General features: G+C 67.9%; 61 protein-coding genes and 1 riboswitch (2 of these 62 cut by a window edge). Of the genes, 35 read left to right on the top strand and 26 right to left on the bottom strand.

Annotated elements, in window-relative coordinates; translation table 11 throughout:
- The 6 genes from AB0H42_RS20860 to AB0H42_RS20835 form a co-directional block, all read left to right on the top strand.
- A protein-coding gene (locus AB0H42_RS20860) for a rhodanese-like domain-containing protein (protein ID WP_357058125.1) crosses the window boundary here: on the top strand, nt 1–37 show its 3' end. Its footprint begins 386 nt before the window's first position; the window shows 37 of its 423 coding nt (coding positions 387–423); its start codon lies beyond the left edge, outside the window; it ends in the stop codon at nt 35–37.
- A 296-nt stretch (nt 38–333) separates the two neighbouring features.
- Entirely contained in the window at nt 334–1,800 is a 1,467-nt protein-coding gene (gene lysS, locus AB0H42_RS20855; protein ID WP_357058123.1) for a lysine--tRNA ligase, read from the top strand.
- Nucleotides 1,801–1,917: 117 nt separating this feature from the next.
- Complete coding sequence (locus AB0H42_RS20850; RefSeq protein ID WP_357058121.1) at nt 1,918–2,277, top strand: Lsr2 family protein; 360 nt, start codon at nt 1,918–1,920, stop codon at nt 2,275–2,277.
- A gap of 319 nt (nt 2,278–2,596) precedes the next feature.
- Nucleotides 2,597–3,157: an FHA domain-containing protein gene (locus tag AB0H42_RS20845; RefSeq protein WP_357058069.1), complete on the top strand. Its 561-nt coding sequence runs from the start codon at nt 2,597–2,599 to the stop codon at nt 3,155–3,157.
- Between the two features lie 304 nt (nt 3,158–3,461).
- The gene (locus tag AB0H42_RS20840; RefSeq protein WP_357058067.1) at nt 3,462–6,017 is read left to right on the top strand and encodes an ATP-dependent Clp protease ATP-binding subunit; all 2,556 of its coding nucleotides are present in this window, start codon (nt 3,462–3,464) and stop codon (nt 6,015–6,017) included.
- 157 nt (nt 6,018–6,174) lie between these two features.
- Complete coding sequence (locus AB0H42_RS20835; protein WP_357058065.1) at nt 6,175–6,825, top strand: vWA domain-containing protein; 651 nt, start codon at nt 6,175–6,177, stop codon at nt 6,823–6,825.
- A 9-nt stretch (nt 6,826–6,834) separates the two neighbouring features.
- Here the strand turns inward: AB0H42_RS20835 and AB0H42_RS20830 are convergent, their stop codons facing one another.
- Nucleotides 6,835–7,950, bottom strand: a complete 1,116-nt coding sequence (locus tag AB0H42_RS20830; protein WP_357058063.1) for a histidine kinase — start codon at nt 7,948–7,950, stop codon at nt 6,835–6,837.
- A gap of 184 nt (nt 7,951–8,134) precedes the next feature.
- Between AB0H42_RS20830 and AB0H42_RS20825 the strand changes: the two genes are divergently transcribed.
- Entirely contained in the window at nt 8,135–8,587 is a 453-nt protein-coding gene (locus AB0H42_RS20825; RefSeq protein ID WP_357058061.1) for an SRPBCC domain-containing protein, read from the top strand.
- A 55-nt stretch (nt 8,588–8,642) separates the two neighbouring features.
- Nucleotides 8,643–9,086 carry an OsmC family peroxiredoxin gene (locus AB0H42_RS20820; protein WP_357058059.1) on the top strand — a complete coding sequence of 148 codons (444 nt, stop codon included), beginning with the start codon at nt 8,643–8,645 and terminating at the stop codon, nt 9,084–9,086.
- A gap of 45 nt (nt 9,087–9,131) precedes the next feature.
- Here AB0H42_RS20820 and AB0H42_RS20815 read toward each other — a convergent pair whose 3' ends face one another.
- From AB0H42_RS20815 to mhuD, 4 genes are all read right to left on the bottom strand, one after another.
- Nucleotides 9,132–9,620: a hypothetical protein gene (locus AB0H42_RS20815; RefSeq protein WP_357058057.1), complete on the bottom strand. Its 489-nt coding sequence runs from the start codon at nt 9,618–9,620 to the stop codon at nt 9,132–9,134.
- A gap of 35 nt (nt 9,621–9,655) precedes the next feature.
- The gene (locus AB0H42_RS20810) at nt 9,656–10,453 is read right to left on the bottom strand and encodes a CbtA family protein (protein ID WP_357058055.1); all 798 of its coding nucleotides are present in this window, start codon (nt 10,451–10,453) and stop codon (nt 9,656–9,658) included.
- The gene (locus AB0H42_RS20805; protein WP_357058053.1) at nt 10,444–10,638 is read right to left on the bottom strand and encodes a CbtB domain-containing protein; all 195 of its coding nucleotides are present in this window, start codon (nt 10,636–10,638) and stop codon (nt 10,444–10,446) included. Before AB0H42_RS20805 ends, AB0H42_RS20810 begins: the two co-directional genes overlap by 10 nt.
- A 33-nt stretch (nt 10,639–10,671) precedes the next feature.
- A riboswitch (cobalamin riboswitch) is annotated at nt 10,672–10,823 on the bottom strand.
- A 60-nt stretch (nt 10,824–10,883) separates the two neighbouring features.
- Nucleotides 10,884–11,198 (bottom strand): mycobilin-forming heme oxygenase MhuD, encoded by a 315-nt coding sequence (gene mhuD / locus AB0H42_RS20800; RefSeq protein WP_039821787.1) that lies wholly within the window; start codon nt 11,196–11,198, stop codon nt 10,884–10,886.
- Between the two features lie 118 nt (nt 11,199–11,316).
- On the opposite strand from mhuD, the gene AB0H42_RS20795 reads away from it, so the two are divergent.
- Nucleotides 11,317–12,087, top strand: coding sequence for an alpha/beta hydrolase (locus tag AB0H42_RS20795; protein WP_357058051.1), 771 nt, complete (start codon nt 11,317–11,319; stop codon nt 12,085–12,087).
- A gap of 23 nt (nt 12,088–12,110) precedes the next feature.
- On the opposite strand, the gene AB0H42_RS20790 is transcribed toward AB0H42_RS20795, so the two are convergent.
- Nucleotides 12,111–12,992, bottom strand: coding sequence for an A/G-specific adenine glycosylase (locus AB0H42_RS20790; protein WP_357058119.1), 882 nt, complete (start codon nt 12,990–12,992; stop codon nt 12,111–12,113).
- Between the two features lie 161 nt (nt 12,993–13,153).
- Here AB0H42_RS20790 and AB0H42_RS20785 point away from each other — a divergent pair, with 161 nt between their 5' ends.
- Nucleotides 13,154–13,777, top strand: a complete 624-nt coding sequence (locus AB0H42_RS20785) for a carbonic anhydrase (protein WP_357058050.1) — start codon at nt 13,154–13,156, stop codon at nt 13,775–13,777.
- Between the two features lie 77 nt (nt 13,778–13,854).
- Nucleotides 13,855–14,526 (top strand): hypothetical protein, encoded by a 672-nt coding sequence (locus AB0H42_RS20780; RefSeq protein ID WP_357058048.1) that lies wholly within the window; start codon nt 13,855–13,857, stop codon nt 14,524–14,526.
- A 6-nt stretch (nt 14,527–14,532) separates the two neighbouring features.
- Here AB0H42_RS20780 and radA read toward each other — a convergent pair whose 3' ends face one another.
- Nucleotides 14,533–15,903, bottom strand: coding sequence for a DNA repair protein RadA (gene radA / locus AB0H42_RS20775; protein WP_357058117.1), 1,371 nt, complete (start codon nt 15,901–15,903; stop codon nt 14,533–14,535).
- Between the two features lie 212 nt (nt 15,904–16,115).
- Complete coding sequence (locus AB0H42_RS20770) at nt 16,116–16,751, bottom strand: hypothetical protein (RefSeq protein ID WP_357058046.1); 636 nt, start codon at nt 16,749–16,751, stop codon at nt 16,116–16,118.
- A gap of 481 nt (nt 16,752–17,232) precedes the next feature.
- On the opposite strand from AB0H42_RS20770, the gene carD reads away from it, so the two are divergent.
- The 6 genes from carD to AB0H42_RS20740 all read left to right on the top strand — a co-directional run bounded on the left by carD (nt 17,233) and on the right by AB0H42_RS20740 (nt 22,010).
- Nucleotides 17,233–17,721 carry an RNA polymerase-binding transcription factor CarD gene (carD, locus tag AB0H42_RS20765; RefSeq protein ID WP_011206964.1) on the top strand — a complete coding sequence of 163 codons (489 nt, stop codon included), beginning with the start codon at nt 17,233–17,235 and terminating at the stop codon, nt 17,719–17,721.
- Nucleotides 17,722–17,723: 2 nt separating this feature from the next.
- Entirely contained in the window at nt 17,724–18,437 is a 714-nt protein-coding gene (gene ispD, locus AB0H42_RS20760; RefSeq protein ID WP_357058044.1) for a 2-C-methyl-D-erythritol 4-phosphate cytidylyltransferase, read from the top strand.
- A 2-nt stretch (nt 18,438–18,439) separates the two neighbouring features.
- Nucleotides 18,440–18,952, top strand: coding sequence for a 2-C-methyl-D-erythritol 2,4-cyclodiphosphate synthase (ispF, locus tag AB0H42_RS20755; protein WP_357058115.1), 513 nt, complete (start codon nt 18,440–18,442; stop codon nt 18,950–18,952).
- Nucleotides 18,953–19,201: 249 nt separating this feature from the next.
- Nucleotides 19,202–20,608: a cysteine--tRNA ligase gene (gene cysS, locus AB0H42_RS20750; protein WP_357058042.1), complete on the top strand. Its 1,407-nt coding sequence runs from the start codon at nt 19,202–19,204 to the stop codon at nt 20,606–20,608.
- A complete protein-coding gene (gene rlmB / locus AB0H42_RS20745) occupies nt 20,608–21,576 on the top strand; it encodes a 23S rRNA (guanosine(2251)-2'-O)-methyltransferase RlmB (RefSeq protein WP_357058040.1) in 969 nt (322 codons plus the stop codon). The genes cysS and rlmB overlap by 1 nt, the downstream gene beginning before the upstream one ends.
- A 158-nt stretch (nt 21,577–21,734) precedes the next feature.
- Nucleotides 21,735–22,010, top strand: a complete 276-nt coding sequence (locus AB0H42_RS20740; protein WP_030524119.1) for a DUF4190 domain-containing protein — start codon at nt 21,735–21,737, stop codon at nt 22,008–22,010.
- A gap of 6 nt (nt 22,011–22,016) precedes the next feature.
- Here AB0H42_RS20740 and AB0H42_RS20735 read toward each other — a convergent pair whose 3' ends face one another.
- The 7 genes from AB0H42_RS20735 to kstR all read right to left on the bottom strand — a co-directional run bounded on the left by AB0H42_RS20735 (nt 22,017) and on the right by kstR (nt 30,659).
- Nucleotides 22,017–22,826 (bottom strand): enoyl-CoA hydratase/isomerase family protein, encoded by an 810-nt coding sequence (locus AB0H42_RS20735; protein ID WP_357058038.1) that lies wholly within the window; start codon nt 22,824–22,826, stop codon nt 22,017–22,019.
- Nucleotides 22,827–22,967: 141 nt separating this feature from the next.
- A complete protein-coding gene (locus AB0H42_RS20730; protein ID WP_357058036.1) occupies nt 22,968–24,137 on the bottom strand; it encodes an acyl-CoA dehydrogenase in 1,170 nt (389 codons plus the stop codon).
- 81 nt (nt 24,138–24,218) lie between these two features.
- On the bottom strand, nt 24,219–25,085 hold the full coding sequence (locus tag AB0H42_RS20725) for a metal ABC transporter permease (RefSeq protein WP_357058034.1): 867 nt from the start codon (nt 25,083–25,085) through the stop codon (nt 24,219–24,221).
- Nucleotides 25,086–25,967, bottom strand: coding sequence for an ATP-binding cassette domain-containing protein (locus AB0H42_RS20720; RefSeq protein WP_357058113.1), 882 nt, complete (start codon nt 25,965–25,967; stop codon nt 25,086–25,088).
- Between the two features lie 120 nt (nt 25,968–26,087).
- Nucleotides 26,088–26,978, bottom strand: a complete 891-nt coding sequence (locus AB0H42_RS20715; RefSeq protein ID WP_357058032.1) for a zinc ABC transporter substrate-binding protein — start codon at nt 26,976–26,978, stop codon at nt 26,088–26,090.
- A gap of 183 nt (nt 26,979–27,161) precedes the next feature.
- Complete coding sequence (gene otsB / locus AB0H42_RS20710; protein WP_357058031.1) at nt 27,162–29,714, bottom strand: trehalose-phosphatase; 2,553 nt, start codon at nt 29,712–29,714, stop codon at nt 27,162–27,164.
- A 300-nt stretch (nt 29,715–30,014) separates the two neighbouring features.
- Nucleotides 30,015–30,659, bottom strand: a complete 645-nt coding sequence (gene kstR, locus AB0H42_RS20705) for a cholesterol catabolism transcriptional regulator KstR (protein WP_030524112.1) — start codon at nt 30,657–30,659, stop codon at nt 30,015–30,017.
- 141 nt (nt 30,660–30,800) lie between these two features.
- Here kstR and AB0H42_RS20700 point away from each other — a divergent pair, with 141 nt between their 5' ends.
- The 13 genes from AB0H42_RS20700 to AB0H42_RS20640 all read left to right on the top strand — a co-directional run bounded on the left by AB0H42_RS20700 (nt 30,801) and on the right by AB0H42_RS20640 (nt 45,615).
- On the top strand, nt 30,801–32,981 hold the full coding sequence (locus tag AB0H42_RS20700) for an acyl-CoA dehydrogenase family protein (RefSeq protein ID WP_357058029.1): 2,181 nt from the start codon (nt 30,801–30,803) through the stop codon (nt 32,979–32,981).
- 26 nt (nt 32,982–33,007) lie between these two features.
- A complete protein-coding gene (locus AB0H42_RS20695) occupies nt 33,008–34,066 on the top strand; it encodes an acyl-CoA dehydrogenase family protein (RefSeq protein WP_357058027.1) in 1,059 nt (352 codons plus the stop codon).
- Nucleotides 34,057–35,226 (top strand): acyl-CoA dehydrogenase family protein, encoded by a 1,170-nt coding sequence (locus AB0H42_RS20690; protein WP_357058026.1) that lies wholly within the window; start codon nt 34,057–34,059, stop codon nt 35,224–35,226. The genes AB0H42_RS20695 and AB0H42_RS20690 overlap by 10 nt, the downstream gene beginning before the upstream one ends.
- Before the next feature lie 75 nt (nt 35,227–35,301).
- Entirely contained in the window at nt 35,302–36,240 is a 939-nt protein-coding gene (locus AB0H42_RS20685; protein ID WP_357058024.1) for an OB-fold domain-containing protein, read from the top strand.
- Nucleotides 36,237–36,662 carry a MaoC family dehydratase gene (locus AB0H42_RS20680; RefSeq protein WP_357058022.1) on the top strand — a complete coding sequence of 142 codons (426 nt, stop codon included), beginning with the start codon at nt 36,237–36,239 and terminating at the stop codon, nt 36,660–36,662. Before AB0H42_RS20685 ends, AB0H42_RS20680 begins: the two co-directional genes overlap by 4 nt.
- 52 nt (nt 36,663–36,714) lie before the next feature.
- On the top strand, nt 36,715–37,899 hold the full coding sequence (locus tag AB0H42_RS20675) for a lipid-transfer protein (RefSeq protein WP_357058112.1): 1,185 nt from the start codon (nt 36,715–36,717) through the stop codon (nt 37,897–37,899).
- Between the two features lie 112 nt (nt 37,900–38,011).
- Complete coding sequence (locus tag AB0H42_RS20670) at nt 38,012–39,190, top strand: hypothetical protein (RefSeq protein ID WP_357058020.1); 1,179 nt, start codon at nt 38,012–38,014, stop codon at nt 39,188–39,190.
- A 360-nt stretch (nt 39,191–39,550) separates the two neighbouring features.
- Nucleotides 39,551–40,621 (top strand): DUF4129 domain-containing protein, encoded by a 1,071-nt coding sequence (locus tag AB0H42_RS20665; protein ID WP_357058018.1) that lies wholly within the window; start codon nt 39,551–39,553, stop codon nt 40,619–40,621.
- Entirely contained in the window at nt 40,618–41,112 is a 495-nt protein-coding gene (locus tag AB0H42_RS20660) for a hypothetical protein (RefSeq protein WP_357058016.1), read from the top strand. The genes AB0H42_RS20665 and AB0H42_RS20660 overlap by 4 nt, the downstream gene beginning before the upstream one ends.
- Nucleotides 41,113–41,140: 28 nt before the next feature.
- A complete protein-coding gene (locus AB0H42_RS20655) occupies nt 41,141–42,103 on the top strand; it encodes a MoxR family ATPase (protein WP_357058014.1) in 963 nt (320 codons plus the stop codon).
- The gene (locus AB0H42_RS20650; RefSeq protein WP_357058012.1) at nt 42,100–43,374 is read left to right on the top strand and encodes a DUF58 domain-containing protein; all 1,275 of its coding nucleotides are present in this window, start codon (nt 42,100–42,102) and stop codon (nt 43,372–43,374) included. Before AB0H42_RS20655 ends, AB0H42_RS20650 begins: the two co-directional genes overlap by 4 nt.
- Complete coding sequence (locus tag AB0H42_RS20645) at nt 43,371–43,868, top strand: hypothetical protein (protein WP_357058010.1); 498 nt, start codon at nt 43,371–43,373, stop codon at nt 43,866–43,868. Before AB0H42_RS20650 ends, AB0H42_RS20645 begins: the two co-directional genes overlap by 4 nt.
- 133 nt (nt 43,869–44,001) lie before the next feature.
- Nucleotides 44,002–45,615, top strand: a complete 1,614-nt coding sequence (locus AB0H42_RS20640) for an FAD-dependent monooxygenase (protein WP_357058008.1) — start codon at nt 44,002–44,004, stop codon at nt 45,613–45,615.
- Nucleotides 45,616–45,726: 111 nt separating this feature from the next.
- Here AB0H42_RS20640 and AB0H42_RS20635 read toward each other — a convergent pair whose 3' ends face one another.
- From AB0H42_RS20635 to AB0H42_RS20625, 3 genes are all read right to left on the bottom strand, one after another.
- Complete coding sequence (locus AB0H42_RS20635) at nt 45,727–46,131, bottom strand: hypothetical protein (RefSeq protein WP_357058006.1); 405 nt, start codon at nt 46,129–46,131, stop codon at nt 45,727–45,729.
- Nucleotides 46,121–46,591: a hypothetical protein gene (locus AB0H42_RS20630; protein WP_357058004.1), complete on the bottom strand. Its 471-nt coding sequence runs from the start codon at nt 46,589–46,591 to the stop codon at nt 46,121–46,123. Before AB0H42_RS20630 ends, AB0H42_RS20635 begins: the two co-directional genes overlap by 11 nt.
- 268 nt (nt 46,592–46,859) lie before the next feature.
- On the bottom strand, nt 46,860–47,486 hold the full coding sequence (locus tag AB0H42_RS20625; RefSeq protein ID WP_357058110.1) for a class I SAM-dependent methyltransferase: 627 nt from the start codon (nt 47,484–47,486) through the stop codon (nt 46,860–46,862).
- A gap of 141 nt (nt 47,487–47,627) precedes the next feature.
- Between AB0H42_RS20625 and AB0H42_RS20620 the strand changes: the two genes are divergently transcribed.
- Complete coding sequence (locus AB0H42_RS20620) at nt 47,628–48,821, top strand: hypothetical protein (RefSeq protein ID WP_357058003.1); 1,194 nt, start codon at nt 47,628–47,630, stop codon at nt 48,819–48,821.
- Between the two features lie 15 nt (nt 48,822–48,836).
- Here AB0H42_RS20620 and AB0H42_RS20615 read toward each other — a convergent pair whose 3' ends face one another.
- From AB0H42_RS20615 to AB0H42_RS20600, 4 genes are all read right to left on the bottom strand, one after another.
- Complete coding sequence (locus AB0H42_RS20615) at nt 48,837–49,556, bottom strand: MBL fold metallo-hydrolase (protein ID WP_357058001.1); 720 nt, start codon at nt 49,554–49,556, stop codon at nt 48,837–48,839.
- A 99-nt stretch (nt 49,557–49,655) separates the two neighbouring features.
- Nucleotides 49,656–50,036: an inorganic diphosphatase gene (locus tag AB0H42_RS20610; protein WP_357057999.1), complete on the bottom strand. Its 381-nt coding sequence runs from the start codon at nt 50,034–50,036 to the stop codon at nt 49,656–49,658.
- Between the two features lie 9 nt (nt 50,037–50,045).
- Nucleotides 50,046–50,480, bottom strand: coding sequence for a hypothetical protein (locus AB0H42_RS20605; RefSeq protein WP_357057997.1), 435 nt, complete (start codon nt 50,478–50,480; stop codon nt 50,046–50,048).
- A 154-nt stretch (nt 50,481–50,634) separates the two neighbouring features.
- Nucleotides 50,635–50,880 (bottom strand): hypothetical protein, encoded by a 246-nt coding sequence (locus AB0H42_RS20600; protein WP_357057995.1) that lies wholly within the window; start codon nt 50,878–50,880, stop codon nt 50,635–50,637.
- 82 nt (nt 50,881–50,962) lie between these two features.
- Between AB0H42_RS20600 and AB0H42_RS20595 the strand changes: the two genes are divergently transcribed.
- From AB0H42_RS20595 to AB0H42_RS20580, 4 genes are all read left to right on the top strand, one after another.
- On the top strand, nt 50,963–51,904 hold the full coding sequence (locus AB0H42_RS20595) for a MerR family transcriptional regulator (RefSeq protein ID WP_357057993.1): 942 nt from the start codon (nt 50,963–50,965) through the stop codon (nt 51,902–51,904).
- 123 nt (nt 51,905–52,027) lie between these two features.
- The gene (locus tag AB0H42_RS20590; RefSeq protein ID WP_357057991.1) at nt 52,028–52,237 is read left to right on the top strand and encodes a type II toxin-antitoxin system VapB family antitoxin; all 210 of its coding nucleotides are present in this window, start codon (nt 52,028–52,030) and stop codon (nt 52,235–52,237) included.
- Complete coding sequence (locus AB0H42_RS20585) at nt 52,234–52,653, top strand: PIN domain nuclease (protein WP_357057989.1); 420 nt, start codon at nt 52,234–52,236, stop codon at nt 52,651–52,653. The genes AB0H42_RS20590 and AB0H42_RS20585 overlap by 4 nt, the downstream gene beginning before the upstream one ends.
- Before the next feature lie 206 nt (nt 52,654–52,859).
- Nucleotides 52,860–53,615 (top strand): alpha/beta hydrolase, encoded by a 756-nt coding sequence (locus AB0H42_RS20580; RefSeq protein ID WP_357057987.1) that lies wholly within the window; start codon nt 52,860–52,862, stop codon nt 53,613–53,615.
- A gap of 30 nt (nt 53,616–53,645) precedes the next feature.
- On the opposite strand, the gene AB0H42_RS20575 is transcribed toward AB0H42_RS20580, so the two are convergent.
- The 4 genes from AB0H42_RS20575 to AB0H42_RS20560 all read right to left on the bottom strand — a co-directional run.
- Nucleotides 53,646–54,215, bottom strand: a complete 570-nt coding sequence (locus AB0H42_RS20575; protein WP_357057985.1) for a TIGR03086 family metal-binding protein — start codon at nt 54,213–54,215, stop codon at nt 53,646–53,648.
- The gene (locus tag AB0H42_RS20570; protein WP_357057983.1) at nt 54,215–54,691 is read right to left on the bottom strand and encodes an SRPBCC family protein; all 477 of its coding nucleotides are present in this window, start codon (nt 54,689–54,691) and stop codon (nt 54,215–54,217) included. The genes AB0H42_RS20575 and AB0H42_RS20570 overlap by 1 nt, the downstream gene beginning before the upstream one ends.
- On the bottom strand, nt 54,688–55,047 hold the full coding sequence (locus tag AB0H42_RS20565; protein ID WP_357057981.1) for a metalloregulator ArsR/SmtB family transcription factor: 360 nt from the start codon (nt 55,045–55,047) through the stop codon (nt 54,688–54,690). The genes AB0H42_RS20570 and AB0H42_RS20565 overlap by 4 nt, the downstream gene beginning before the upstream one ends.
- A gap of 250 nt (nt 55,048–55,297) precedes the next feature.
- A protein-coding gene (locus tag AB0H42_RS20560; RefSeq protein WP_030522973.1) for a MaoC family dehydratase crosses the window boundary here: on the bottom strand, nt 55,298–55,534 show its 3' end. The gene runs 627 nt beyond the window's last position; 237 of the gene's 864 nt are visible here — the last part of the coding sequence; the start codon falls outside the window, past its right edge; it ends in the stop codon at nt 55,298–55,300.

Here is a 55,534-nt window from a genome sequence, read left to right as displayed (position 1 = left end):
CTTCACCAGGGAAGTTCGTTCGCTCGCCGTTCTCTGAATTGTTGTCCTCGGTCGAATGCGGCCGGACGACAATACATTTCCGCTGTGCGTCGGCGCCCCGGGAAAATTCTAAGCAACCAAATGGTCTATTTCTCCCGGGCCGCCCTGCTGCGCCTTCCGCAAGTGATTCCTTATCGCGCGGTTGGGGCGGGCGGATGACGAATCGATTTGCGGTGCACGCTAGGGTGGTTCGCTGTGAGCAACCCGAACATCTCGTCATCCGGCGGCTCCGCGGGCGTTGTTCCCGCGGGGCGATCCAGCCGCTCTGTGGAGGTCGACGACGTCCCCGAGCAGATGCGGATCCGCCGGGAGAAGCGGGAGCGGCTGCTCGAGTCGGGCAGGGAGGCATATCCCGTTTCGGTGCCGCGCACCCATGGCCTGGCCGAAATCCGCGCCGCCTATCCGGATCTCGCGGCCGATACCGCGACCGGTCGGCTCGTCGGTGTGGCCGGCCGGGTCATCTTCATGCGAAATACCGGCAAATTGTGCTTCGCTCAGCTACAGGAGGGCGACGGCACCACTTTGCAGGCCATGGTGAGCCTGAACGGTGTCGGTGCGGACGCGCTGGCGGCGTGGAAGGCCGATGTGGATCTCGGCGATATGGTTTTCGTGCACGGTGAGGTCATCTCGTCGCGGACGGGTGAATTGAGTGTCATGGCCGATTCCTGGTCCATGGCCGCGAAGGCGCTCCGTCCGCTCCCGGTAGCGCACAAGGAAATGGGCGAGGAAGCACGGGTCCGGCAGCGCTATGTCGATCTGATCGTGCGCCCGGAGGCCCGCCGGACGGCCCGTACCCGGGTGGCGGTGGTGCGCGCGCTGCGCAACGCGCTGGAACGCCGGGATTTCCTCGAGGTCGAGACGCCGATGCTGCAGACGCTGCACGGCGGCGCGGCCGCCCGGCCCTTCCGCACCCACTCCAATGCGCTTGATATGGATCTCTACCTGCGCATTGCTCCGGAATTGTTTCTGAAGCGCTGCGTGGTCGGTGGGATCGAGCGCGTCTTCGAGATCAATCGCAACTTCCGTAACGAAGGTGCCGATTCCACCCATTCGCCCGAGTTCGCGATGCTCGAAACTTATCAGGCGTACGGTACCTACGACGACTCCGCACGCATGATCCGGGAATTGATCCAGGAAGTCGCCCAGGAAGCGCTGGGAACGCAGGCCGTCACTCTTGCCGATGGTTCGGAATACGACTTGAGCGGTGAGTGGACAACGGTCGAGATGTATCCGTCGTTGTCCGAGTCGACGGGGGTGGAGGTCACTCCGGAAACAACTGTTCCGGAATTGCTCGAGCTCGCCGATCGGGTCGGTCTGGAAATTCCCGAAGGTAAGGGCTACGGCCACGGCAAACTGGTGGAGGAACTGTGGGAGCACTGCTACGGCGACAAGCTGTACATGCCGACTTTCGTCCGTGATTTCCCGGTCGAGACCTCCCCGCTGACCAGGCAGCACCGGTCGCGGGCCGGTGTTACCGAGAAGTGGGATCTGTATGTCCGCGGCTTCGAGTTGGCCACCGGGTATTCGGAGTTGGTGGATCCGGTGATCCAGCGCGAGCGGTTCGTCGATCAGGCGCGCCTGGCCGCGGCCGGTGACGACGAGGCAATGGTGCTCGACGAAGACTTCCTGGCCGCGATGGAACACGGGATGCCGCCGACGACCGGAACCGGTATGGGAATCGATAGGTTGTTGATGGCGCTCACCGGATTGGGAATCCGGGAAACGATACTGTTCCCAATAGTGCGGCCGGTCGGCCGTTGAGCGAACGGTTTGCATAGCAGGCCGCTCGTCTTGGAATTTTCCGAATTCGAGGTATTCTTGCCTCGGGTAATCGGCCTGATTTTGCGGGCCGCACGATTTCGAGAGGACGTTCATCTCATGGCAAAGAAGGTCACCGTTAGCCTGATCGACGATGTCGACGGTGAGTCCATCGCGGACGAGACCATCGAGTTCGCAATCGATGGGGTGTCGTACGAGATCGACCTGTCGTCGACGAATGCAGCGAAGCTTCGGGACGAGTTGGAGCAGTGGGTGACCAGTGCCCGCCGGGTGAGCGGCCGGCGTCGGGTGAAGGCCGCTGTCGCGGCCTCCGGGAACACCAAGGCACGCGCCACCATGGATCGCGAACAAAGCGCGGCCATTCGCGAGTGGGCGCGCCGGAATGGTCACAAGGTTTCCGCGCGTGGCCGTATCTCCGCCGATATCACCGACGCGTACAACAAGGCCTCGAAGGGATAGTTCTTCTTTCAACCGTCGCGCGTGCGGGTTATTCGCAGAACACGCCGACGGCTGGTCTTCTCGATAGCTATTTGGAATTACCGCTGGCCCCGGCGTCGACCGCCGGGGCCGCTGCGCCCGGCGGCGTTCCATCTTGCCCGAGCGGCCGACTGCCCGGCACCATAGATGTGATCGGCCGGGCCCGGTGCGCCGCAATGCAAGGGGTCCGCAGTGTTCGGCAGTTGCTGCCGATATGGAGAGGTGAGGTATCGGCGCAGTGTCCGGATCCGTCGGTTCGTTCCTTCGATTCACCGATGACGAAGGCCGTAGGCGCGAGGTGATGTTGAGCCCCGATCGGCAGCGGATCACCATCGGCCGCTCCGCGGGTGCCGATCTGTCGCTGCGCTGGGACGCCGAGGTGTCGCGGCTGCACGCCGCCGTCGAATACCTCGCGGCGCACTGGACCATCGTGGACGACGGCCTTTCCCGTAACGGCACGTTCGTCAACGGCGAACGCATCAACGGCCGCCGCCGGCTCATGCCCGGCGACCGTATCCGGGTGGGCACCTCGCTGGTGTCCTTCCACGACTTCAACGGCGTCGCCGACGACGCCACCCGTGCTTCCGGCGCGAGCATGCCCACCGTGCGCTCGCTGACCGAGGCGCAGCGGGGAGTGCTCGTCGCGCTGTGCCGCCCGTTCAAAGGGGATGCCGGTTTCGCCGCCCCCGCCACGAACCAGCGGATCGCCGATGAGCTGTTCCTGAGTGTGGACGCCGTCAAGACCCATCTGCGCGCCCTGTTCGCCAAGTTCGGCGTCGAGGATCTGCCGCAGAACCAGAAGCGGGTCCGGCTCGCCGCGCTGGCCATGCGCAGCGGTCTGATCACCGATCGCGATCTGTGACCGCCGTCCCCGGCCGCCCGTACCTTCACTACCCGACATCCCCAGCTCTGGGAGTCGCTCTGTTCGCTCTGGGCAAAACCGGAATGGGAAACCAATCGGTGGGTAAGGGCGTTATGAGTGAATAGGTCTGCCGTCGGGCCCACATCATTAGGGTGGAGCGGCGGCGGCGTAATCCCTTGCCAACTAGAGTGGGAGGCGGGGGCCGCAACCCCTGGCCTTCATGGCAGGCTGAAGCCGACGGTTGTCCACGACACACCACGGCGTCAGCCGGCCATAAAGTCCGGAGCAGGAGAGTGAGGGAGCGATGTTCGAGAGGTTCACCGACCGCGCGAGGCGTGTCGTCGTCCTGGCCCAAGAAGAGGCCCGGATGCTCAACCACAACTACATCGGCACCGAGCACATCCTGCTGGGTCTGATCCACGAGGGTGAAGGTGTCGCGGCCAAGTCCCTGGAGTCGCTCGGTATCTCGCTGGAGGGCGTGCGCAGCCAGGTCGAAGAGATCATCGGCCAGGGCCAGCAGGCCCCGTCCGGTCATATTCCGTTCACCCCCCGCGCCAAGAAGGTGCTGGAGCTGAGTCTGCGCGAAGCGCTGCAGCTCGGTCACAACTACATCGGCACCGAGCACATTCTGCTCGGCCTGATCCGCGAGGGCGAGGGCGTCGCGGCCCAGGTGCTGGTCAAGCTCGGCGCCGACCTCAACCGGGTCCGCCAGCAGGTCATCCAGCTGCTGTCCGGGTACCAGGGCAAGGAGCCCGTGGAATCCGGCGCCCGGGGCGAGACGGGTACCCCGTCCACCTCGCTGGTGCTCGACCAGTTCGGCCGCAATCTCACCCAGGCGGCCCTGGAGGGCAAACTCGACCCCGTCATCGGCCGCTCGAAGGAGATCGAGCGGGTCATGCAGGTGCTGAGCCGCCGTACCAAGAACAATCCGGTCCTGATCGGCGAGCCCGGTGTCGGTAAGACCGCCGTCGTCGAGGGTCTGGCCCAGGCCATCGTCAACGGCGAGGTCCCGGAGACGCTGAAGGACAAGCAGCTCTACACCCTCGACCTGGGTTCCCTGGTCGCGGGCAGCCGCTACCGCGGTGATTTCGAAGAGCGCCTGAAGAAGGTGCTCAAGGAGATCAACACCCGTGGCGACATCATCCTGTTCATCGACGAGCTGCACACGCTGGTCGGTGCGGGTGCCGCCGAGGGCGCGATCGACGCGGCCTCGATCCTGAAGCCGAAACTGGCCCGCGGTGAGCTGCAGACCATCGGTGCCACCACCCTCGACGAGTACCGCAAGTACATCGAGAAGGACGCCGCCCTGGAGCGCCGGTTCCAGCCGGTGCAGGTGGGTGAGCCGACGGTCGAGCACACCATCAACATCCTCAAGGGTCTGCGCGACCGCTACGAGGCGCACCACCGGGTCTCCATCACCGACGGTGCCCTGGTGGCCGCGGCCACCCTGGCCGACCGCTACATCAACGACCGGTTCCTCCCGGACAAGGCGATCGACCTGATCGACGAGGCCGGGGCCCGGATGCGCATCCGCCGGATGACGGCGCCGCCGGACCTGCGCGAATTCGACGACAAGATCGCCGACGCGCGCCGGGAGAAGGAATCGGCGATCGACGCGCAGGACTTCGAGAAGGCCGCGCGGCTGCGCGACAAGGAGAAGCAGCTCGTCGCCAAGCGGGCCGAGCGCGAGAAGCAATGGCGCTCCGGTGACCTGGATGTCGTGGCCGAGGTCGACGACGAGCAGATCGCCGAGGTGCTGGCCAACTGGACCGGTATCCCCGTCTTCAAGCTCACCGAGGAGGAGACCACCCGTCTGCTCCGCATGGAGGACGAGCTGCACAAGCGGATCATCGGCCAGGAGGACGCGGTCAGGGCGGTCTCGAAGGCCATCCGCCGTACCCGTGCCGGCCTGAAGGATCCGAAGCGTCCGTCCGGCTCGTTCATCTTCGCCGGTCCGTCCGGTGTCGGTAAGACCGAGCTGTCCAAGGCGCTGGCGAACTTCCTGTTCGGCGACGACGACGCGCTCATCCAGATCGATATGGGCGAGTTCCACGACCGCTTCACCGCTTCGCGGCTCTTCGGTGCCCCTCCCGGGTACGTCGGCTACGAAGAGGGCGGCCAGCTCACCGAGAAGGTGCGCCGCAAGCCGTTCTCGGTCGTGCTGTTCGACGAGATCGAGAAGGCCCACCAGGAGATCTACAACACCCTGCTGCAGGTCCTGGAGGACGGTCGCCTCACCGACGGCCAGGGCCGTACCGTGGACTTCAAGAACACGGTGCTGATCTTCACCTCGAACCTCGGGACCTCCGATATCTCGAAGGCCGTGGGTCTGGGCTTCACCCAGAGCAATGCCGAGGGCTCGAACTACGAGCGGATGAAGCTCAAGGTCAACGACGAGCTGAAGAAGCACTTCCGGCCGGAGTTCCTCAACCGTATCGACGATGTGATCGTCTTCCACCAGCTCACCACCGATCAGATCGTGCAGATGGTGGATCTGATGATCGCCCGCGTCGAGCGGCAGCTGAAGAACAAGGATATGGCGATCACGCTCACCGAGAACGCCAAGAATCTGCTGGCCAAGCGTGGCTTCGACCCCGTGCTCGGTGCCCGGCCGCTGCGCCGCACCATCCAGCGTGAGATCGAGGACCAGCTCTCGGAGAAGATCCTCTTCGGCGAGATCGGCCCCGGCCAGACCGTCCAGGTCGATGTCGAGGGCTGGGACGGCGAAGGCTCCGGCGAGGACGCCCGCTTCACCTTCACCCCGAAGGCCAAGCTCACCAAGGAAGACGGCGAGAAGAAGCCCGAGGTCGTGCTCACCGGCGCGGGCGAGGGCTCGACCGAAGCCGCTTCGGGCGAGTAGCCGACAGCGCAGCAAAGGGCCTGCCCACCGGTACCACACCGGTGGGCAGGCCCTTGTCGTGTGGGTGAGAGGCCGCCTACCCGTCGCGAGACATTCCGGTCGGTGCGCGCGCGTACGGTGGGGGGCAGTTCATTCGATACGAGTCGGGGGTATCACCATGACGAATCCGGATCTGACCACGATCGCGGTCCTGCTCGACCGCTCCGGCTCCATGCAGACCATCAAATCCGATACCGAGGGCGGGCTGGCCGCCTATTTCGAGGAACAGCGGCAGGTCGAGAAAGCTGTGCGGGTCACCCTCGCGCAATTCGATACCGAGTACGAATGCGTGTATTCCAACGTCCCGATCGATCAGGTGCCCCCGCCGGTGCTGCAGCCGCGCGGTGGCACCGCGCTCTACGACGCCATCGGCACACTGGTCACCGATCTCGGTACCGAACTGGCCGCCCGGCCGGAAGCCGAGCGGCCCGGCACCGTGATCGTGGTCGTCCTCACCGACGGGCACGAGAATTCGAGCCGCGAATGGACGCATGCCGCCGTGCGGTCACTGATCGAACAACAGCAGAACGTCTACAGCTGGGATTTCCTGTTCCTCGGCGCCAATATGGACGCGGTCGAGATCGGGAGCGGTCTCGGCTTCGCCCCGCAGCAGTCCATCACCTACGGGGCGGCTCCGGCCGGTGTCGCCGGGGTCTTCCGGGCGGCAGGGGCGTATTCACGGCGTCTACAGGCCCCGGCGGGCGCACCGGACTCGGCGCGCGCGGCCGGGTTCACCGAGCAGGAGCGCCGCGACGCGAACCCGGGGTGAACCGCGGGTTCACTCGGGTGCGGCGGTCCCCGGATCCGCCGGGGCCCCGGCGGATCCGCGCGGCTCGGCGGTCACCGCTACCGGCGCCGCCGGTTCCCGAGAACCGTTGTCGCCGAACTCGTTACGAGCCCGAGGCCGCGCATCCGGGTCGATCGCGATCCGCAGTGGGCGGCTCGGTAGCCGCGCCGCGACCCGGTAGCCGCCGCTGGGTTTCGGGCCGGCGGTCAACGCGCCACCGAGAGCGTGGGTGCGCTCCCGCATGATAATGATCCCCATCCCGCGAGTGGGGCCGGCGTATTCGGGTTTACCGGTGGGACGGGTGTTGTCGACGGTGAGGTCCACGGAATCGGCGGTGTAGCGCACCGTCACAGTGGCCTCGGAGCCCGGGGCGTGGCGTACGACATTGGCCAAGGATTCCTGGACGATCTGGGTGGCCGCGTCGTCGATGGCCGCGGGCAGGGAATCGGGAGTCCCGAGGACCCGGGTGTGCACCGTCAACCCCGCCAGCCGGGGTTTGCGCAGGAGTTCGTCCAGGTCGGACATGGTGGGATCGGGCTCGCGAGGGGGTGGGGACGGCACTTGCGGGGCTGCCGGCGGGCGGCCCGTGCCTGCTCCGTTCCCTTGCGTCCGGTCGCTGCCGGGCCGGTCGCGGCGGCCGAAACCAGATCGGCGGGAACGCTTCGCACGCTCGCGCGCGCCGTTGTCCTCGGCGCCGGCCGGGTCGTGGTCGCGCGACGGCGGTGCCGGTGTGCCGGACGCGGGCTCCACCGCCTGGATCGCGTGGCGCAGTGCCTGCACATCCTCGAGCGCGTTGCGGCTGATGGTTTTGATCTCGGCGACCGTCCCCGCCGCTTTCGCGGACTTGTTCTCCACCTGCTGGAGGGCCATCCCGGCCTGCACATTGATGAGCGAGAGATTGTGCCCCACCACATCGTGTAATTCCCGGGCGATCAGCAAGCGCTCCGTGCCGACCTCGAGTTCTCGCTGCTGACGCGCTGCCGTGCGTTCGGCGGTGTCCAGGGCCTGCCGGGTCTGTGCGAGCAGGCGCCGGTGCCGCAGCACTTCGAACAGCGCCGCGGCCAGCGCAACCCAGCCCAGTAGCCCGACCATCTGCCAGCTCGTCATCGCGAACTCTCCACTGCACCACCCTATTCGCCTGTTGTGCTCGGTCGTCGGCGCACACCCGGATTTCCGGTGCCGCAATGGTATTCCGATGACGAATGCGCCGGTTCCGGGTGGGTCGGTCGGCAGCGGCGCGTGATCACCGCATCTGCGGCAGTACCCGCCCCAGCGCGGGTATGGTCCAGTGATGGTCGACCAGCAAGTGCGTGTACCGGACCTGTCCACACGGCCGTACGAACTCACCGTGGAGCGGGTGATGACCGCTTCACCCGAACTCCTCTACTTGGCGTGGACCCAGGGCTTCGATATCTGGCTCGCGGAACCGTCCGCGGTGCAGATGCGGCCCGAGGTGAACGAGCCGTTCTATTTCGAGACCCGGGAGGAGGGGAACTCCCGGCCGCATTACGGCCGCTTTCTCCGTCTGGAACCGGGCCGGCTCGTCGAATTGACCTGGGTGACCGGCGCCGGCGGTACCGAGGGCGCGGAAACGGTGGTGCGCGTCGAGTTCGTCAAACAACCCCGTGGCATTCGATTGAGGTTGCGGCACAGCGGTTTTGCCGACGAAGCGACCCGCGACCGGCATCGGGCGGCCTGGCCCGCCGTGCTGGCCCGCCTCGACGAACGAACTGCGACGAAGTAAGGGTACGAGTAGGTTCGAGTCCTGCTCGCAACGAATTGTCTTCGAAAGGATCGTGATGCCCACACGTACCGCGCGCACCGCATGGACCGGTGGTCTGCAGGACGGCTCCGGCCAGGTCGAGCTGGTCAGCTCGGGGGTCGGCAAGTACGAAGTGTCGTTCCCGAAGCGGTCGGCCGATGACGCCGACGGCACGACCAGCCCGGAGGAGCTGATCGCCGGGGCCCATTCGTCCTGCTACGCGATGGCGCTGTCGAACGAGATCGCCCAGGCCGGCGGTACCCCGCAGAGTCTCGACGTCTCGGCCGCGGTGACCCTGGGGCCCGACCCGGCAGGCGGTTTCCGGATCAGCCGGATCGCCCTGACGGTGCGCGGCCGGGTATCCGGGCTCGACGAGGCGGGATTCGCGGCGGCGGCCGCCGCGGCCAAGGCCGGATGCCCGGTCAGCAAGGCTCTGGGCGGAGTGGACGACATCACCCTGGACGCCGCCCTGGAATCCTGACGTCTGTCCCGGGCCCCGAGCCGGGGCCCGGGATCGCGAAGAGCCCTATCCGGCCCCACCGGCGCCGTGCCCGGGCCGGAACCACGCCCGGGCACTCGGTGTGTACATGGCGGGGATCGCGACGAATACCGCGCAGATATGTCCGGCGCGAGTGATCGCCAGAAAGACGGTCGCGGCGCTCATATCGGTGAACACGCCGGTGCCCGCGGCCGCGAGCATCCGAACGGGCTCCACCACCAGTGACGCGGTGCCGAGCACGCCGATGCCCACGGTGAGCAGATTCCTGGCCCAGCGTTCGCCCCGCAGCATTCGCCACGCGATACCGAGAACCACCAGATAGATCCCGGTGCGCAGCAGCCAACCGGCGGTGAGCGCGCCGATATCCGCAACGTCGCCCGGTATGCGCGCGCCGCGGACCGCGGTTTCCGCGATGCCGCAGCCCACGGCCGCCACGAGCGCGACGAAGGCGGTCGTGACGGCCGCGGGCCGCCGAGCGAGTGGGTTGTCCGGGTGGGCGAGCGCGGTGTCGTTCATACACCGAACCTGCCCGGTGCCGGCCGTTCCCCGGATCAGCCCGCGGTAGCAGCGGCCTCCGGTACCCGGGTACTGCCGCGGGTGCTCCATTCGATGAGCGCGGCGAAGGCCAGGCCGATACCCACCCACAGCGTGGTCGATACCGCCAGCGACGCGGCGCGGAACTCCCACAGCAGGGAGGCGGGGAAGTCGGTTCCCACTTCGTCGACCTCGGGCAGCACCGCGTAGCCGAGAGTGACGACGAGTACGAAACCTGCCACCGCCGCGACGAGCCGGAGGGATTCGGGCCGCGCCCGCAGTGCTTTCCAGATGGACACACCGGCCGCGACGGCCACCAGGCCCAGCAGCACCGCGGCCACCCAGAGCAACGTGCGCTCGTTGATCGTTTCCGGGTCACCGACCGCCGGTGGGTTGGCCGGATATTCGAAGAACGGTACGGCCACCACCGCGACCCAGCCGGCCAGGCCGAGCCCGAGAACCAGCCGATGGCCCGGCAGCGCGGTGAACCGCCGGGCGTAATGCGCCGCGGTCGCGACGATCGCCCCGAACGCCATCCCGGCCAGCGCAGCGGCCAGGAACTGCCCGAACTTCTGCCAAGGCCTGCTCACCACGGCTTCGTCCCCGTGCGCGTGCGCTGTCTCCCCGTGCGTATGCCCGGTGCCGGAAGCATGGGCATGCTCCGGCGCGGGCGCCGCGGCCTCCTCGATGGCGATGGCAGCCTCGACCCGGGGTTCGCCGACGAAATTACCGACGACACCCGCGAGGAGACCGGCGATCAGACCGGCGAGCAGACCACGGAGCAGCAGGGCACCGAAAGATCCACTCAATGGCACGGGACACCCAGCAGGTGGCGCCCGTCGTGCATCAACTCGTGCAGGAACATTCCGCCGCGTGAGATGGCGCCCTGGTCGAATCCGACCAGATAGAGCGTCAACAGGGCCAGCGCAACGACGCCTACGGTGACGAGCACTGTCGCCGCCGTATCGGCAGCCCTGCTCGGGACATGGGTTATGGCCATGGTGGTCCTCCTCATCCGGATGCTCGCGTCCGGTTCGCGAGTTGCGCGCAGGTGCGGGTGTCTGACTCTGCCCACCCGTTCCGGCGTGGACATCACAGTGGCGCGACCGCTCCGGGTTTTCACCGGATTACCGCATCACCTCCGCTTTTCACCTCGAACTTTGACACCGGCTGTCGCCGGTCGTCAATATGCCCGCGAGAAAGCACTGGCCACGCCGCCGGCGTGGCCAGTGTGCGCGGACCGGATCAGGAGGCGGGCTTACCCGCTACGTCGAGTACGACCTCGAACTCCAGCAGCGAGGCACCGGTGGCGACCGGCTTGTTCTGCTGTCCGGCGTGTGCCTCCTTGGCGGGGCCGTCGCGCCACGCCGCGAAGGACTCCTCGGAATCCCACTGGGTGACCACGAAGTACCGATTCTCGCCGGCCGTGGGCCGCAACAATTGAAAGCCGAGGAATCCAGGGGAGTTCTCGACCGCGTGCGCGCGGTGGGCGAACCGCTTCTCCAACTCGGGGCCCGCGCCCTCGGGGACCTCGATCGCATTGATCTTCACAACAGCCATACCCTGAGCTTAGGTATCGCGGCTCCGGGTGGGACAGTGCCGCACGCCACAGCAGGGCCACTGCGCGCCGCGGGAGCGCCGCCACGCCCTGTGGAGGGATGTGAATAAACTCGGGCCGGTGTTGCACGACGAAGGTGGGACCGGGGTTCCGATACTGCTGCTGCACGGATTGATGGGCAGCGCCCGCACCTGGCAGGGCCAGGTCCGGTGGTTGCGCGACCACGGGCGGGTGTACACCTTCGACGCCGCCGGGCACGGCCGCCCCGCCCCGCCCGAACCCACCACCGACGCCCTCGTCGCCGATCTGGCCGACGCCACCGCGCGAATCGACGAGCCGATGATCGTGATCGGGCATTCGATGGGGGGCCTGCACGGCTGGGTGTTCGCGGCCACCCATCCGAACCGGGTGCGTGGGCTGGTGGTGGAGGATATGGCAGCCGATTTCACCGGCCGTACCGCCACCTACTGGGCCGCGATGGTCGAGGCCTGGCCGCAGCCTTTCGCCGATGAGGCCGCCTTGGTGGCGTATTTCGGCCCGGTCGCCGGTCGCTACTTCCGCGATTCGTTCCAGCGGGGCCCGGACGGTTACCGGTTGCACGGCGAGGTGGCCACTTTCCGGGACATCTCGGAGGAATGGGGGGTCCGGTCGTTCTGGGGGGAGTGGGGCAGGCTCACCGTGCCCACGCTGCTTATCGAGGGTGAACACACCATCACCCCGCCGGGTCAGATGCGCCGGATGGCCGAACTGCATCCCGCCGCCGAGCATGTCCAGGTTCCCGACGCCGGTCACCTGGTGCACGACGATCAGCCCGAGCGCTACCGGGCCGAGGTCGAGCGTTTTCTCGCCCGCGTCCGGCGCGGAGTTCCGGAAACCGCCGCCGAGATCTGAGCAAGCCCGGTCGCGGGCGCGCTTCAGCCCTCGCCGGCCAGGGCGAACCGTCCGTCGTCGGTCTGTTCGATCAACCCGTCCACCAGCAGCGAATCCAGTGCGCGGGCGCGCTGGCCGGGGTCACGGGTCCAGGCGAGGTCCAGCCGGACGCGTTCCACCGGTGCGTGCGCGGCCCGCAACACGTCGAGCAGTCGCCCTCGCGCCTGCCGGTCGGTGCCCTCGTACTTCTGTGTCCGGCGCGTCGATTCGGCCACCGGCCGGCCCGCTGTGACCCACGCGCACCGCGGCAGCGGGCAGCGGGTGCAATCCGGGGTGCGCGCGGTACACACTGTCGCGCCGAGTTCCATCAGGGCCGCCGAGAACACGGCGGCCCGGTCGATCCGGCCGGGCAGCAGTGCCTCGGTCTCCCGTAGATCGCGCGCGGCCGGATTACCGGCCTCCCGTCCGTGCACGGCCCGTGCCACCACCCGGCGGACATTCGTGTCCACCACCGGAACTCGCTGCCCGTAGGCGAAACAGGCGACCGCCCGCGCCGTGTAGGCGCCGATCCCGGGCAGTCCGAGCAGCACCTCGACATCGTCGGGCACCTGGTCACCGTGCTCGGCGGCCAAGACCTGCGCGCATTCGTGCAGGCGCAGGGCACGGCGCGGGTAGCCGAGTTTGCCCCATGCCCGCAGCACCTCGCCCGCGCTCGCCGCCGCCATGGCCGAGGGCACCGGCCAGCGCCGCACCCATTCCCGCCAGATCGGCTCCACCCGCGACACCGGCGTCTGCTGCAGCATGATCTCGCTCATCAGGATCTGCCAGGCACTCACCCCGGGCCGCCGCCACGGCAGGTCCCGGGCCGTGCGGGCGTACCAGTCGATCAGGGTGTCGGAGTCGATCGCGCCGGGGTCGATCGACACGACACCGCGCCCGCCCGGACCCGGTTTCCCGATACCTGCGCTGCTCACCCGACCCGCTCCGTTCGCCTCACCGTGCAGTTTCCCCGGTTCGGCGTGGTTGGACGCCGCGCTGTAACGGGACGGAAGCAAGCGAGCACATCAAATCGTGCAGAATGGACACCATGCCTCAGTCCAACCCGGTAAGTGCCTGGAAGTCGCTGCGCGAAGGAAACGAGCGCTTCGTGAACGGCACGCTGCTGCATCCTAGCCAGGGAGCCGCCGATCGAGCCAAGCTCGTCGCCGGCCAGCATCCGACCGCCGTGCTGTTCGGCTGCGGAGATTCCCGAGTCGCCGCGGAACTGATCTTCGATCAGGGGCTCGGCGATATGTTCGTCGTGCGCACCGCGGGCCACGTCATCGACGCGGCGGTGCTCGGGTCGATCGAATACGGAGTCGGTGTGCTCGATGTACCGCTGATCGTGGTGCTCGGGCACGACAGCTGCGGTGCGGTCAAGGCGACCCTGGAGGCGCTGGACGGCGGCGAGGTGCCCGGCGGATTCATCCGCAGCATCGTCGAGAAGGTCACGCCGTCGATGCTGATCGGGCGCCGCGAGGGGCTCGAATCGGTGGACGAACTCGAAGCCCGCCACGTGGTGGAGACCAGCAGCCTGCTGATGGAGCGGTCGATGATCGTTTCCGAGCGGGTGGCGGCCGGTAAATGCGCGATCGCCTGCGTCACCTACAAACTGGTCGACGGCCGGGCGAAGCTACATCGCGTGGTCGGCAATATCGGGGAAACGGTCTGACCCGTGGCCGGCTGTCGGCGCCACCTTCGGGTGTGCCGTTGACGACCGCTGCCGCCCGCTGCGCTTACCGTTGACACGTGTTGGAACCGACAGGACCGTTACCGCCGGAGATCTACTGGCGGCGCCGTGTGTTCGCCGTCGGCGCGCTCGTGGTCGCGCTCGCGGTGGTGATCTGGCTGGCCGTCACCGTCTCCCGGGGCGGTGACGCGCCCGATGCCGCCGCGGCGGCATCGATCTCCGAGACCACCGAGCCCGGCCCCGGGCCGGCCGCGTCGTCCACCACCACGGCTACCGGCACGCGTACGTCCGGCACGGTATCCGGTACGCGCAGTACCGAACCCACCCCGGCGGCCTCGGGCCAATGTGCCGACCAGTCACTGGCCATCAAGGTATCGGTGGGGCAGCCCACCTACCAGGTGGGTGAGGAACCGGTATTCGGCATCGTGATCACCAATATCTCCGGTGCGCCGTGCACCCGGGACATGGGATCCGGGCTGCAGCGTGTCTCCGTGCACTCGCTCGACGGTGGGCGGCAACTATGGGCGAGCACGGATTGTTTTCCCGACGGCGATCCGGATGTGCGCACCCTCGACCGCGGTGAGCAGGCCGCGTTCACAGTGACCTGGACGGGCGCGACCTCGCAGCCGGAATGCGCGGGGGAGCGGGTGCAGGTACCCGCGGGCGCCTACAACGTGGTGGCGCAAATGGGTTCGGTGCGCAGCGCGCCCGAACCCTTCAATATCGCCTGAGCGGAGTCACTTCTTCGTCAGGCCGGCCAACCGCAGGGCGCCGCGCAGGCTGGAAGCCTCGTGCAGGGTCATCGGTGTGGCCTTACCGTCGGTGCCCGGCGGGACCACCGCGGTGGTGAACCCGAGTCGTTCGGCCTCGGCGAGCCGGCGGGTCACCGAGGTGATCCGCCGGACCTCCCCGGCCAGCCCCACTTCGCCGAGGATCACCCAACCGGGCGGCAGCGCCGTATCCCGGGCCGCGCTGGCGATGGCGAGCGCGACGGCGAGGTCCGCGGCGGGCTCGGTGAGCCGCATACCGCCGACGGTGGCCGCGTAGATGTCCTGTTTGCCGACATAGAGACCGCACCGGCTCTGCAGCACCGCCAGCACCATGGCCACCCGGTTGTAATCCAGTCCGCTGACGGCCCGCCGGGGCGCCGGCGCCTGCGTTTCCACCGTGAGCCCCTGTACCTCGCCCACCAGCGGTCGCTTCCCGTCCATCGCGACGGTGACCGCCGTACCCGGCACCGAATCCGCACGATGATGCAGAAACAGGCCGGAAGGGTCTGTCACACAAGCGATTCCGTCGTCATGAAGTTCGAAACAGCCCACCTCGTCCGCGCTGCCGAACCGGTTCTTGATTCCGCGCACCATCCGCAAGGTGGTGTTCTTGTCGCCCTCGAACTGCAACACCACATCGACCAGATGTTCCAGCGTGCGCGGACCGGCGACCGCGCCGTCCTTGGTGACATGTCCCACCAGCAGGACGGCGATACCGCTCGCCTTCGCCAGCGACGTCAGCGCCGCGGTCACCGCGCGTACCTGGGTGACACCGCCGATCACACCGTCGGTATCGGCGGCCAGCATCGTCTGTACCGAATCGACCACCAGCAGTGTTGGTTTCACCTGATCGACATGTCCGAGCACCACCGAGAGATCGGATTCGGCGGCCAGATACACCCGGTCGTGCACCGCACCCGTCCGGTCGGCACGTAAGCGCACCTGTCCCGCCGACTCCTCCGCGGTGACATAGAGCGCCCGCTCGTCGCGCTGCCGTGCCCAGCGATGCGCGACCTCGAGCAGCAATGTCGATTTGCCCACTCCCGGCTCACCGGACAGCAATACCACCGACCCCGCGACGATCCCGCCGCCCAGCACCCGGTCCAGCTCGGACACCCCCGTGGGCCGCGCCGTGGTCGTCTGCGAATCGATCCGGGAAATCGGCGCCGCGGCAGTAGTCGGGAGCATCGCCTTACGCCCCGGCCCCGCCGCCGCGGCCGCCACGGGCATCGCCTCGTCCACGGTCCCCCAGGACCCGCAACCGGGACACTTACCGACCCATTTGGCGACCTCGTGCGCGCACTCCGAACACCGATAGACGGCTCTGTTCTTGGTCACTGCCACAGCCGCACCCTACGCAGGTGCGCCGACAGTGTTTATTTGCGCGCCGAAGGCGGCGCTAAAAAACACAGCACCTCCACGAGCAAGCCCACACCTCCACCTTCGCGAATCGAGCTCGCCCCGTGGACGTGGAGCGTGCCTCCTCGATCGGTCGGTGCCGGAAGCCGAGGGCCTCGACCCCTGGAGGTCGGCATCGGCGGCCGGAAAACTCAGTGGCCGCCCGCCGTGCCCGTGGTGCTCTTGGAGAGTTCCGACTCGTGCCGAGAAGCTTCTACACCGGCGTCGACCGGGACCTGGACCACGACGTTCCCGTTGTTCTTGAAGTTGAAGGTGACGTCGTATGCGAGGCCCGGGATGATGTCCTTGGTGAGACCGGTGATCTCGATGCGGGCCGCTGTGGTCTCGCCGCCTTCGGTTTTGATCGTTTCGCCGCTGGTGTGGGTTTCCGCGCCGGCCTGCGGGGTGGAGACCACGACCGTCTCGGAGGGGGCGATCTCGAGCTTGTCGCCTTGGCTCGGGGTGATCTGGACGGTCCCGAGGTCGGTGGTGACGCCGGTGAGTTCGTCGGTGCCCACCGCGCCCGTGTTCACGATCGACAGCGCGAGTGCGGCCTTGCCGCCGGCGGTGTGGGTGGCGGTGCCGTTGCCGGGGAACACGATGTGCACGTTGCGCAGGGCGATATCGCCGGCGTTGGCCGTATTGCCGTTGATGGCGGCCGCCTGTACGGCGGTCTGGGAGATCTGGCCGGCGCCGCAGCCGGACAGGACGAGCGCCGCACCGGCGGCGAGCGCGGCGGCCGCCACCATGCGGCGCCGCCGGGTCGGGACCGGGCCAGCGGCAGTCACAGCAGTCAGGGCAGTCACGGGTTGTCCTCCATGTCCGAGTGGGCGCACTCCAACTAGGCACTGTAGTAGTTGGGTTCGGGCCTGGGGCGCACCGGGCGGTGTCAGGGGGGATTACATGGCGCGCGATGTGTGATTTGCCGCACGTCAGGGTGTGTCCGGTGGGTCGCGGATCATAGTCTCGGCACCGCCCCCGTGTGCGTCCTGGAACGGCTTACCGGCCGGGTGCCGCGTATATCCCGGCGCGTCGCGCTGACCGGTAACGATCGGGCTTTCGCGACCCGCTTGCGTGACCAAGCGGAGTGGGTTTTCATATGCCCTCGGAAGGCCCGTGCCCGACACCCGTTCGGGCACAACGTGATGCACACCAAACTCGTCCTGTCAAGCCCCAGTACCTGGTCGTTGTGGCCCTGACCTGCGCAGTTGATCGCGCCGTTATCGAGTCGCGTGTTAAACTGTGAACATCGAAAGGGGCACGGGACACATGATTTTTAAGGTCGGAGATACCGTCGTTTATCCCCATCATGGGGCGGCTTTGATCGAAGCTATCGAGACCCGCACCATCAAGGGTGAGCAGAAAGAGTATCTGGTCCTGAAGGTCGCACAGGGTGACCTCACTGTTCGGGTTCCCGCGGAAAACGCGGAATATGTCGGCGTCCGCGATGTAGTGGGCCAGGAAGGTCTGGATCGGGTCTTCCAGGTGCTGCGTGCGCCACATACGGAAGAGCCCACGAACTGGTCCCGCCGTTACAAGGCCAACCTCGAGAAGCTCGCCTCCGGCGATGTGAACAAGGTGGCCGAGGTCGTTCGCGACCTGTGGCGCCGGGAACAGGATCGTGGTCTGTCCGCGGGCGAGAAGCGGATGCTGGCCAAGGCTCGGCAGATCCTCGTCGGGGAGCTCGCGCTCGCCGAGGGCACCGATGACGGCAAGGCCGAGACGCTTCTCGACGAGGTTCTCGCCGCGGCTTCCTGATCGTGCACAAAACAGACGGTCCCGGCCGCGTCGCCGGTCCCGTCACCGCACTGGTTCCTGCCGCCGGTCGTGGCGTGCGCTTGGGTGCAGATGAACCCAAAGCGTTCGTCCCGATCGGCGGCACACCCATGCTCACACTGGCTGTGAACGGGCTGGTGGCTGCCGCGGTCGTCGACGAGATCATTGTGATGGTGCCCGCCGAACACGTCGACCGGACGGCAGCTCTCCTACCCTCCGATGCTCCGGTAAGGATCGTGGTCGGCGGAGCCGAGCGCACCGATTCGGTACGCGCCGGTCTCGCCGCTGCCGGTGATACGGCGTTCTTCCTGGTGCACGACGCGGCCCGCGCGCTCACTCCCCCCGCGCTGATCGCCCGGGTGGTGGACGAGCTGCGCGCCGGTCATTCCGCGGTAGTGCCCGCGCTGCCGGTGGTGGACACCGTGAAGACCGTCGATTCCGGCGGGAATGTCACCGGCACGCCGGATCGTGGCGCCTTGCGGGCCATTCAGACTCCGCAGGGGTTCGCCGCGGGGGCACTGCGTGCCGCGTACGCCGACGCGGGCTCGGCGACCGATGACGCCGGCCTGGTGGAGCGGCTGGGCGTCGGGGTGCGTACCGTCACCGGTGACCCGCTGGCCTTCAAGATCACCACCCCGTTCGACCTGCGCCTGGCCGAATCCCTGCTCACCGCGCGCCCGGCGGTGACGTCGTGCTGAACGTGCGAGTGGGGATCGGCACCGATGTGCATCCGATCGAACCGGGTCGTCCCTGCTGGATGGCCGGTTTGCTGTTCGACGGCGAGGACGGTTGCGCGGGACACTCCGACGGTGACGTCGCCGCGCACGCCCTCTGCGACGCCCTGTTGTCCGCGGCGGGCCTGGGGGATGTGGGCTCGGTCTTCGGCACCGGCCGGCCGGAATGGGCCGGGGTTTCCGGGGCCGCCATGCTGAAGGAAGTGCGGCGACTGCTCGACGACGCCGCATACGAGGTCGTCAACGCCGCCGTTCAGGTGATCGGTAACCGACCGCGGATCGGTCCGCGCCGCGCCGAGGCCCAGCAGGTGCTGGGCGATCTGCTGGACGCGCCCGTATCGGTTTCCGGCACGACCAGTGACGGCCTGGGCCTCACCGGGCGTGGTGAGGGGATCGCCGCGGTCGCCACCGCGCTGCTGCACTGTCCGGGGCGGCCGAGTGGACAGCCCGGAGACGGTGGCGAGGTGCGACCGGCATAGGGCCCGCGAGGCCGCCCGCTCAGTTCTGTGGCCCGGCGCCGGGGCCGAGCCGGTCTCTCCGGTGATCGGTTCGAGCCGGTGAGCCGCTCACCGCGACAACTGCCGACCGTGAACCCGCGGTAGTGGAATACCGAAGTTCCCACGCGCGGCCGAGCCGACTGCCGGTGCACCCGGCCGCACCGCTACCCTGCCCATATCCCCCTGCACCAATTCCGAGTGCAATCCATAAACGAAACTAGGATCGACGCCGTGACGCTGCGCCTGTTCGACACCGAGAAACGGACCCTGCGTGATTTCACGCCGCTGGTACCCGGCCACGCCTCGGTGTACCTGTGTGGGGCGACCGTGCAGGGGCTACCCCATATCGGTCATGTACGCAGCGGGGTCGCCTTCGACATTCTGCGCCGGTGGCTGACGGCCAACGGTTCGGATGTGGCGTTCATCCGCAATGTCACCGATATCGAGGACAAGATCCTCACCAAGGCGGCCGCGGCCGGCCGGCCCTGGTGGGAATGGGCGGCAACGCACGAGCGCGCCTTCGACCAGGCCTATCGGCAACTCGGTGTGCTGCCGCCGTCCGCCGAACCGCGCGCGACCGGCCATATCACCCAGATGGTCGAATTGATGCAGCGTCTGATCGAGCGGGGGCACGCCTACGCCTCCGAGGGCAATGTGTATTTCGATGTCCGGAGCTACCCGGATTACGGGCATCTGTCCGGGCACCGGCTCGAAGATGTGCATCAGGGCGAGAGCGCCGGCCTCGGTAAACGCGATCCTCGTGATTTCACGCTGTGGAAGGCCGCCAAACCGGGAGAGCCGACCTGGCCCTCGCCCTGGGGCCCCGGGCGGCCCGGCTGGCATCTGGAGTGCTCGGCCATGGCCGAGTTCTATCTGGGGCCGGAATTCGATATCCATTGCGGTGGAATGGACCTGGTCTTCCCGCACCACGAGAACGAAATCGCGCAGTCCAAGGCGGCCGGGGACGGTTTCGCCCGGTACTGGTTGCACAACGGCTGGGTCACCATGGGCGGCGAGAAGATGTCGAAATCGCTCGGCAATGTGCTGTCCATTCCGAATGTGCTGAAATCGGTGCGCGCGGTGGAATTACGCTTCTACCTGGGCAGTGCGCACTACCGGTCGATGCTGGAATATTCGGACAAGGCGTTGCACGATGCCGCCCAGTCCTATCAGCGGATCGAAGCGTTCGTGCAGCGAGTGGCCGAACGCGGCGGGGATATTCCGATGAGTAAATGGACCGACGGATTCGCCGCCGCGCTCGACGACGATCTCGGCGTGCCGAAGGCGCTCGCCGAGATCCACCACGGCGTGCACGAAGGCAACCGCGCCCTCGACGCCGGCGTGCTCGACACCGCCCGGGAACACGCCGGGCAGATCCGGGCCATGCTCGATGTCCTGGGCGTGGACCCCCTCGACCCGCACTGGCACAGCGCTGCCGATCATTCGGCCGCCGACGCCGCCCTCGACGTGCTGGTGGGCGCCGAACTGGAACGGCGGCAGCAGGCCCGGGCGGCCAAGGATTGGGCGACCGCCGATGCGGTCCGCGATCGGCTGCAGGCGGCCGGAATCGAAGTAACCGATACACCCAACGGTGCCGAATGGTCGCTGGGCGCACCTACCCCTGGAAAGGCGGGCTGATGGCCGGCAACTCACAACGTCGCGGTGCGATTCGTAAAGGTGGCACCAAGAAGGGTGCCGTGGTCGGGTCCGGCGGCCAGCGGCGTCGCGGGCTGGAGGGCCGCGGGCCGACGCCACCGGCCGAACAGCGCACCAAACATCCGGCGGCACGTCGCTCGGCGGCGAAAGCCAAAGCCGCGCAGAACAATCCGCCCGGTCGCGGGCGTCCGGCCGGTCGGCGCAGCGAGGACGGCCCCGAGCTGGTGCTGGGCCGCAATCCCGTGGTGGAGTGTCTGCGGGCCGGGGTTCCGGCCAGCGCCCTGTACGTGGCGGTGGGTACCGAGAACGACGAGCGGCTCACCGAGAGCGTCCGCCTCGCCGCCGATACCGGTATCTCCATTCTCGAGGTGCCGCGGACCGATCTGGACCGGATGAGCTCCAACGGGCTGCACCAGGGCCTGGCGCTGCAGGTGCCGCCCTACCGGTACGCCCACCCCGACGACCTGCTGGCCCGGGCCAGGGAATCCGCCGAACCGGCACTGCTGGTGGCGCTGGACAATATCTCCGATCCGCGCAACCTCGGCGCCGTCGTCCGCTCGGTCGCCGCTTTCGGCGGTCACGGTGTGGTGATCCCGCAGCGCCGCAGCGCCAGCGTGACCGCGGTCGCGTGGCGCACCAGCGCCGGCGCCGCGGCCCGGCTTCCGGTCGCCCGTGCCACCAATCTCACCCGCACGCTGAAGGATTGGGCCACCACCGGTGTTCAGATCGTGGGCCTGGACGCCGGCGGCGATCTGTCCCTGGACGATTTCGACGCCACCGCCCCGACGGTGATCGTCGTCGGCTCGGAAGGCAAGGGGCTGTCGCGGCTGGTCCGTGAGACCTGTGACTCGGTCCTGAGCATCCCGATGGCGGGCCCGGTGGAATCGCTGAACGCTTCCGTCGCCGCGGGTGTTGTACTGGCCGAAACCGCCCGGCAGCGCCGCGCCTGAACGTCCGATCACGGCGTCTCGTCCGCCCCGGTCGACGGGTCGGCAGGCCGCTGCCGCGGCGCGGTGATCGGGCGTGTCGAGGATGTCAGCGGCCGGTTCGGGAGTGAATCCGCCGCGCCCGGACCGCAAATCCGGCACCGCACCGTAGAATTCGTCATGTGGTGATACCCAACGCGCCCATCGGTAAGCCGGTAGAGCACCCGCATGCGACAGCGGTGCTGTTCCTCGGTGCGCTCAGCGTGCTGTGTTGCGGGCTGACCGGACCGGTGGCCTGGGCGATGGGTAAACGCGCACTCGATCAGATCGAGGAGTCCGGCGGCGCCTACGGTGGCCACACACAGGTTGTCGTCGGATTCATCCTGGGCGTCATCGGCACCATCCTCATGGTCGTGATGGCGGTGCTGTTCCTGGTGGTGCTGCTCGGCGGCGGCTGAGCGGCGTCAGTCCAGGCTCTGCTGCCCGGACCATTTCGTTCGCGCCCAGCTCGGCCATTCGTCATTGATCGAGCCGGACCACGAGGGCTGGCGGCGCTCCCGGAAGGCCACCATCGCCTCTCCGGCATCCCGGCCCTCGGCGATGTGCTCGTTCAGATCGGCTTCGAGCCGCGCAACCACGTCGGGTTCCAGTCCGACCCCCTCCCACAGCAGCCGTTTGGACAGCGCGGCGCTCAACGGGGCCGAGCCGCCCGCGATATCGTGGGCCACCGCCATCGCGGTCGGCACCACCTCCGCCGCCGGCAGGCAGGCATTGGCCAAGCCCATGGCCCGGGCTTCCGCCCCGTCGAAGGTACGGCCGGTGAGCAGGATATCGGCGGCATTGGCCAGCCCCACCAGCCGCGGCAGCGTCCAGTGCACATAGCCGTCGGCGAGCACCCCGCGCCGGACCTGGCTGAGCGCGTAGACCGCGTCGTCGGCCAGGTAGCGCAGATCGCACTGCAGGGCCAGCGCCAGCCCCGCACCCACCGCATGCCCGTTTACCGCCGCGATCACCGGCTTGCGCACCCGGAACGGCGGCGGGTCGATACTCGCGCTCACCTCGCCCACCCGGTCCGACAGATCGGCGCCGGCGCAGAAAGCGGGCGGGGTGCCGGTGATCACCACGACCCGGATGGCGTCGTCCGCGTCACACCGTTTCAGCGCGGCTCCCAGCGCCTCGGTCATCGCAGGATTGAAGGCGTTCTGTTTCGCCGGCCGATTCAACGTCAGGACGGCGATGCCCGTTGAGACATCGACGAGCAATTCCGAACTCATGGCCTGGATGGTAGCTGTGTTCAGGGCGCTCCGGGGCGCGCGGGGTTGAGCTTGCGGGCTGGTCCGCAAAGGTGAGATATGTGGGCTTGCTCAACCGGCGCGCCGAAAACACAGCACCCCCACGAGCAAGGCGCGCCGAGATTACCGCAGTACTTTGCGGCCGATGGCGTATTTGTGGACCTCGGTGGGGCCGTCGTAGAGGCGGAAGGGGCGCATATCGCGGAAGATCATCTCGACCACCGTTTCGTCGCTGACACCGATACCGCCCAGGATCTGGACGCAGCGGTCGGCGACCTTGAACAGTTCCTCGGAGACGAACGATTTCGCCATCGAGCTCTCGTGACGGGCCTTCTCGCCCTGGTCCATGAGCCAGCAGGTGTGCCAGATGGTCAGCCGGCACTGGTGCAGCGCGATCTCGTTGTCGGCGATCATGAACGAGACGCCCTGGTGTTCGCCGAGGGTCTTGCCGAAGGCGGTGCGGGTTTTGGCGTGGTCGATGGCGATGCTCTGGGCGCGTTCGGCGGCGCCGAGCCAGCGCATGCAGTGGGTGAGGCGGGCGGGGGCCAGGCGCAGCTGGGCGTAGCGCAGTGCCTGGCCTGCTTCGCCGAGCAGTGCCGACTTCGGGAGGGCGAGGTTGTCGAAGCGGACCACGCAGTGCCCGGCCACGTAGTTGCGGTCCATGGTGTTCATGGTGCGTTCGATGACGATGCCCGGCCGGTCGTCGTCGGTGAGGAAGAGGGTGGGGCCGGCGGGGAGGTGGGGGTTATCGCCGAGCAGCGCCATGATGATCCAGGTCTTGGCGCCGTTGGCACCGGTGATCAGCCATTTGCGGCCTTCGATGACGAAGTTCTCGCCGTCGAAGGTGGCGGTGGTGGCGAGCTGGCCGGGGTCGGAGCCGGCGCCGTCGGGTTCGGTCATGGCGAATACCGAGCGCTGATGCCCGTCGATGACCGGCCGGAGGTAGCGCTCGGTCTGCGCGGGGTTCGCGATCTTGGAGAGCAAGAACATATTGCCCTCGTCCGGAGCGGCACAGTTCATGGCGACCGGGCCCAGCGTCGACCAACCGGCGGCTTCGTAGAGCACGGCCTGCTCCACGTGGGTGAGGCCGCGGCCACCGAGTGCGGTGGGGGCCTGGATGGTCAGCAGTTTCTCGGCGCGGGCGAGTTCCACGAGTTCCTGGCGGAGTTCGTCGGTGGGGCCGTGGGAGGTGAGTCGCGGGTCGCGCTCGTAGGGCACGATCTTGTCTGCGACGAATGCGCGGACCCGGTCACGTTCGGCGGCGAGCTCGGCGGGAATCGTGAAGTCGATCATGTGGTCACCTTCGTCCGGGGGCGTTGAGGACGAGCATACGAAACTTTGCCGCCCGGACTGAAGGCACCTGCCCGCAGGTATTCAGCGGACCCGGGCGACCTGCCGCTGCCGTGCCCCGATCACCCGGCAGACCAGGTAGATCACGAACGAGATCGTGGTGACGAAGGTCGAGACCGGCGCCCCCGGCGCCAGCGACAGCAGGATGCCGCCCACCGCGGCGATCTCGGCGAAGATCACCGCAAGCACGGTGGCGCGCACCGGGTCGGCGGTCAGCTGCGCGGCCGCGGCCGCCGGGGTGATCAGCAGTGCGAGCACCAGGAGGGCGCCGACGATCTGGACACCGAAGGCCGCCGTGATCCCGAGCATCACCGCGAACAGGATGGACAGCGCCCGCACCGGCACACCCCGGGCCACCGCGACCTCCGGATCGGTGCTGGCGAACAGCAGCGGGCGGTAGACCACGGCCAGTACGGCGAGCACCGCGGCGGTGCAGGTGGCCAGTAGCGTCAGCCCACCGAAACCGACGCTCACGACCTGCCCGGTCAGCAGCGAGAATTTCGACCCCGCGCGTTCGGGACCGAGCCACAGGAACAGCACCGACAGGCCGAGCCCGAACGACAGCACCACCGCGATCACCGAATCGCGCTCTCTGGCCCGGGTGCCGAGCACCCCGAACAGCACGGCCGCCACCACCGAACCCACGATCGCCCCGAGCCCGACGCCCGCGCCGACCAGCAGCGCGGCGGCCGCACCGGTCAGCGAGAGCTCGCTGGTGCCGTGTACCGCGAACGACATCTGCCGGCTGATGATCAGCGGGCCGATCACCCCGGCGAGCAGCCCGAGCAGGGCCGCCGCGACAACGGCCTGCTGGACGAAGTCGTAGCCGAGCAGGTGCGCGGTGGTCTGGATGTCGAAGATCTCGCCCAGTACCTCGGAGAGCTTGTCCATCTATCCGTTCGCCTGTCCCGATCGCTGGGTGAGTTCGGCCAAGGGGTCACCGGAGTGCGGGGTCCCCGGCTCACCGTGGCAGTGGGCGCCGGCGGTGCCGAGGGCGTCCATGGTGTCGCCGGTGCCGACCACCACCAGCCTGCCCCGGACGTGCAGCACGTCGACCTCGGTCTGGTACAGCTCCGAGAGCACCGCGGAGGTCATGACCTCGTCCGGGGTGCCGATCCGGAACTTCCCGCCGACCAGGTAGAGGACGCGGTCCACCAGCGGCAGGATCGGGTTGATCTCGTGGGTGACGAACAGTACCGATGTGCCGTGGCGGCGGCGCCGGGCGTCGATCAGCCCGGAGACCAGCTGCTGGCTGGCCAGGTCGAGGCTCAGCAATGGTTCGTCGCAGAGCAGTACCGCGGGATCGCCGACCAGCGCCTGCGCCACCCGCAATCGCTGCTGTTCGCCACCGGACATGCTTTCCAGCGGGGCCTTGGCGAACCTCTCCGCACCGACATCGGCGATCGCGGCGGCGACCTTGCGCCGGCGCTCGGCGCGCGCTCGCAGGCCCAGCCCCCAGCGGTGTCCGTCCACGCCGAGACCGACCAGATCGACACCGCGTAACTGCACGCCCGCGTCGATGGTGCGCTGCTGCGGTATGTAACCGATATCCGGGTGGCCCGCGCGCGGCGCGGCACCGGCGATCCGGGCACTGCCCGAACTCAGGGCGAGCTGGCCGAGCAGGACCCGGAGTAGGGACGTCTTTCCGGAGCCGTTGGGTCCGAGCACCGCGATGAACTCACCCCGGGCGACGCTGAGGTCCAGTTCCCGCCACAGGACGCGGTCGCCGAACGCCAGGGTGGCCGATTCGAGCCGGACGGCGGGTTCCGGCATGGGCGGAGTGGAGTCGTCGGAGCGCTCGGCCGCGACGCTGCCGTCACCGGCCGTCGTGGCGCGGTGCGTCGTCGAGGCGATATCGCTGCTCATATCGATCCATCCGTTCCTCGGGTGCCGTCAGCCGATGGAGTCGGCCAGCGCCTGGGCGTTCTGCGTCTGCCACGTTACGAAATCCATTCCGGACGGCAGGGTTTCGGTCACCTCTACCACCGGAATACCAGCGGCGACGGCGGCATCGCGCAGATCCCGGCCCACTTTGTCCTCGGTCTGCACGTTGTAGACCAGGACCGCGACCTGCTTGCCGGTGATCAGATCGCGGGTGGCGGCGACCGCGGCGGGCGACGGATCGGTCTCCTGCTCGATCGCCTCCTGGTAGTCCCGAGGCGTCCGGTCGACGGTACCGGCATCCTGCAGTAGGTAGTACGCCAGCGGTTCGGTCTGCAGGACCGGGATACCGGGGCGGTCGGCGGCGATCGCGTCGGTACTCGCGCCGACCTGTGCCAGTCGGTCGGCGAACTGCGCCGCCCGGTCGGTGTAGGCCTGGGCGTGCGCGGGATCGATCTCGGCGAGCCGGTCGCCGATCTGCCCGGCGACCAGGGCGACGGTTTCCATGTCGTACCAGACGTGCTCGTTCGAATCGTCCCGGATCGCCTCGTCCCGGGCCGCGACCGCCTCGACGGTGCGCTTGCCGCGGCCCTCGATCGCCTTCGCGACGAACTCGTCGTAGTGGCCACCGTTGTACACGACCAGATCGGCATCGCTGAGCTGCGCGGATTCCGATGCCGAGGTCTCGTGGGAATGCGGGTCGACGGAGGGGTCGGAGATGATCGCGGAGACGTCGGCATCGGGCCCCGCGACGGTGCTCGCGATATCGGCCCAGACATTGGTCGAAGCGACCACCGACGGTTTGCCGGAATCGGAGCCGGCCCCGCCGCAGGCGGTGAGTGCCGCGGCCGCCGCCACCCCCACGGCGATGATCAGAGCGCTACGGGCATAGTGAGGTGACACGGCAAATACCTACCAGGGTTAATGGAAATCGTTTCCGTTTTACTTTAGCAGCCCTGGTGGGAGGCTCTGAACCGACCGCCCAGTTCTAACAGCATGTTCGCCCCGCTCAACCAACCCAGCACCCATGAAAACGGCGGACCGCAACCCACGGCCCGCCGTCCTCGCTCACCCTGGCGATGAACCCTATTTCCCCAGCAGCTGCGCGCAGCGCAGCAGGCCCAGGTGGCTGTATGCCTGGGGATGGTTGCCCAGGGACCGTTCGGCGACCGGGTCGTATTCCTCGCTGAGCAGCCCGGTGGGCCCGGCCACATCCACCAGCTGCGCGAACAGCGCTTCGGCGTCGGACCGTTTGCCGATCAGCAGGTACGCCTCCACCAGCCAGGCGGCGCACAGATGGAACCCACCTTCGCCGCCGGGCAGGCCGTCGTCGTGGTGGTAGCGGTACACCGTGGATCCGCTGCGCAGTTCGGCTTCGGTGGCCACCACCGTCGCGGCGAACCGCGGGTCACCGGGATCGATCAGGCCGCTGAGTCCGATGTGCAGGGTCGCCGCGTCGAGGTCGATGCCGTCGTAGGCGGCGGTGTAGGACTGGACTTCGTCGTTCCAGCCCTTGGCCTTGACCTCCGCGGCGATGGTGTCGCGCAGCGGCGCCCAGTCGCTGTCCACGGGGCGGTCGAACTTCTCCGCCAGAGTCAGCGCCCGGTCGATCGTGAGCCAGCCCATCACCTTCGAGTAGACGTGGTGGCGGGGGTTGCCGCGGATTTCCCAGATGCCGTGGTCGGGTTCGGTCCAGCGGCGCTGTACCGCCGAGACCATGGCATGCACGAGTTCCCAGTCGGCGTCGGGCAGCACCTTGCGCGGATCGGTGGTGCCCTGCTTCTCCCGGGCGTGGGCCAGACTGGTGATGAGGTCCACGATCGGGCCGAAGACGTCCAGCTGGACCTGCATATTGGCCGCGTTGCCGACCCGCACCGGCCGCGAGCCGGCGTAGCCGGGCAGCTGGTCGATCACGGCCTCCGGTGGCAGGGTTTCGCCGTAGATGGTGTACAGCGGGTGCAGGCGTTCGGGGCCGGGCAGGGTTTCCAGCACCCGGTGCACCCATTCCAGATACTGTTCGGCCTCACCCAGGGAACCCAGCGAGACCAGGGCGCTGGCGGTGAGCGCGGCATCGCGCAGCCAGCAGTAGCGGTAGTCCCAGTTGCGGACGCCGCCGATATCCTCCGGCAGCGAGGTGGTGGCCGCGGCCAGGATCGATCCGGACGGCGCGTGCACCAGCCCGCGCAGGGTGAGCGCGGACCGTTTCATCAGGTCGGGCTTGAGGGCGGGCAGGTCGAGGGTCGCCGCCCATTCTTTCCAGTACAGTTCGGCGATCCGGCGCCGTTCGTCCTCACCGGTGGCGGCGGGCGTCAGATCGTGTGTGCCGCAACGCAGTTCCAGCACGATCGGGCCGTCGGACGGATCCACGACCGCGGTGGCCGAATCGTGGGCGCCGTCGCTTTGGATCTGCCACTGCACCCCGGGGGCGCGCAGCACGACCGGATCGTTGGTGCCCCAGACCCGCAGGCCGTCGGTTTCCACCTGGATGGACACCGGAACCTGGCCGAATTCCGGGCGCGGGGCGAAGGTGATCTCGGCGGGAGCCGTGCCGGTGATCACCCGGGTGAGATCGGTGCGGTCGGGGTCCACGTCATGCGGAAGATAGTCGGTGACCTGCAGTTTCGCCCAGCGGGTCTCGACGGTCATGGTGCCGTCGACATACCGCTGGGACAGGGGCAGGCCCGGCCGCTGCGGGGTGATGGAGAAATGCCCGGCGTCCATACCACCCAGCAGGTGGGCGAAGACGGCGGCCGAGTCCGGTTCCGGGTGGCAGAACCAGGTGACGGTGGCATCGGGGGTGACCAGCGCGACCGAACGCGGACTGGCCATCATGGTCAGCCGTTCGATTCGGGGCGCGCTGGCGCCGGCCAGCCAGGTGCGGCGTTCCTCGAGCAGGAAGGCCAGCGCGTGCGAGACCGCCTCGGTGCTGTCGACCCGGTATTTGGCCAGCGATTCGCCTTCGCCGACCTTGATACCGATATCGGGCCCGGTCAGCGCGCGGAACGCTTTCTCGTCGGTGACGTCGTCGCCGAAGAACACGGCCGCCGACGCGCTCTCCTGATGGCGGACCGTGCTGAGGGCCGAACCCTTGTCGGTCGGCACCACGGCCAGTTCGATCACGGCTTTGCCCTCGGTGACCTGCACGCCGACCCAGCAGGCCGGGCCCTGGCGGGCCTGGCCGAGGGCGCGGCGGCCGATCTCGGGGGTGGCGTTGCGCACGTGTAGCGCGACGCTGGCGGGTTTGGTCTCCACCGTCACGCCCGAATGGTCCGCGGCGATCTTGTTGAGGGCGGTCACCACTTCCCGTAGCAACTGCCTGGCGTCACTGTCGATGGCGTGCACGAAACCCACGTCGAATTCCGAGCCGTGGCTGCCGATCAGCTGCACCTCGACCGGTAGCCGGGAGAGTGCGGCGAGGTCACGCAGCGCTCTGCCGGATATGACCGCGGCCGTGGTGCCGGACAAACCGGCCAGCGCGCGTAATGCCCGCACGGATTCCCCGTGCGGGTACGCCTTGGCCGGATCGGAGACGATGGGAGCAAGTGTCCCGTCGTAGTCCGATGCGACGAGCAGCCGAGGGACGCGCGCGACCGTCGACAGCGCTCGGCGGAGTTCCAGTGGCAGATCCTGTGCGCTCACACATCCAACCTATTGATCGGAGTTTTCGTTAAGAGGGGGCGCGCATGACAATACTGTGTCACGTCCGCTGATCCGATTCGGCGGGAAGTGTGGGCGGGTGCCCCCCGCTCGACGTGCGGATGAAGGTGCGCCCGGCGTCGGCCGGCGCGGAATCCACGGGCCGAGCTCACCGTCGCCGGAGGCGGATTGCGAGATTTTTCCGGCTTGCGCGACACTGCAGCGAACGCCTGGATATCGCCGTGCCGCACCGGTGTCGGCGAGCCACCGGGGGCCCGGTCACCGGGTGCGGCGGTGCAGGCTTCAGGAGCGTTGACCGAGCAGGAGATCGACGGTCAGCTCGAGCCGTTCGGAGACATCGGTCGCGGAGGCGCGGCGGGTGAGCCAGGCGACCAGATTCGACAGCCACACATCGCTGATGACCCGGGCGATGGCGAGCTGGCGATCGGTGGGTTCGCCGTCGTTCATGGCCCGGGCGAACACCCGGTCCATCACCTTGCCGACCCGGTCCACCTCGGCGGCGGCCGAGGCGTCGGCGAACATGAACGCGCGGGTCATGGCCTCGGTGAGCAACGGGTCGCGCTGCATCATCCGGGTGATCTGGGAGAGCAGCGCGTGCATCCGCTCCTCCGGCGATTGACCCGCCAGCGGTTTGCGTTTGCCCTCGAACTGCTCGAACTCCCGGGCCAGCGCCGAGACCAGCAGGTGCACCTTGGACGGGAAATACCGGTACAGGGTGCCGACCGCGACATCGGCGCGTTCGGCGACCGCGCGCATCTGCACCGCGTCGTAGCCGCCTTTGGAGGCGAGCGCGAGGGTGGCGTCCAGGATCCGCTTGCGGCGTTCCCGCTGCGCGGCCGAGCTCAGTTCGTCCTCCCGCAGCGTGGTGACGGGGGCGGCTGTCGCCGCACCCGGGTCGCCGGGCTGGGAACGGGAGGGGCTGGCCATGGAGTGGACTTCCTTTCCGTGACGTGTCGCGGACGTCAGCGCGTGCGGCGATGCGGTAGGCGCGTCTCTTGACTTCCGCCCGCCGTGGATATTAGAACATGTTCTAGGTGTGGGAGTCACGCCGGAAAGGCGGTATGGACTGTGACCATCGCCACCACTGACGAGCATAAAGCCGTGCAACAGTCGATGAGCGGGTGGGCAGCAGCGGCGCAACCGATTGCAACAATGCGGGCCGACGCGACCGACTTCTGGCGTACGTACTGGACAACGCTGACCGATCTCGGGATCTTCCGGGTGGCGGTGGCCGAGGAGGCGGGCGGCGCGGGCGGATCGGTCTCCGATCTGGCCGTATTCATCGAACAGGCAGCACACGACATGGTCGGCGGCCCGCTGCTGACCACGGCGATCGCCGGCCTGGTGACCGCCGGGCGGCTGCCGGAGGAGCAGCCCTGCGGGATCGCGCTGGATACGGTCGCCGGGGACGAGACCGCGCCCGGTGGCGGACCGGCGGGGCCGGTCCTCGACGGTGCCGGAACGCTCAGCGGTAGCTGGGAATCGGTACTCGGCGCCGCGCCCGGAACCGCGGTGCTGCTGCCGGTGGACACCGCGGACGGCCGGCGCTGGTGCCTGCTCGGCCCGGATACGCCCGGACTGCAGCTCGAAGCCCTGGAACCCCTCGACCTGACCACCCCGCTGGCCCGGGTCCGCTGCACCGAGGTCCGGATCGACCCGGACGCGGTATTCACCCCCGACTACGCGGTGGAAGACCTGCTGGTCGCGCTGGTCGTGGCCGAACTGGCCGGCGTGACCGGCTGGTGCCTGACGACCGCGGTCGACTACGCGAAGGTCCGCGAGCAGTTCGGGCGGCAGATCGGGTCGTTCCAGGCGGTCAAACACATCTGCGCGTGGATGCTGTGCCGCACCGAACTCATCCGGTCGGTGGCCGCCGACGCGGCCGCCGCGGTGGACTCCGGCGGTGCCGAACTGCCGATCGCGGCCGCCATCGCGGCCGCCATCGGCCTGGATGCCGCGGTGGACACCGCGAAGGACTGCATCCAGGTACTCGGCGGGATCGGCTTCACCTGGGAACACGACGCCCACCTGTACCTGCGCCGGGCGACCGCGCTGCGCCAGCTGCTGGGCGGCGCGTCTTATTGGCGGACCCGTGTCACCGAGCTGACCCGGGCCGGTAAACGCCGCACCACTGGTGCCGACCGGGTCTTCGCCGACGCGGCGCTGGCCGGCGGTGCGACCGATACCGAGGTGGCCACCGACGAACTCGCCGCCGAGGTCGCACGTATCGCCGCGCTGCCGGCCGCGCGGCAGCGTGATGCGCTGGCCGACGCGGGGCTGATCATGCCGCACTGGCCGCAGCCCTACGGTCGCGGCGCCGATCCGATGACCGGATTGGTGATCTCGGAGGAGTTGCGCCGGGCCGGGCTGACCGTTCCCGACCTCACCATCGGCGGCTGGGCGATCCCGACCCTGCTCCAGCACGGCACCCCCGAGCAGATCGAACGGTTCGCCTGGCCGACCCTGCACGGCGAGGTGGTGTGGTGCCAGCTGTTCAGCGAACCGGGGGCCGGTTCGGATCTGGCCGCCCTGCGCACCACCGCCGAACGCACCGAGGGCGGCTGGGTGCTCAACGGCCAGAAGGTGTGGACTTCACTGGCCAAGGAGGCGAACTGGGCCATCTGCCTGGCGCGCACCGACCCGAGTGCGCCCAAACACAAGGGCATCAGTTATTTCCTGGTCGATATGCGCAGTGCCGGAGTCGATATCCGGCCGCTGGTGCAGATCACCGGCGAGGCCCGGTTCAGCGAAGTCTTCCTGGACGGGGTCTTCGTTCCCGACGGCTGCGTGGTCGGCGCGCTGGGCAACGGCTGGAAGATCGCCCGCTCCACGCTGTCGGCGGAACGGGTCGCCATGAGTGGTAACGGGATCGGGCCGGCGCTCGAGGAGCTGATCGCCAAACTCCCGGCGACCGGACGCGGGTCGGAGCTGCTGAACGATCGGCTGGGCGGTTTCGTCGCGGACGCCATCGCCGGGCTGCTGCTGGAACAGCGCGCGGCGGTCCGGATCCTGGCCGGCGCCGACCCCGGCGCGCAGAGCAGTGTGCGCAAACTCGTGGGCGTGCGGCACCGGCAGGCGGTCGCCGAGTTCGCCGTCGAGGTGGCCGGCCCGGCCGGCGCGCGGGCCACCGCGGGCACCTCGGAATTCCTGCTCACCCGCTGTCTGTCGATCGCGGGCGGAACCGAGCAGATCCTGTTGACCGTGGCAGCCGAGCGGATTCTTGGACTACCCCGCGACGCGGCCGGTTAGTTCGTGCGACGACTGGAGAGCAGAACGTGGACTTCACTCGAGACGAGGCTCAAGAGGCGGTGGCCGAGGTCGTCGTCGGACTACTGGAGCGGGAGGCGGCGCGCGACGCCGAACTCTGGCCCAAGATAACGGCTACGGGCCTGCTGTCGGTAGCGCTCCCGGAACGGTTCGGGGGCGACGATATGGGCATCGACGCCGTATCGGTGCTGCTGACCGAGCTGGCCACCGATGCCGTGGCCGCCCCGGCGCTGCCCACCCTGGGCTTCGGTGTGCTGCCGTTGCTGGGGGCGGCGCCCGAGGCGGTGGCCGCGGAGGTGTTCCCGGCGGTCGCCGAGGGCGCGGTGCTGACCGCGGCGATCAGCGAACCCGGCGCGCCCCTGACCACCGAACCCACCACCCAGGCCGAAGTGATCGGCGACAAGGTGCGGATCACCGGGTACAAGGTGGCGGTGCCGTGTGCCGATCAGGCGCGCTGGCTGCTGGTGACCACGGATTCCGGGGTCGCGGTGGTCGATTCGGACGCCCCGGGTCTGTTCCTGACCCCCTCGGCCGTATCCGGCGATCTCGCCGAATTCTCGGTGAAATTGGACGGGGTCGAGATGCCCGCCGACCGACTGCTGCCGGACGCGGGCCCGCGACTGCACCGGTTCGTGCTCGCCGCCATCGGCGCGGCGGCCGACGGTCTGCTCTCGGGTGCGGTGAAATTGACTGCCGCCCATGTGGGCACCCGGCAGCAGTTCAACCGGCCACTCGCCGAATTCCAGGCGGTGGCCCAGCAGATCGCCGATCTCTATGTGGTGTCCCGGACGCTGCATGTGGCCGCGGTCTCGGCCAACTGGGCTCTCGGACAGGACGATTCGAGTCCGGAGCGGCAGCAGCGGATCGACGACGATCTGAACGTGCTCGCCTACACTGTGGCCGCGGAACTTCCGCGTGCCATGCAGAAATGTCACCACCTGCACGGCGGTATCGGAGTGGATGTCACCCACTCGATGCATCGCTACTACTCACAGTCCAAGGACCTCGCCCGCTGGCTGGGCGGCGCCGCGTTGCGGCTCGAACGATTGGGGGCAGGGTGTTCATAGATCTGACCAGCGAACAGCGCAAACTACGCGACGACCTGCGCGCCTACTTCGCCGATCTGGTCACGCCGGAGGAGTCCGCCGCCATGGCGGTCAACCGGCACGGCGACGCCTACCGCGAGGTGGTGCGCCGGATGGGCCGCGACGGCCGGCTGGGTGTCGGCTGGCCCAAGGAGTACGGCGGCCAGGGTTTCGGCCCGGTCGAACAGCAGATCTTCTACAACGAGGCCTCCCGGGCCGATGTCCCGCTGCCGCTGGTCACCCTGTTGACCGTCGGACCGACGCTGCAGCAGTTCGGCACGCAGGAACAGAAAGAGAAGTTCCTGCCCGGGATCCTCGCCGGGGATATCCATTTCGCCATCGGATATTCCGAGCCGGAGGCCGGTACCGATCTCGCGGCATTGCGCACCAGTGCGTCCCGCGACGATTCGGGCGACTGGATAGTGAACGGTCAGAAGATCTTCACCACCGGCGCACACGAGGCCGACTACATCTGGCTGGCCTGCCGCACCGGTCCGGTGGCCGACCGGCACCGCGCGATCACCATCCTGATCGCGGATACGAAGGATCCGGGCTACTCCTGGACTCCGATCATCACCGCCGACGGCGCCCATCACACCAACGCCACCTACTTCGACAGCGTCAAAGTTCCGGCGAACATGCTGGTCGGGGAGGAGAACAAGGGCTGGCGCCTGATCACCACCCAGCTCAATCACGAGCGGGTGAGCCTGGGACCGTCGGGCAAGATCGAACAGCTCTACGACCGCGTCCGCGATTGGGCGCGGCCGCGCGGCGTGCTCGACGATCCCGACGCGCGCGCGGCACTAGGGCGTATCCATGCCATGACCCGGCTCAACGAACTGCTGAACTGGCAGGTGGCGGCCACCGCCGACGATCCGGACATCGATCCGTCGCAGGTCATCGCGGACGCTTCGGCGACCAAGATCTTCTCCACCGAATCGCTGCAGGAGGCGGGCCGGCTGGCCGAGGAGATCATCGGCCGGTTCGGCGACCCGGCCGAACCCGCGACCGCCGAGCTGATGACCTGGCTCGACCGGCGGACGAAGCAGAACCTGGTGGTGACCTTCGGCGGCGGCGTCAACGAGGTGATGCGCGAACTCGTCGCCTCCGCGGGCCTGAAACTGCCCCGCGTACCCCGCTGATTCGATGAGCCCGGCCGCGGCCCGCCACCGGCCGGCGGTCGCACCCTCTCGAACCACCCGACCCTAAGGAGCAGCGTGCCGGACACAAGTACTCCGGAAGCGATCATCGCCGCCGCGGAGCAGATCAAGGCGGCCGGGGCCAGCGCGCCGCGGCCCGGCCGTGACCCGGTGAACCAGCCGATGATCAACAACTGGGTGGAGGCGCTGGGCGACAGCAACCCCGTCTATGTCGACGAGGCGGCCGCGAAGGCCGCCGGGTTCGACGGGATCGTGGCCCCGCCCGCCATGGCCCAGGTGTGGACCATGCTGGGTTTGGGTGGCCGCCGTCCGTCCGACGATCCGATGGAGGCCACCAACGCGCTGCTCGACTCCGCCGGGTACACCTCGGTGGTCGGCACCAACTGCGAGCAGATCTACCACCGCTATGTGCGGCCCGGCGAAGAGGTGAGCATCACCAGCGCGCTGGACAGCATCAAGGGCCCGAAACGTACCGGGTTGGGCGAGGGTTTCTTCCTGACCTACCGCACCAGCTGGTACGTCGGCGACGAGCTTGTCACCGAGATGCTGTTCCGCATCCTGAAGTTCGCCCCGGGCGCGGCCGCCGCCCCGGAACCGGCACCCGCCGAACGGGTGCGGCCGCTGGTCTCCCAGGACACCGAGTTCTTCTGGGAGGGCACGAAGGCCGGCGAGCTGCGGATCCAGCGGCTTCCCGACGGCTCCCTGCGCCATCCGCCGATCCCGGCGATCTGGCAGGACAAGACCGAACCGGTCGGCTATGTGGTGTCCTCCGGGAAGGGCACGGTGTTCAGCTACGTCGTGCACCACGCACCCAAGGTGCCGGGCCGCGATCTGCCGTTCGTGGTCGCGCTGGTGGAACTCGACGAGGGGGTGCGGATGCTGGGTGAACTGCGCGGTGTCGAACCCGAGCAGGTCGAGGTCGGGCTGGCGGTCGTGGCCGGTTTCGAGAAGCTCGACGACGATACGGTGCTGCCGTTCTGGAAGGTGAACCCATGACCGCCACATTCGATCCGGCCGCGGTCCGGGTCGGTACCGAACTGCCCGAACTGTCGATCCACGCCGATCCGACGTTCGTCATCAGCACCGCACTGGCCACTCGGGATTTCCAGGACGTACACCACGATCGGGACAAGGCGGTCGAACGCGGTTCGAAGGACATCTTCGTCAACATCCTCACCGATACCGGTCTGGTGCAGCGGTTCGTGACCGACTGGTCGGGTCCGGGCACGGTCGTCAAATCCATCGCGCTGCGTCTCGGGGTGCCGCTGTACGCGTACGACACGCTGACCCTCACCGGCAAGGTCGTGGAACTCGACGGCGCGGACGTCCGGCTGGAGGTCGTCGGCAAGGACAGTCTGGGCGATCACATCGTCGCGACGGTGGTCGCGACCGTACCGGGTGCCGGAGGCGGGGCGTGAGCGCAGCCCCGACGCACAGTCGGTGTCCAGTCCGCGGAACGAGGAGCGCATGATGAATTCGGAACATCCCCTGTCCGGCCGGGCCGCCATCGCGGGGATCGGCGCCACCGATTTCTCCAAGAATTCCGGTCGCAGCGAACTGCGGCTGGCCGCCGAAGCCGTGAGCGCGGCCCTGGCCGACGCCGGGCTCACCCCGGCCGATGTCGACGGGCTGACCACCTTCACGATGGATACCAACCTGCAGGTCGCGGTCGCCCGCGCGGTCGGCATTCCGCAGTTGAAGTTCTTCAGCCATATCGGGTACGGCGGTGGCGCGGCATGCGCGACCGTGCAGCAGGCGGCGATGGCCGTGGCGACCGGGGTCGCCGATGTGGTCGTGGCGTACCGGGCGTTCAACGAGCGGTCGGTGTCCCGGTTCGGGCAGTTCTCCACCTCGCTGGCGGCCGCGCCCACGTCCTCGGGTATCGACGCCGGATGGTCGTATCCGCACGGTCTGGGTACGCCCGCCGCGCAGGTGGCGATGGTCGCCCGGCGGTACATGCACGTCTATGGCGCGACCTCCGCCGATTTCGGCCGGGTCGCGGTGGCCGACCGCAGGCACGCGGCGGTGAACCCGGACGCGTTCTTCTACAACAAGCCGATAACCCTGGAGGACCACCAGAATTCGCGCTGGATCGCCGAACCGCTGCATCTGCTGGACTGCTGTCAGGAATCCGACGGCGGTGTGGCGATCGTGGTGACCAGTGTGGAGCGGGCGCGGGATCTGCCGAACCCGGTGGCCGTGATCACCGCCGCGGCGCAGGGCAGCGGTGCCGATCAGTACGTGATGACGAGCTACTACCGCGACGCCCTGACCGGGTTGCCGGAAATGGGCCTGGTCGGCGACCAGCTGTGGGAGCAGAGCGGTTTGCGGCCCGCCGATATGCAGGCCGCGATTCTGTACGACCACTTCACCCCGTTCGTCCTCATGCAGCTGGAAGAACTCGGTTTCTGCCCGCGCGGTGAAGCCAAGGATTTCATTGCCGGCGGGGCTATCGAAATCGGCGGAAAACTCCCGATCAATACCCACGGCGGACAGTTGGGGGAGGCGTATATCCATGGAATGAACGGCATCGCCGAGGGCGTGCGCCAGTTGCGTGGGACGTCGGTCAATCAGGTCGCCGATGCGGAGAACGTTCTGGTAACCGCGGGGACCGGGGTGCCGACTTCGGGCCTGGTCCTCAGTGCGGACCGGTAGCGTAGTCGAACCCGCCTCGCTGTCCCGGCAGCCGAAAAACTCTGTCGTATAGGTTCTTCCGCCGCCTTCGGCTGCTGTTGCGGGTGGTTGCCAGGGCTGGCATGGTTCGACGATGGTGGCGAGCAATTCGGTGATCCAACTTCTGTTGGGTGCCAAGCGCGCTGTGGGCGATGCGGTGCAGACGATAAGTAGAACGTTGAGCGGACATGTCCGGAACACGTACAAGGAGGTTGACCAGGGGACCGAAATATTCCGGAGCGCGAATCGGCAGGCAACGGATCGCCTGGTATTTACACACGCGCTGGAAGATGCGAGAAACGCCGAGCTGCACGGTCGTTTCGATACCGGCCCACACGGTGCGTTTCGTATGGACGGAAACAGCGGTGCGCTGTGGAATCCGATGCGCCCGGAACCGCCATACGAGATGGTTGAACGCTATCGGGAAATGTATGAGAATACGATCCGGTTGCCGGACCGGGAGAGACGGCCGGCATTGGAAGAGATGTGGGATCAGTTCCGGGATTATCCGGTTGATTTTCACAAGTTCGACACTCTCCATCGTAACCTTGGAGAATTATCCGAACAGCTCGGCGCTCGGCCCGAGGAGGTACGCATCGTCATGCGGCATCAGCTACGGGAGTTGTTCGCGAACAAAGATATCGCCATCCGTGTCACCCCGCAGGGACTTGCCGGAGTTCTGCACCACAAACGCTTCGTCACGGCCGTAGAAATCTCACATCCGGACAGCAATGTAGTTCGCTCACGGATCGCGCTGCATGACGATTGTTTCGGATACGATCGGCGCGGATACCCACCAGAATTGCGTCCGGTTTCCGGATATGTGCGGATACTGGGTGAACAGGCATCCGGGGCACGTGACAGCGACGCGCTCGCAGTCTACGGCGATGTTCAGGTGGTTCTGAAACCCGAAGTGCTCGGACGCGCAACCGCCTGTGTCGGCGATGCCGTGACGTATAGCCATTACACGCGGCCGTCGCCACTGCTGAAACCCGACGCCTGGTCGTATGGCATCGTCCCGCATGGCGCCGCGGATACGGAATTCGGTTATCGTGCGCCGCTCGGTGTCCTGGCCGGGATCGACCGGAAATACGATTCAGCCGATTTCCTGAGGCACCAATACGTAGAAGCGCAGGTGCACGGCGGTGTCAAGATTTCCGACATAGATCATGTGATATTCCCGGGTGAGCCGTCGGGTGGGCTGGTGGAAGCATTGTCTTCGGTACGCGAAGGCGGAATACCCTGGAAGATATTACCTTTGCGGCCCGAGTGACCGTGGTAGCGCTGATTACCGCTGGACCGGTGTTACCGCTCCATGGCAGGTCCTCGGGGCGGACCGCGCCGCGTCACCCGGCTCGACGTTGTGCCGTCAACCAAGGGGTCGCCGCGCCGGGTTCACCTACCGCCCGCGGCGCGGTGCCGACTCGATTCCGGCTTCGGAAGCGAGTGGAGAGGATCTTCAGAGGTCGCTGTATCGGCGACGAGCTTGTGAGTGTTCACAGTCAGGAACAAGATGTAACTGTCGATCGCGCAATACGCAGTAGGTTTGCCGACAAGGGGCTGATAAACGTGAAAAACTCGTCATTTCATATTGCCGATTCGCTCCCGGACCGGCTGTCCGGCATGTAAGCATGTGGCTGTTCTTGGCGGTGAGCAGGTTCGAGGTATCGGGTTGGCCGGGTCGCGGGCGCTGATCGCGCGCATTGTGGCGGTGTTCGCGCTGTTGTTCGGCGCTGTCATCGCGCTGCGCGGACATATCCCGGGCATGCCGGAAAGCAGCGGTTCGGCGGGCAACGCGTCGGCCCTCACCGTGGCGTTGATGCCGGTGCTGCTCACCGTCTCGATCGTGGTGCTGCTGGCCGGCGTGATCGCCTCCCAGCACCGGCTCCCGCTGGCCCTGCCCGACCTCGACGCCGACACCGAGTCGCACTGGCGGCTGGGCCGCCTCGGCCTGGCCGTGCTGTTCCTGCTGGCCCTCGTCGGTGTCCTCGCGGCGATTGTGTTCGCCGTCTACTTCATCGGGTTCCAGCGCGTCGCCGAACCGGTTCCGGCCGCGCCGCCGGGATCTCCCGCCCCGCAGCACCCCGCGGTGCCACCCGGGACGGAGGAGGATCAACCGGTCCTGACCGGAACCGGGTTGTTCCTGGCCACGGCGGCCGCGGGCACACTGGTGGCGGTGGCGGTGACCGGTCTGGCCGTCGTCACCGTCAACACCCAGCGGCGGGAACGAGCCGAGGAACCCGATGACGGGTTGCCGGCTACCGGGGACCTGCCCACCACCGATACCGACACCCTGGTCAAAGCCGCCGAGATGGGGTTGGCCGCCATGAGCGCGGCCGGACAGGACCCGCGCGCCGCGATCATCGCCTGCTATCTGGCAATGGAACGCGGTCTGGTCTACGCGCGTGGCCTGGCCCCGCTGGCCTCGGACACACCCATGGAAGTGCTGGCGCGCGCATTCGAGCACGGGGCCTTGCACGAGGCCTCGGCCCGGGAACTGGTCGCGCTGTTCGAAGAGGCACGGTTCAGCCCGCATTCCATGCTGTCCTGGCAGCGGATGCGGGCCGAACAACTGTTGCGCGTAGCGCTCTCCGACCTGCAGAGCACCCCGGACCCGGCCGTATCGGCCGCTCCGGATCCCGGCGGCTATCCACCCGCCCTACCGCCGCATGTCGGTGCGCCGAGCGGGGTGGCGCCGAGATGAGCAGACCCTGGATCGTCGTGGCCGCGATCCTCGCGGTCGCGGGCCTCGAGGTGGCCGCGTGCCTGCGGGCCCGGGAATTCGTACTGATCGCGGCCGGGGTGCCGGTCGCGATCGCGCTGTGCTGCTTCGTCTGGGTGCTGCTGCGCCCGGAGAAGAGAGAAAAGGAACTCGCCGACGAGATGGAGAACGGGCCCGCCGAAATGCTGCGCCACTGGCATGCCCGTGCCGAAATGCTCGTCGACCGCGCCGACGGTAGCCGCGCCGACTGGGATCGGCATCTGCGACCGCTGCTGGCCAAGGAGTTCCAACTGTCCGCCGGCCTGCGGGTCAGCAAGAACCGGCGGGCGCTGGAAAACGCCGGGATCCATCTGTTCGGCGCCGAACTGTGGCGCTGGGTGGACCCGGCCGATTCGGCGCTGCGTGACCAGAACACGCCCGCGCCGGGCCGCGCGGCTCTGGACGAGATCCTGAGCCGCCTTCAGAGAATGTGAAACGGGTCGACCCATTGCGAGAAAACACATGACGATGCCCTTGGACGCGACCGTCCAACGCACCGAAGCCGTGCTCCGGGAGGTTTCCCGGGCGGTGGTCGGCAAACGCGAAGAGCTACAGCTCATCATGATCGCGATCCTGTCCGGCGGGCATGTGCTCATCGAGGATCTGCCCGGACTGGGCAAAACATTGATCGCGCGGTCGTTCGCAGCCGCCCTCGGCCTGGACTTCACCCGGGTGCAGTTCACCCCCGACCTGCTGCCCGCGGACCTGCTCGGCTCCACGATCTACGACATGTCCACCGGGCGTTTCACGTTCCGCCGCGGTCCGGTGTTCACGCATATGCTGCTCGCCGACGAGGTGAACCGCACCCCGCCGAAAACCCAGGCGGCGCTGCTGGAGGCGATGGCCGAGGGACAGGTCAGCATCGACGGTGAGACCTTCCCGCTGCCCCAGCCGTTCATCGTGCTCGCCACCGACAACCCCATCGAATACGAGGGCACCTATCCGCTGCCTGAAGCGCAGCTGGACCGGTTCGCCATCCAGTTGCGCCTGGGCTACCTGTCCGAGCAGGACGAGACCCGGATGATCCGCCGCCGTCTCGAACGCGGCGCCGTGCCGCCGCAGGTGGGCCAGGTGGTCGACGCCAAAGGCCTGCTGGAGATGCGGCACTCGGTGGAGTTCGTCTCGGTGCACCCGGACGTGGTGAGCTATGTGGTGGCGCTGGCGAGCGCTACCCGGGCCCACGCGCAGGTCGAGGTCGGTGCGAGTCCGCGCTCGGAGCTGGATCTCGTGCAGATGGCCCGCGCCCGGGCCCTGCTGAACGGCCGTGACTTCGTGGTCCCCGAAGATGTGAAGGCGCTGGCGATCCCCGCCATGGCGCACCGGATCACCCTGCGGCCGGAGATGTGGGTGCGGCGCATCCGCGGCGAGGATGTGATCAGCGAACTGCTGCGCCGCCTGCCGGTTCCCCGCGCCGCCACACCATGAGACATCGCGACGCCAGTGCCACGGTGGAGGCCCGCCTGCGCTGGCGTCCCGCCCCGTTGACCTACCTGCTGGCCATCGCCTCGGCCGTCGCGCTGCTGGTCGCGGTGGTCGCGGGCAGCTGGCAGCTGGTCGTGTTCGCCTCGCCCATGCTCGGTGTGCTGGCCAGTGCGCCCTGGCAGGTATCGCGTACCCGGATCCAGGTGGACGGTGGGGGCACCCAGCGGTGTTTCGAGAACGAGGAGGTCACGGTCACCATCGCGGCCTTCGTCGATCAGGGGCAGGCGCTGCTGCGCTGTAAACCGGTCGCGGTCGACGGGATGACGGTGACGGTGGAGGAGTCCGCGGATTCCGGGACGGCACCGGCCGGGCTGCGGTTGACCGTGTCGGCCGCGCGCTGGGGTCGGTATCCGATAAAGGTGCGGGTCAAGGCGTTGAGCCCGGCCGGGATGGCACTGGCCACCGCGACCCTGCCCGCCGGGGAGATCTACGTCTACCCGATCACCGACCCGCAGCGGATGCGGTTGCCGCGCACCGAACTTCCCGAACGGCTCGGCGTGCACCTCACCCGGCGACACGGTCCGGGCGTGGAATATGCCGATATCCGCCCCTACGCCCCCGGTGATCAGCTGCGCATCGTGAACTGGCCGGTGAGCGCCCGCCGCGGCCGCCTGTACGTGACCGAACGCCTGACCAACCGTTCCGCCGACGTCGTCGTCCTGGTGGACACCTCCCAGCAGGCGCCCGGGCCCGCCAGTGACGCGCTGGAACTTTCGGTGCGCGGGGCGGCGCAGGTGGTGCAGTCCACGCTGCAGGCCGGCGACCGCACCGCTGTCGTCTGCCTGGGGCAGTCGCCGCGCTGGCTGCGTCCCGATATCGGCCGGCGGCAGTTCTATCGCATCGTCGACACCGTGCTCGACGTCGGCGACGAGTTCATCCCCACCACCGGCACCCTGGCGCCCTACGCCGCGGTCCCGCTCGGTGCGGTCATCGTCGCGTTCACCACCCTGCTGGACACCCAGTTCGCTCTCGCACTGATCGACCTGCGCAAACGCGGGCACGTGGTGGTGGCCGTGGATGTATTGCGCGGCACCCCCTTCACCGGCGATCTGGATCCCACCATGAAGAAGATGTGGCAGCTGGAACGGATGTCGATGTACCGCGATATGAGCACGGTCGGGGTGGATATCGTCCCGTGGGCCGCTGACACCCGCCTCGACCAGACCATGCGCCTGCTGCCCCGGCACCGCCGGATGATCCGGGTACGCCGATGATCAAATTCCTGGCGCATCTGTCCGGCACGCTGCTGGTGCTGCTGGTCGCCCTGATCCAGCCGTGGGCGGCCCCGGCCACGATTGTGCTGGTGGTGCTCGGCTGGTGGTGGCGCTGGGCGGCAGTCGGCGCGGTGCTGCTGGTGATCGGGGTCCTCGCGCTCTCCGACACCGGCCTGGTCGCGGCGGCCGCGGCGGGGCTGGTGGCCACCGCCTATCTGCTGAACATCGCGACCGTCACAGCGCCGCGCGGGGTCGTGCCGACCACCCTGCCATCGGTCGTTGGGGCGGTCCTGTGGACGGCGGCGGCCGGGTCCGCCGCGCTGCTTCCGATCGAATTGGTGTGGGCGCCGGTGGTCGCTCCGGTGCTGGTGATCCTGTTGTCGTCGATCCTCACCTACAGCATCACCACAGCGCGCCGACGGCCACCCGCGGTATCCCCGCCGGGTCCGGCGGCGGACACGAGCGATCAACCGGGAACTCGCGCCGACCGGTGAGAAGAGTGTGGATTCGGCCCCCGCCCCTTCTCAAGATATAGCGCACCCCGGGGCTTGCCGCAAGGCCCCGGTCATGCCGCATACTCGCTGGCCTAGCCCACGACAGTGGGACGGAAAGGGTTACGAGGTGCGAGTGCAGTCGTCAGGGAACGGACACGACGAATCTTCGGCGCAGCCGCGGTCGGCGGTGGATACCGAGGTGATCATCGTGGGCGCCGGGCCAACAGGTCTGCTGCTGGCCGCCGAACTGAGCCTGGCGGGGGTACGCCCGCTGCTCCTGGAGAAGTACCCACACCCCAGGGCCACGCAGAAGGCCCAGGGTCTGGGTGGGCAGATCTTGCAACTGCTGCACTATCGCGGGCTGCTGGAACGGGTCGAAGCGGCCGTGACCGCCCCCGCCCCGCCGCCCCGCTACCCCTTCGGCGGTATCCACGTGGACCTCACCGGCATGGTGGCCCCTCCGTTGCGTGGGCTGCCACTGCCGCAGACGCGGCTGGAGGAGTTGCTCGCCGAGCGGGTGGGTGAGCTCGGTGCGGATATCCGCCGCGGCCACGAGGTGGTCGGGGTGCGTCAGGACGACGCCTCGGTGACGGCGGAGGTGTCCGGGCCGGACGGTCCGTACCGGATCACCGCGCGTTATCTCGTCGGCTGCGACGGCGGACGCAGCCGGATCCGGGAAATGGCCGGTATCGCGTTCACCGGTACCACCTATCCCGAGGTGAATCGGATATGCCAGGTCACCGTGCCCGATTCGGTGACCCGCCTGGACAACGGCGATCTCGAAGTTCCGGGCATGGGCCGGATCACCACCGGTTTCACCCGCACCGCACGCGGCGCCTTCGGATACGGGTCACCGACCCCGGACATGCTGATGTTCTCGACCGCTGAGGACGAGTCCACCGATATCGCCGACGACGAGCCGATGACCCTGACCGAATTCCGGGAGAGCGTGCGCCGGGTGCTCGGCACGGAGATCCCGTTGGGCGAACCGCTGCGGCTGGCGCGTTTCACCTTCAAGGACCACCACGCAGAGACCTATCGGGCCGGCCGGATCCTGGTGGCGGGCGACGCCGCGCACCTGCTGCCCGCGACTGGATCGGGGCTCAACACCGGTCTGCTCGACGCGGTGAACCTCGGCTGGAAACTCGCCGCCGACATCCACGGCTGGGCGCCACCCGGACTGATCGACAGCTACCACGCGGAACGCTATTACGCGGGAGCTCGTGCCCTGCGGCAGACTCGCGCCCAGGTGGCGTTGCGGCGTGGACTCGACCCGGCCGCGGACGCGCTGCGGGAAGTGGTCCAGGAACTGCTCGGTGACGAGCAGTCCGCCCGCCGGGTGGCCGGTTTCATCGCGGGCACCGATGTGCGTTACGACCTACCCAACCCGAACAACCATCCGTTGACCGGTACGTTCGCCCCGGACCTCGCCTTGTCCAGCGATACCGGCGGGACCACTGTCGCCGACCTCCTGCACTCCGCACGACCGGTCCTGCTGGATCTCGCCGACCGAGCCGAAATACGGGAGGTCGCCCGGGAGTGGTGTGACCGCGTCGACATCCGGACAGTCACCACCGACGAGCGTCCGGCCGACGCGCTGCTGATCCGCCCGGACGCCCACATCGCCTGGGCCGCCGCGGTCGGCGAACCGGCCGATATCGCGGCGGACGGGCTTCGTGCGGCGCTGACCGGCTGGTTCGGTGTGCCGAGTGAATCGCCGGCGCTCGCCGCTGAGCACGGCGCCTGATAGGTGTGGTCCCCGGCCCGCCGGTCGCATACCGGCGGGCGGGGGAAGCGACTCACCACTCGATATCGCCCCGCCGAGTGCGGTTCCGGGCGGGAGAACATCGACATCGGGTCATTGGCTTCCGAGGTCGATGGTGAGGATCTTGACGACGGGGTGCGGATCGCCCCGGTCGCCTTCCGTGGTCGCGTTGCAGTACTGGTAGTCGATACGGCCCGCACCACTGATCTCGTAGTGGATGGTGCGCGAGTAGCCCTCCCACTTCGGACCGTGGTGTTTACCCCGAAGCACGGTCGAGGTGCCGACCGCCGGTGGAGTTCCCGGAGTGGCTGACACATGCTCCCAGAACTGCCGGGACGAAGTGATCCCGACCCGGTCGGCCATGTTGTTCCAGGTGTCGAGGTACTGCCGGTGCACCAGGACGCGGTATGTGGGCTTCGTGGGTGGTCGTCCACCGGGCGCGCGGGCGGCTACGAACGGCCGATACGCTCCGGGCTGCGGGTCGCGTTCAGACGTCATCGCGCGGCTGCGGAGCGTCGACCTCGACGTAGTCGGACTCCGCGACCGGCCCGGTGTGCACGGCTCGGCGCAGTGGATCCCGCATCACCGCGGCGGTGGTCGCCCACGCGTGCAGAACCTCTCGAAGTGGATTGGGATCTTCGGAAGTCACAGTGAGCACTACGGCATTTCGGATCTCGGCGAGCGCTTCGGCTCGATCGTCGGGATCGAATTCCGCCAGCCAGGCCAGTCCGCCCAGTTCCACCGGGGTGGGGACATCGGTGCGCGCGAGCACCGCCTCGGCGGAGAACAGCTGGGTAATGGTGGCAGCGGCTTCCTTGAGCGCGGCGATGCGCTGTGCCTCGAACATCACGAGCACCGACCCGTCGGTGTCGCGTAACGACGCCGACGACCGTTTCGCCTCATCTAGGAACTCGCGGCGCCGGGCCCCCGCTAGATCGCTGACCTGGAACATCGTCATGCCACAATAGTAGCGAAATTATGCCATGACGTCGTATCAGGATCGGTGCTCACAGGATCGGCGGATGGGGACCGCGATCGATCACCTCGACCCCTACCCATGGGCACGGCCCGGCGTGCGGGCCGATTCGGCCCTGCACCAGGCGGACGATCTCCCGGCAGCCGCTGCCCGGGCAACCGACCGAGCGGATCACCCCGCTCGGCCGGCAGTCCACGCGCAGGCGATAGATCCAGCGTTGAGCCGAATTCGGTATTTCCTCCGCTCCCGTTCAGACGCGGTCTATCGTTGCCAACCAGGCCGGTGCGCCGTGGTCGTGGAATCGGGTTTCGATCCGGTCCGGTACGACGGCGGCGATACTCCAGCCGCTGGTGGGGGTGAAGGCCGCGTTCAGTTCCTCGAGGCCCACCGGATGTGGGCCGAGGTCTGGGCCTTCGTCGCTGAAACACAATACGTACAGCGTCGCGCCGGGGTCGGTCACCGATGCCAGGCTCGCGATGTACGGGTGGCGCTCCTCCGCGTCGAAGGTGTGGAACAGGCCGCAGTCCAGCACAGTGTCGAATTTGCGCTCGATCCTGCCCAGTTCGAGCGCGTCGGCGGCGACGAATTCGGCGTCGATTTCCCGGTCGGCCGCCTTTGCCCGGGCGGTTTCCAGGGCTGTCTCCGCCACGTCGGCACCGAGTACCGGCAGACCCAGCGCGGCGATGTGCAGCGCGTTCTCCCCGGTTCCGCAGCCCGCGTCGAGTACCGATCCGGTGAAACCGCCTTCGGCGGCCACGCGCACCACGGCGGGTTGCGGGCGGCCGGTATCCCAGGGGGCGGGGCCGTCCCGGTAGGAGGCGTCCCACGGCAGCCCGATACTGCGCTCATGGCTGGTGGGTCGTCTGCCGCCGAACAGATCGTGGGCGCCGTCTCCCCGCTGTCCGGGCAATGCCGTCACCTCCCTGTCCGGGGCCTCTTCACCACATGGTGGCACGGCCGGCGGCGAATACCGAGGATCGACCGGCACCTGTCGGACCTCTGCTGTTCAATGCGTGGTGTGGACACTGTGGACTTCGCGCGGGTCGTGGCGGAATTCGGTGCCGGGTCAGCGCTGCTCGTCGAACCGGGGACCTCGGCCGCCGCGCACGTCCCCGCACACTGGGCCCCGATCGCCGGTGCTCATGACCCCCGCGCCCGGAGTGCGGCCGCGGTGGCACTGTGGAATCTCGATATGTTCGAGCTGGTGCCCCGGTTCGGTGCGGTCTTGGCCGAATGTCTCGACGATGTGCGGGTCTGTCTGCTGCGTGGTGACTGGGTGTTGCTGTACGCGCTGCGGAAACCGTTCCAGCCGCACGAGTTCCGTATCGGCTGGGATCCGGCGACATTCGGCGCCGATGTGCCGCGCCACTGGGATGCGCTGCCGGAGCCGCTGCGGGTTTTTCTCGGTATGGTCCATGCCGGATTCACCGACCTCGACGGCATCTCCTTCGGACCCACCCGCCCGCGCGATATGCAGACCTATGACGAGCTCGGCCTGGCCGAATCGGTGCGGAACTGGGATACCGACGAACGAATCCCCGGGGACCGGGTGATGTTGATCGCCAAGGGGCTGGGCGATACCAATTACTTCACCTCCCCGGATCTGCCCGATGACACGGTCGGCTGGGAGTACGGCGGCGATATGGAGCGGCCCATGAATTTCGGCCGCACCCTCGACGACCTGATGGGCTACGGTTTCCAGCTGGAACGCGACCTCCCACCCGAACCTGCCGTGCCGGTCACGCCGGACGAACTTCGGCAGCGGGTCGCCGCCCTGTCGACCGTGCGAGCGGCACGAGCGGTCGTGTGGAACCGCGAACTCACCGAGGACGCCGCTCGCGCCCGCATCCGCGAAATCGTCACCGAACTACTCGACGCGCTCGGCGGCCAGCTCGCCGTCCGGCCCCAGGACGGTCCGGACGGGGAGACGATCCTGCCGTGCGACGACGACGCCGGCAACCTCTACCAGGTCGATCGGCTCGAAGCCCGCTATTTCCTCGATCCGCCGCCACCGGACCGGCCGCAGGCCTACCTGCCGTTGATCGTGCGGATCTGGGAGCAACTGGGCTGGAAGGTCACCACGTCCACCGGCGCCGTCGGTATCTTCGGCGAAGCCCGCACCGCGGACTGGTACGAACTCGCGCTCTCTCATCGCGACGACCAGATCCTACGTCTGGCCGTGGCCTCGCCGGGCTTCCAGCGGCTCCCCTGAGGCCGCGGCACGGGCTCACCGTGAGTGTCGCTGCGACGGGTTCGGTCGCGACCGGTCGGCCCGCCAGATGCGCAGTGGTTCCGCGGTCAGTACCTCCCCGTGGCCCACGCAGACAATATCGGCGTCGAACCGGGCCAGCCGGAACGTCGCCGACTCGACGGCGGCGCTGTCGAGGTTGAACACTCCGGGCATGGTGACACCGCGGACGTTCGCCAGTGTGTCACCGGTGAACAGCACTCGATAGCGTGGCAGGTGCAGCGCGATACTGCCCGCCGTATGGCCCGGAATCTCGACTACCTCCGCGCCGCCGCCGAACTCGAGAATGTCGCCGTCGTGCAGTTCGCGGTGGACCGGGGCCGGGCGGGGCGGTGGGACCGATTCGAGAGCCTCGGCGATGGGGCGTTCCCAGTCGCGCAGTACCGGCGCCGGTTGCGGATGCCTGCCGCGCACGATATCGGCATCGGCGTGGTGGGCCCAGATCTCGGCACCGTGGGCGGCGAGCGCGGCCGCGGAGCCGATGTGATCGTCGTGCGCGTGGGTGAGGACAACCCGCCGCACGGCCGCCGGCGCGAATCCGAGTGCGCCGAGGCCTTCGACGATCTCGGTGAAAGAACCGGGCAGGCCGGTATCGATCAAGGTGATCTCCCCGTGGTCGTCCCAAATGTAGACATTGAGGTCGTTGACCTCGGGAAACCGCAGTGTCGTCAGCTGGGGTGATACGGGCACGATCTTCACGAACGTGAAGCTACCGGCGCCGCGCCCGTGCCCGCCGCTTTCTCTGCTCTGAGCAGCGGCGGACGCTCGGTCACGGCTCGTCGGCCACCGGATCCGCGTTCACTGTCGCACGACGACGTACTCACCGGGGTTCTCCTGGAACTCGACCGCGGCCGCGATGGCCGCATCATCGAGGCCCGGGCTTTCCGGCGGGACGACCACCAGTTTGTCGTCATCGTCGTACAGCCGGTGGACGATTGCGATACACCTGCCCCGGGCGGCGGCCAGCGGCTCGTCCGGACCGAGATAGTAGGCGTCCAGTTCCTGATCATCCGGTGCGAGCGTGCCGGGGACGTAGCCGTAGTTCACCGTGTAGAGGAACCCATAGCGCGGGTGCCGGCTTCCGTACGGGCGATCGAAGGTGAGGTCGACGGTGCGGCCGAGGAAGGGGTGGGCCATGGTGAGCGATACCGACTCATGTTCCGCGCTCCGATCCGTCACCGGATCACGCTACCGAGTCGGGACGCCATCGCCTGGCCATCCGTCGGTGGCGATCGTCGACAGTTGATCGAGGGTTTCGCCGAGCAGCGTGGCGAAATCGGTGTCCGGATGCGCCGGTACTGCGAAAACCGCCGCGAACGCCGCACCGACCACCGCGCCGACCAAGGCGCGGATCGCGGGGTCCCCGGGGTCGGCGCCGGTGCGGTCGGCGACCAGCTGGGCGATCGTGTGCCCGGTGCCGACCAACTGGTCGAGCAGCATGGCCCGCAGCGGTGGCACCGATGTCATGAGCACCACCCGTTCCCGCAGCCGGCGCTGTTCGGGGGGAGGGAGGTCGGTGAAGGTCTCCTTCAGCGTTGCCCGGACGGCTTCGAATGCGCCGACAGTGGCCGGCTGCGCACGGAACCGTTCGGCGAACGACAGATCGAGTGTGTCCCAGGCCACGACATCTTCCTTGGTGGGGAAGTACCGGAAGAAAAGTTCGCTCGGCGACCTCCGCGGCCGCCGCGATTTGTTTGACCGTCGCGGGCGAACAGCCGCAGTGCCGCCTCCTGGATCGCCAGCCGGGTGCGCTCCTTCTTCAGCTCGCGTAATCCGGTCACGGAACCAGGCCCAGCAGTCGTTCGGCGTTGTGCTGCGCGATACGTTCCCGATCGGCCGGGGCGACCGGTGCCGGAGTGGGCAGTGTGGCGAATGCGGCGAATCGATCCGGGTGTCGCCGAACGGCCGCGGCCACCTGATCATTCGCGTCCCGGGCGAGGGCCACGGCTTCGGCGGGGTCGGACTGTTCGACACCGGGGGCGGTCAACGACAACACCTGCACATCGATGCCGGCCCGGTCCATGGCCGCGATGTTGGAGGCTTCGCGGTTCGCGGTGGGGAATTGGCTTGTGTCTCCCCCCGGGGGAGACAGCAGTCTGGTGCCCATGGACGACGAGACGCTCTCCACGATCGGGGCCCTGGCCGAACGGACCGGACTTTCGGTCAAGACGATCCGGTTCTACGCCGATCGGGGAATCGTCCCGCCGACCGCCCACAGCCCGGCCGGCTACCGGCTCTACGACTTACACGCGCTGGCACGCCTGGAACTGGTCCGCACACTGCGCGCGCTCGATATCGACCTCCCGACTGTGCGCGCGATCCTGGCTCACGAGACCGCCCTGCGCGAGGTGGCGGCCGCGCACGCGGACGCCCTGGACGTGCAGATACGTACTTTGCGACTCCGGCGTGCGGTGTTACGAGCGGTGGCCGACCGGGATTCGAATCCGCAGGAGATGGAACTGATGCACGAACTGGTCAACCTGTCCGCAGCCGAGCGGCACCGCCTCGTCCACGATTTCGTCGACGAAACGTTCGGCACGGTCGACGCGAACCCCGCTGTCGTGGAGTTGCTGCGATCGAGCATGCCGGACCTACCGGCCGAGCCCACCACCGAACAGGTCACCGCGTGGATGGACTTGGTGGCACTGGTGCGGGACGAGACCTTCCGTGCCGCGGTGCGCCGGATGGCCGAATACCAGGCGAAGGAACGAGCCGCGGGCGACGACACCGGACTGCACCATGAGCTCACGGAAGCCGTGCGCGATGAGGTGACCGGGGCGCTGGAAGCGGGTATCGACCCGGGCACGGCTGCGGCCTCCCCGATAGTCGATCGGCTGGCCGGGCGCTATGCCGAGACTTTCGGCAGGCCGGACGACGATGTACTCCGGGGCTGGATCCTGGAAAGGCTGGAGGTGGCCGATGATCCCCGGGTCGCCCGGTACTGGCAGTTGGTGTCCGCGGTCAACGGGCGGCCGGAACCGCCGGATCTGGGACCGGTGTTTGCTTGGTTCGTTCGTGCGCTTCGTGAATCCGTGCGGCGGGATTGAGTACTCCGCGTCCGTGGCGGCCGTGCGGAGATCATGGGGTTGTCCGAATTCGGTTGTGTGGTGTGGATGGTTCTTACATCGCGTATATTTGACACGAATATCTAGTATATATAAGGGGTAGGCATGTCGAAACTACTGATCGAAGTCGATGACGAAGCGCTGGCGGAAGCGCAGCGTCTGCTGGGAACGGCAACCAAGAAGGATACGGTCAATGCGGCATTGATCGAGGTCTCCAGACGGCTCAAGCGGGTCCAGGCCCTCAACGCACTCGGTGAGATGGCGGAGCAGGGAGATTTCGACATCCTGCTCGACAAGGGCGCCTACCGTCGGTGATCAGCTACCTGATCGACACATCGGCCGCGGCCCGGGTCCTGCGTGACCCCGGTGTCCGTAAGACCTGGCAGGAAGCGCTCGCCGCCGGAGTGGTCGCGATCTGCGACCCCGTAGGACTGGAACTCCTCTTCACGGCGCAATCGCTGGCCGACCGATTGCATAAGAAAGAGCTTCTCACCGTGTTGTTCGGCTGGGTGGTGACCCCGGACAACGTGTGGACGCGCGCTCATCGAGTGCAACAACTACTTACCGAACAGGGGAGTCACCGCAGTGCGGGTGTGGTCGACCTGGCGATTGCGGCAACAGCGGAGGCGAACAGGCTCACTGTGCTGCACTACGACCGTGACTTCGAGACGGTCGCCGCGGCGACCGGTCAGCCCACTCAGTGGATCGCTGCACCGGGAACGATCAGCTGAAGCCCTGGGCGGGCTGTCGATGCCTCGGTGGGAGACGGTCTGATTCGCTGGTGCGCCGCGAGATGATCTCCGGCCCGCTGTCCTGGTGATCCGTCGCGCCTCCCGAAACCTACGCGGCTACCGCACTAGCATGCTGGCCGTCGGTCGACGCTGTTCGCGGTCCGGGATGACGGCGCAGCGACCATTCAGCCTCCGGAAGCAGGTTCATGAAAACTGTGCTCGCCGTGCTCGCCCGATTCGCTGTCGTATCGCTGGGTTGCGTAGCCGCGGCGCTGCCGCCCGGCTTCGCCCGTGCCGAGCCCGCGCCGGCGAATCCTGTCCTGGTCATCGGTGGTTTCGACGCCGACCGGGGCATTCTGGAGGATCTGCGTGCGGAACTGGCCGACCGCGGTTACCGGGCCTACTCCATAATGCTGCCCGCGGTGCCCGCCGGGTCCTCGGGGACCGAGGGGATCGCGGATTCGGCGGCAGTGGTCGCCGGTAAGGTCGCCGAGATCCGGCGGACCACCGGTGCCCGGCGGGTGGATCTGGTCGGGCACTCCATGGGCGGGCTGGCGCAGCGGCACTATGTGAAGTTCCTCGGCGGCAGCGATTCGGCGGGAACCTATCTCGACTTCGGCACCCCGAATTACGGTGAGCCGCTCGGGTTTCTCTGCGCGCCGCTCTTTCCCGGATGCCGTGACATAGCCCCGGCGTCGGAGTTCCTACAGCAACTGAACACTCCGCCGGCGCTGCCGCCCGGTCTCCCGGCCTATCACCTCTACTCGGAGAACGAGGGGCCCGAACGCCTGCACCTGCCGGGTGCGGTGAATGCCAGTGTCCAGCAGTTCTGTTCCGGCCGTCATGTCACGCATCGCGACGAACCGCAGGATGCGGCGTACCAGGATCTGATCGATTCGGCGCTGCGCGGTGGGCCGCTTGCCACGGTCTGCCCGCGGCAGTTCTTCCTCAGTTCGCGGTAGTCCGTTGCGGTGGTGAATCGCTCGGCCGGATCAGGCCCCGGTCCAGGCAGGGTCCCGGCCGATGAATGCCATCAACCGGTCCTGTGGCGAAGCGTCCGGGGGGACGGGGACGGCGGTACCGAACTGGCCGCTGTCACGCAGCATCCGCTCCACCGGCTCCATATCGGCCAGGGCGGCCGCGCAACGGTCCTGGCCCAGGTCCGGTTCGCGGCCCAGGGCTTTGGCCAGATCCCAGGAATGCATCCAGATATCCGGGGTGTAGAACTCGTCGATGGCCTCGTCCACGGGGCGTTGCCCGAAGTGCGGGTTGTGCAGAACCCGGCCCGCGGGGTCGTCGAGTATTGCCTGTATATCGGTGACGTGTCGTTTCCACGCGGCCACCGGGTCCGAGGCGACGTCCAACGGCGAGAGGTCGATATCGGCGCCGCCGAGCAGCCCTCGGGACCACTCGACCAGGTGCGCGACGATATCCAGTGCCGTCCACTCCGCGACCGGGCTCGGGCGTGACCAGTCGCCGGGGCCGGCGGATTCGACGAGTTCGGTGAACCGGGCCGCGTCGGATGCGTGCCGATCGGCCGGGCCGGTGAGCGCCGCCGCCATCAGGAACGCTCCGCGAGCAGTTCGTCGAGCTTGGCGTAGCCCTCTTCCACTCCGACATTCATTCCGCTGGCCAGCATGCCGTCCCGGATCTCGAAACTCTCGACCACGCTCAGGACCCGCAGCCGGGTGCGTCCGCCCGGGAGGCGTTCGAAGGTCACCTTTTCCAGTGCGACGCCGTCGGGTTCGCCCTCGTAGGTGAAGGTCCATACGATGCGCTCGTCGGGCCGGATCTCGTGGAAGCTGCCGAAGAAGGCGGCGATTTCGACGCCGTCCCGGTCATTGGCGAAGGCCCAGGCGCCGCCGGTGCGGGCGTCCCAGGCGGTGATCCGGGTGGTGATGTCGCGCGGCCCGACCCATTGCGCGTAGAGCTCGGGGTCGACGTGGGTGCGGAAGACCTGCTCCGGGGCGGCGTCGAACTCCCGGATGATCTCTATGGTCGGGACCTTCTCGTCCGCGATGATCTCGGTGGTGGTCATGATGCGTCCTTCTTTCGAGGGTCGTCGGTGTCGGTCATGCGGTTCAGCAGGGCGTCGAGGCGCTGATAGCGGTCCTCGGCTTTCAGCCGGTAGCGTTCGATCCACTTCGTCATCAGGCCGAACACCTCCGCGTTCAGGTGAACGGGCCGGCGCTGGGCCTCCCTGCTCCGGGTGACCAGACCGGCCTCCTCCAGGACTTTCACATGCTTGGAGATTGCCTGAAGACTCATGTCGTACGGTTCGGCAAGCTCGCCTACGGAGGCGTCGGCATCGGCGAGCCGGGCGACGAGATTACGCCGGGTCGGGTCGGCCAGTGCCGCGAACACTCGGTTGAGCTGTTCGGTGTCCTCGTCCACAATGGTTCCTCAACTTCTTGGTTGAATAAGACCATAGCGCGGCGGGTGAGATAATCCAACCATCCGGTTGATTAAAGCTCCCGTGTCGACGGCGCCGTCACCAGCGCAACGCATGCCGATATCCACGGCTTGCTCACCCACACACTGTGTAGGTGAGCAAGCCGGCCTCTCCAGGCGACCCGTTCGACTCTCGGATGAGAACGGTTGCTCGCACCGAGGAACGTGTCCGGTCGGCTCCTTGGAACAAGGATTACCGGGCGTAGTCGAGCACCACGTCTCCCAGCACCGGTGCGCCGTCACGTTCGACCGCGGTGGCGCTGATGATCAGCTGACCCGGCTCCCGCCAGATCCGCGACCGCAGCGTCTCACCGGGGAACAGCACGCCGGCGAATCGCGCCTTGAACCCGGTCACCCGGCCCGCGACGGAGTCCAGCACCGTATCGGTGGCGGTTTTGCAAATGATCCCGTAGGTGCACAGGCCGTGCAG

Source organism: Nocardia sp. NPDC050799 (genome assembly GCF_040654015.1).
GTDB lineage: Bacteria > Actinomycetota > Actinomycetes > Mycobacteriales > Mycobacteriaceae > Nocardia.
The sequence above is the reverse complement of the archived record's forward strand: the minus strand, read 5'-3'. Positions and strand labels throughout refer to the sequence as shown.

What these genes read in the sequence shown, in the direction of transcription:
- AB0H42_RS20825 (WP_357058061.1), top strand. Translation starts at nt 8,135, where the DNA reads ATGGTCGACCAGCAAGTGCGTGTACCGGACCTGTCCACACGGCCGTAC.
- AB0H42_RS20670 (WP_357058020.1), top strand. Translation starts at nt 38,012, where the DNA reads ATGGTGGCGAGCAATTCGGTGATCCAACTTCTGTTGGGTGCCAAGCGC.
- AB0H42_RS20845 (WP_357058069.1), top strand. Translation starts at nt 2,597, where the DNA reads ATGTTGAGCCCCGATCGGCAGCGGATCACCATCGGCCGCTCCGCGGGT.
- AB0H42_RS20805 (WP_357058053.1), bottom strand. Translation starts at nt 10,638, where the DNA reads ATGGCCATAACCCATGTCCCGAGCAGGGCTGCCGATACGGCGGCGACA.
- AB0H42_RS20850 (WP_357058121.1), top strand. Translation starts at nt 1,918, where the DNA reads ATGGCAAAGAAGGTCACCGTTAGCCTGATCGACGATGTCGACGGTGAG.
- AB0H42_RS20580 (WP_357057987.1), top strand. Translation starts at nt 52,860, where the DNA reads ATGAAAACTGTGCTCGCCGTGCTCGCCCGATTCGCTGTCGTATCGCTG.
- AB0H42_RS20590 (WP_357057991.1), top strand. Translation starts at nt 52,028, where the DNA reads ATGTCGAAACTACTGATCGAAGTCGATGACGAAGCGCTGGCGGAAGCG.
- AB0H42_RS20735 (WP_357058038.1), bottom strand. Translation starts at nt 22,826, where the DNA reads ATGAGTTCGGAATTGCTCGTCGATGTCTCAACGGGCATCGCCGTCCTG.
- AB0H42_RS20815 (WP_357058057.1), bottom strand. Translation starts at nt 9,620, where the DNA reads ATGAACGACACCGCGCTCGCCCACCCGGACAACCCACTCGCTCGGCGG.
- AB0H42_RS20660 (WP_357058016.1), top strand. Translation starts at nt 40,618, where the DNA reads ATGAGCAGACCCTGGATCGTCGTGGCCGCGATCCTCGCGGTCGCGGGC.
- AB0H42_RS20720 (WP_357058113.1), bottom strand. Translation starts at nt 25,967, where the DNA reads ATGCCGGAACCCGCCGTCCGGCTCGAATCGGCCACCCTGGCGTTCGGC.
- AB0H42_RS20570 (WP_357057983.1), bottom strand. Translation starts at nt 54,691, where the DNA reads ATGACCACCACCGAGATCATCGCGGACGAGAAGGTCCCGACCATAGAG.
- AB0H42_RS20655 (WP_357058014.1), top strand. Translation starts at nt 41,141, where the DNA reads ATGACGATGCCCTTGGACGCGACCGTCCAACGCACCGAAGCCGTGCTC.
- AB0H42_RS20675 (WP_357058112.1), top strand. Translation starts at nt 36,715, where the DNA reads ATGAATTCGGAACATCCCCTGTCCGGCCGGGCCGCCATCGCGGGGATC.
- AB0H42_RS20730 (WP_357058036.1), bottom strand. Translation starts at nt 24,137, where the DNA reads ATGATCGACTTCACGATTCCCGCCGAGCTCGCCGCCGAACGTGACCGG.
- AB0H42_RS20785 (WP_357058050.1), top strand. Translation starts at nt 13,154, where the DNA reads ATGCCTCAGTCCAACCCGGTAAGTGCCTGGAAGTCGCTGCGCGAAGGA.
- kstR (WP_030524112.1), bottom strand. Translation starts at nt 30,659, where the DNA reads ATGGCCAGCCCCTCCCGTTCCCAGCCCGGCGACCCGGGTGCGGCGACA.
- lysS (WP_357058123.1), top strand. Translation starts at nt 334, where the DNA reads ATGCGGATCCGCCGGGAGAAGCGGGAGCGGCTGCTCGAGTCGGGCAGG.
- AB0H42_RS20600 (WP_357057995.1), bottom strand. Translation starts at nt 50,880, where the DNA reads ATGGACCGGGCCGGCATCGATGTGCAGGTGTTGTCGTTGACCGCCCCC.
- mhuD (WP_039821787.1), bottom strand. Translation starts at nt 11,198, where the DNA reads ATGGCTGTTGTGAAGATCAATGCGATCGAGGTCCCCGAGGGCGCGGGC.
- AB0H42_RS20680 (WP_357058022.1), top strand. Translation starts at nt 36,237, where the DNA reads ATGACCGCCACATTCGATCCGGCCGCGGTCCGGGTCGGTACCGAACTG.
- AB0H42_RS20630 (WP_357058004.1), bottom strand. Translation starts at nt 46,591, where the DNA reads ATGACGATGTTCCAGGTCAGCGATCTAGCGGGGGCCCGGCGCCGCGAG.
- AB0H42_RS20635 (WP_357058006.1), bottom strand. Translation starts at nt 46,131, where the DNA reads ATGACGTCTGAACGCGACCCGCAGCCCGGAGCGTATCGGCCGTTCGTA.
- rlmB (WP_357058040.1), top strand. Translation starts at nt 20,608, where the DNA reads ATGGCCGGCAACTCACAACGTCGCGGTGCGATTCGTAAAGGTGGCACC.
- AB0H42_RS20840 (WP_357058067.1), top strand. Translation starts at nt 3,462, where the DNA reads ATGTTCGAGAGGTTCACCGACCGCGCGAGGCGTGTCGTCGTCCTGGCC.
- AB0H42_RS20650 (WP_357058012.1), top strand. Translation starts at nt 42,100, where the DNA reads ATGAGACATCGCGACGCCAGTGCCACGGTGGAGGCCCGCCTGCGCTGG.
- carD (WP_011206964.1), top strand. Translation starts at nt 17,233, where the DNA reads ATGATTTTTAAGGTCGGAGATACCGTCGTTTATCCCCATCATGGGGCG.
- AB0H42_RS20725 (WP_357058034.1), bottom strand. Translation starts at nt 25,085, where the DNA reads ATGGACAAGCTCTCCGAGGTACTGGGCGAGATCTTCGACATCCAGACC.
- AB0H42_RS20645 (WP_357058010.1), top strand. Translation starts at nt 43,371, where the DNA reads ATGATCAAATTCCTGGCGCATCTGTCCGGCACGCTGCTGGTGCTGCTG.
- AB0H42_RS20830 (WP_357058063.1), bottom strand. Translation starts at nt 7,950, where the DNA reads ATGACGAGCTGGCAGATGGTCGGGCTACTGGGCTGGGTTGCGCTGGCC.
- AB0H42_RS20820 (WP_357058059.1), top strand. Translation starts at nt 8,643, where the DNA reads ATGCCCACACGTACCGCGCGCACCGCATGGACCGGTGGTCTGCAGGAC.
- AB0H42_RS20575 (WP_357057985.1), bottom strand. Translation starts at nt 54,215, where the DNA reads ATGGCGGCGGCGCTCACCGGCCCGGCCGATCGGCACGCATCCGACGCG.
- AB0H42_RS20835 (WP_357058065.1), top strand. Translation starts at nt 6,175, where the DNA reads ATGACGAATCCGGATCTGACCACGATCGCGGTCCTGCTCGACCGCTCC.
- AB0H42_RS20595 (WP_357057993.1), top strand. Translation starts at nt 50,963, where the DNA reads ATGGACGACGAGACGCTCTCCACGATCGGGGCCCTGGCCGAACGGACC.